The sequence below is a fragment of the Actinophytocola sp. genome (assembly GCF_009379765.1).
Lineage (GTDB): Bacteria > Actinomycetota > Actinomycetes > Mycobacteriales > Pseudonocardiaceae > Actinophytocola.
In genome coordinates this window covers 1-57,671 of the sequence record NZ_WHTD01000001.1, presented here as the reverse complement: position 1 = coordinate 57,671, position 57,671 = coordinate 1, and the positions used below count along the sequence as shown (strand labels likewise).

The window sequence follows — 57,671 nt, the reverse complement described above, 5'->3', positions numbered from 1 at the left end:
GACATACCGCGCGGCGGTACGAACCAGTGCGTCCGTGTTGCGTGCGGAGAAGACGAAGAGCCGCTCCCGTTCGACCGGCGGTTCCCGGCGGACCGGCCGGCGCAGCGGTGGTTCCTCGATGAGGACGTGCGCGTTGACCCCGCCGAAGCCGAAGGAACTCACCCCGCCGCGCAACGGCAGCGCGTTGCGGTCGGCGTCCAGCGTGCGCTGCCACTCGACGGTGTCCTCGACGATGTGGAACGGACTGTCCGCCAGGTCGACGTACGGGTTGGTCTCGCGCAGATGCACCATGCCGGGCAGGGTCTCGTGCCGCATGGCCAGGACCAGCTTGAGCAGACCGGCGATGCCGGACGCGGGTTCCAGGTGACCGATGTTGGTCTTCACCGAGCCGATGCCGCAGTGCGGCGCGACCGTCGCGGCCCGGTTCCCGGTCAGCTGGCGGAACGCGGACCTGATTCCGTTGACCTCGACCGGATCGCCGAGCTGCGTTCCCGTGCCGTGCAGTTCCAGGTAGCCGATCGTCTCCGGGCCGACGCCGGCCTCGGCCACGGCCGTACGCAGCAGCGCCGCCTGTGCCTCGGCGTTCGGTGCGGTGAGCGAGGTGGCCCGGCCGCCGTGGTTCACCGCCGTACCCCGGATGACAGCGTGGACCTGGTCCCCGTCGGACAACGCGCGGCTCAGCGGCTTGAGGACGACGAGGCCGACCCCCTCCCCCTTGACGTAGCCGTTGGCACGGCTGTCCAGCGTCATGCACCGGCCGTCCGGGGACAGCAGTCCCATCAGCGCGGCCGCCGTGGTGGAGTCCGGCCCGAGATTGAGGGAGATCCCGCCGGCCACGGCCAGCTCGCTCTCACCGCGGCGCAGCGAGGCGACCGCGCGGTGCACCGCGACCAGGGAACTGGAACAGGCGGTGTTCACCGGTTCACTCGGACCGTGCAGGTCCAACAGGTACGAGATCCGGTTCACCGCGATCGAGTGCTCGTTGCCCAGCCCCGACTGGGCGCTGAGCAGACCGACCTCCTGCATCAGCTGCCGGTAGTCGCTGAACTGGATCCCGCAGAACAGCCCCACCTGCCGGCCGGCAAGGGCCGACGGCCGGTATCCGGAGTCCTCGACCGCGGCCCAGACCATCTGCAGCAGCATCCGCTGCTGCGGGTCCATCATCTCGGCCTCGGCCGGCGAGATGCCGAAGAACAGCGGGTCGAACAGGTCCGTGCCCTCGATGAACCCGCCCCACCGGTACGGGCTGGGTTCGTCGGATGCGACGTCGCCGCCGGCCGCGACCCGCCAGTCCCAGCGATCCGCCGGTACCTCGGTGATCAGGTCCCGGCGGTGGTACAGGTTGTCCCAGTACCGGTCGAGGTCGGGAGAGCCGGGAAACCGGCCGCTCATGCCGATGATCGCGACCGGCTCGGCACCGCTGTCGCCGACCTCGGCGGTGCGGACCGGCAGCGGGGTCCGTCCCGCCTGCTCGACGCCGCCGGTCCGGGTCGGGGGCTCGGTCGCGACCGAGCCGACCGGGTCGGCCGGTACCGGCCGGTGCGCGGCGACGACCTCCGGATGCGTCTCCAGCAGCCAGTCCACGATTCCGGCGACTCCGCGACGTTCGTAGAACAAGGTCGGAGAGACGGCGACTCCCAGCAGATCGGAGATCCGGCCCGCGAGCGTCACCAGGCTTACCGACTCGAATCCGAACTCCCCCAACGGAGTTCGGGCGTTGAGCCGCTCCGGTTCGAGACCGATCGTCTCGGCGGCGAAGCCGGTCAGGGTCTCGGACAACCACGATCTCGTGTCGTCTCCCGAGTCCACGGGTCCCTGGTCGGGCTGGCCGGTCATGGTGACCTCCGGTTGTCGCGGTGATGGTTGCGGCCCGGCCGCCGTGGTGACGGGGTCGAGCCAGTGGCGCTCGCGAGCGAAGGGGTAGCCGGCCAGCCGGACCCGGCGACGCCGGTGGCCGGCGTGCACCGCCGGCCAGTCGACCGTGGCGCCGCGCACCCAGCCCACGGCGACGGCGGTCGGATCGCCGACGTCGATCGGCTCGTCGCGGTCGTCGGTCACCGAACCGGTGTGCACACCGTCGGCGAGCCCTCCCTCGGCGAATGCGCGGAGACCGGTGACCGCGCTCGGCAGGTCGTCCACGACCATTGCCAGCCGCTCGTCCATCGGCTCCCGGCCGAGTTGCAGGGTGTACGCGATGTCCGCGAGCGCCGGCGCGGCCTCCGCCGCGGTGTCGGCTGGGCCACCGAAGCACGCGCGAAGCGCGGTTTCGTGCTGCCGCACCAGGTGCAGCGCCAGTTCGGTTGCCGTGTCCGCGGCCGACGGCAGTTCGTCCGCCGGCAGGTCGCAGTCCGTGGAGACCACGGCGCCGAGCCGCGCCCTCGTGACCTCGTCCATGCCGCATTCACCGAGATCATCGGTGACAGTGATGTCGCCGTGACCGACCCCCAGCAACTCCGCCAGCCGGTCCGCCAGATAACGCGCCACGATCGCGACGAGATCGTCCACGCTGCCCGACGAGCACCACCGGGCAAGGCGTTCGGCCAGCTTCCCGGCCAGTTCGACGAGCCGGTCCCGGTTCTTCGCGGACACCACGACGACCTGGGTGCCGCCGGTGTGGTCGTCCGCCGGAACCGGCGAGACCGGCGGCGGCTCGCGCAGGACCAGGTGCGCGTTGCTGCCACCGGCCCCGAACGAGCTGATCCCGGCGACGAGACGCGAACGTCCACCGCGGGGCGTCCACTCGGCGAGGTCGCGTTGGACAGCCAGGGAGGACCCGAGGTCGATCAGCGGGTTGAGCTCGTCGGCGTGCAGGGACGGGACCAGCTTCCGGTGCCGCATCTGGAGGATGACTTTCGTGACCGCGGCGATGCCGGCCGCCGACTCCAGATGGCCGATGGCCGACTTGACCGAGCCGACCGGAATCGTGCGGCCCGGCTCGATCGAGTCCGAGCTCGCCAGGGCGTCGGTCAGTGCGGCGATCTCGATCGGATCGCCGAGGACGGTGCCGGTGCCGTGCGCCTCGATATAGTCCAGGTCGGCCGGATCGACGCCGGCCCGGCGCAGCGCCACCAGCACGGCCGAGGTCTGCGCGTTCGTGTTGGGCACGGTGTAGCCGTTCGTGCGGCCGCCGTGGTTGACCGCGCTTCCCGCGATGACCGCGTGCACGGTGTCACCGTCGGCCACGGCGGCGGCCAGCGGTTTGAGCACCAGCGCACCGACCCCCTCGCCGGGTACGTACCCGTCACCGCCGGCACCGAAGCTCCGGCACCGTCCGTCGGTCGACAGGAAGCGTCCGAGGCTGAGCTGTCGGTACTTGTCAGGATGCACGCTCAGGTTGACCCCACCCGCGACGGCCGTACCGCAGTCGCCGCTCCGGAGGCTCTCGCAGGCCAGGTGGATGGCGGTGAGCGAGGACGAACACATGGTGTCCAGCGCGATACTGGGACCGCGGAAGTCGAAGAAGTAGGAGGCCCGGTTCGCGACCGACGCATGGGAGGACACCGCCATCCTGCCGTCCGCGGCGGACCCGTAACGCTGGTAGTCGCCGTACATCACGCCGGCGAACACCCCGGTGCTGGTTCGGCCGAGTTCGGCCCTGGTGTAGCCGGCGTCCTCCAACGCGAGCCAGACGGTCTCCAGGAACACGCGCTCCTGCGGGTCCATCATGTCGGCGTCGTGTGGTGCGATGTTGAAGAACAGCGGATCGAACCGGTCGACGTCGGCCAGGAAGCCACCCCACTTGGCGTAGCTGCGGCCCGGTCCGCCCTCGGGGTCGTAGAAACCGTCCAGCGGCCAGCGGTCGGCCGGGATCGTGGTGATGCAGTCCCGGCCCTCAACCAGGTTGCGCCAGAACTCCTCCACGTCGGCGGCCATCGGATACCGTCCGGCGAGGCCGATCACCGCGATGTCCTGGCTGTCGCGGCCGTGTGCGGCCGCAACCGGGGCCGCGGCGGCGTGCCCGGCGGTGGACGTGACCGTGACGGCAGGAGCCGGCGGGGTGGCGGCGGACCGCGCGGCAAGGTGATCGGCCAGCTCGGCGACGTTGGAGTTCTGGAAGAACACGGTCTTCGGCACCGGACCGAACTCCCGTTCCAGGAGTTCGTTCAGCCGCAGCACGTTCACCGAGTCGATCCCGAGCGCCGAGAACGGCGTGTCGGCCTCGATGCGCGCAGCGGGCAGCCGCAGCTCGTCGGCGAGGATGGCGGTGAGTCGAGCCACGAACTCCGCGCTTGACACGGCGGCCGCCTCCCGAGTCGTCGCGGTGTCGACCGCGGAGTCGGTCACGGCCTCGATCGCCCGGATCGCCGCGGCGCCCTTGACAAGGACCACGTGCGGTTCCTCGGCCGCGAGCGCCCGGTCGAAGGCGGCGAGCCCCTCAGCCACGCCGAGTGCGTCCGCGCCCCGGTCATTGCCGGCTGCCATCCCGCTGCCGCCACCCCAGGCCGGCCAGGCGATCGACACGGTCTTCCCCTGCCCCTGCCCCGCGCGCCGCCTGGCCTCGCGCATCCGCGCGAACTCGTCAAGGAAGCCGTTGGCAAAGGCGTAGTCGCACTGGCCGGGGTTGCCGACCGCGGCCACCACGGAGGAGAAGAGGACCACGAAGTCCAGTGGGTCCGCACGGGTCAGCCGATCCAAGTTCACCGCGCCGTGGACCTTGGCCCGCAGCACCTCGTCGGCCTCCGCCGCCGTCTTGTGCACCAGGGAGGAGTCCCGGACGACGCCGGCCGCGTGGATGATGCCCTGCGGTGGTCCGAAGCGCTCCCGGACCGCCCGCAACGCGCGGTCGAGCGCCGCATCGTCGGAAACATCGGCCTGTTCGTGAGCGGCCGCCGGCGATTCCGGCGCCGTGCGGCTGATCAGCACCGGTCGGCCGCCCTGGGCCGTGATGTGGTCGGCGACGGCCTGTCCGAGGTGCCCCGTGCCGCCGGTGATCACGTAGACACCGCCGGGTCGCACCGCGGGCACGGCCGCCGGCGGATCGACCGCAGCCCAGGTTCGCCGCACCAGCGTGCCCTCGTCGGACATGCGCAGTTCCACCGGTTCCGTGGCGGACGGCGCGGCCAGCAGAACATCCCATGCCCCGTCGAACCGGGCCGGGTCGCCGAACGGCAGGCCGACCGCCTGGACGCACAGGTCGGCGTTCTCCAGCCGGACGGTCCTGGCGAACGCACCCAGCGCGGCCAGCTCGGGTGGCGCGGCACCGTCGGTCAGCGGGTAGACCACCCGGACCGCGACCGGGCCGGCAGTGCGCGCCGCGCACAGCGCCTGGCTCAACGCGAGCAACGCGCCGAACCCCCGTTCGACGGCATCGGAAAAGCCCTGCCCCGCCTCCTGGCCGGCGGGGGTGGCCGCCCACCGGACGACGATCCGGAGCGGACCGGACGAGGCAGGCACGCCGGCCAGCAACCGACGGTGGTCGTCGACCGAACCCGGCCGGATCTCGTAGTCCCCGGCGCCATGCTGCCGGAACTCGGCACCGGGGACGGCCAGGACGACAGTGGCCTCCGGGTGGCGGCGGCGAAGATCCTCGGCGACACACGCGTCCGAGTCCAGCACGAGCACGGGACCGTCGGCGGCGGCGGGCCGCGCTGTCGCCCGCCACCTCGGTACGTACCAGGTCGTGTCGGCGGTCTCCCTGTCCGCGGTCTCCCTGTTCGGCCGCACGTCCGGCAGCGCGATCGACGGCGGGGCCTCGGCCGTCGCCAACCCGTGCATCGTGATCAGCGGCGATCCGGCGTCGTCGGTCACCTGGATGTCCAGGACCCCGTCCGCGCGGCGCACCAGGTGTGCGTGGCAGGCGTCGCGGGGTGGCGCATGCACCTCCATCCGCTCCACCGCGCACGGGACCCGGGGAACCGTGTCCTCGTCCCCGTCCGCCAGCGCGACGAGCGCCTGGAGCGCACCATCGAGCAGCGTCGGCCGCAGCGAGTCCTCGTCGAGCGGCATGGTTTCCGCGGCCGGCAGCGCCAGCCGGGCCAGCACCTCGTCCGTGCCGAACCGCAGTTCGCGCACCACCCGGAATTCCGGTCCGTAGGCGAACCCGAGCGCGGCGAACCGCCGATAGCATTCCGCCGATTCGAGCGTGTCCGAGCACCGTGCGCGCACCACCGCGAGGTCCGCCGCCGCCGGAACGGAATTCGCCGGCGTCAGCCGGAGAATCCCGCTGACGCCGGGCTCCCCGGCGAATCCGTCCGGAGTGTCGAGAGCGAAGCGGATCGTGGTCGCTCCCTCCGGGGAAAGCCGGATCTCGACACCGGCCTCGTCGGTCGACGGGACCGGCCGGCGCCAGCTGACCTGTTCGATCCGGTGCGCCGTGCCGTATCCCGCCAACCGCGCGGCCCCGCGAGCGAGTTCGATCGACACCGTGGCGGCGAGTATCGGCCGTCCGGCGAACACATGGCCGGCCACCAGGGGATCGGCGGGTAGCGGTCGGAACAGGTACCGGTGTCCCTCCGGTGCCGGAATCTCGACCAGTCGCGGCGGCGCGGGTTCGGTGTACCAGTAGCGGTCGCGTTCGAAGGGGTAGGTCGGCAGCGGAGTCCGGCGGCCACCGTCGGGGAACAGCAGGGAGGGCGGAAGGGTCAGCCCGCGCTCGTAGTGCCGAGCGGCGGTCTCCAGCGCCCCTTCCGCCACCGACCCGGCATCCAGTTGCCGGTTCAGGTCGGCTATGGCCTGTTCCCGCTCGGTGTCGCCGAGTGGCGCCGGCTTCGACCAGCCACCGGACAGGTCCATGGCCCGATAGCGCAGCGCGGCGCGCAGTTCGTCGACGCTGCGCGCGACGATCGCCGCGCGGAACTCGAAGTGTTTGCGTCCTGCGCAGAGCGTGAAGGCGAGATCCCGCAGGTCGCAGTCGTGCGGCGGATCGGCCAGCCAGTCGGCCAGCTGCGTGAGCCGGTCGCCGAGCGCGGACCGGGTCCTGGCCGAGATCAGCACCAACCGCGCTCGGTCGTCGGGTACCGACGCCACCGACGGCGGTGGCTCCTCGACCACCAGATGCGCGTTGGTGCCGCTGTAACCGAACGAGCTGACCGCCGCGCGCCGCGGACTCCCCTCCCGCCGCGGCCACGGAACCGGTTGGGTGGCTGGATAGAACGGCGTGTCGGCGAACGGAATCCGCTCGTTCGGGGTCGACAGGTGCAGCGTCGCGGGGATCAGGTCGTGCTCGAAGGCGAGCAGGCACTTGATCAGGCCGGCGATGCCGGCGGCCTGTCCGGTGTGTCCGAGGTTGGTCTTGATCGAACCGATCGCGCAGAACTGCCGGTCCTCGGTGTACTCGGCGAACGACCGGGTCAGGGCGTCCACCTCGATCGGATCGCCGAGCGCGGTGCCGGTGCCGTGCGCCTCGACCAGCTCGATCGTCCTGGGGTCGACGCCCGCCCGCCGATAGGTCTCCAGCTGGAGCCGGGTCTGCGCGCGGGCGCTCGGCGCGGTGATCCCGTTGGACTTCCCGTCCTGGTTCGTCTCCGAACCGAGCAGCACCCCGCGAATTCGGTCGCCGTCGCGGAGCGCGGCATCCAGGTCCTTGAGTACGACCACACCGCAGCCCTCGCCGGGGACGAAGCCGTCGGCGGACTGGTCGAACGCGCTGCATCGGCCGCGCGGCGACAGCATTCCCCCCTTGCTGGCCGACAGGTAGAAACCCGGTCCGACGAACAGGCAGACGCCGCCGGCAAGGGCCAGTTCGCACTGTCCATCGACGATCGAGCGGCGGGCGAGGTCGACGGCCACCAGCGCCGACGAGCAGGCCGTGTTCAGCGCGATGCTGGGGCCGCGCAGGTCGAGCAGGTAGGAGATCCGGGCTGGGAGGATGGCGGTGTCGTTCCCCAGCAGCAGCTGCGCGTCGGCATCCTCCCCGGAGTCGGCCTCGACGCAGTAGTCGCTGGCCGGGGTGCCGGCGAAGACCCCGCAGTGGGTACCGGACAGCGCGTCACCCGCATACCCCGCGTTCTCCATGGCGTTCCAGCAGGTTTCCAGGAACAGCCGCTGTTGGGGGTCCATCCGTTCGGCCTCGCGGCCGGACAGCTGGAAGAACAACGGGTCGAATCCGGCGATGTCGTCGAGGAACCCGCCCCACCGGGAGTTGGTCCGGCCCGGCGTGCTCGGATCGGGGTCGAAGTAGTCCTCGACCCGCCAGCGGTCGGCGGGGACCTCGGTCACCGCGCTCTCCCCCGCGGCGAGCAGGTGCCACAGCTCGGCCGGCGAGTTCGCGCTGCCGAATCGGCAGTCGAACCCGATCACCGCCACCTTCCGGGACGCCGGCCCGGTCGGCTCCGCCGGTGTCGAGTCCGCCGGTGTCGAGGACGCCGGCGGCTCGGCGACCGGCGAGGCGCGCAGCGCCGCGAGTCTGCGCTGCCCGTCCTCCGGGGAGATCGCCTTGGTCTCGACCAGTTCGAGGATCTGCTTCAACGCGTCGTTCATGCCCGTCCTCCAAGGGTCGAGAGGGCCTGGTTGAGAGTCAGCTCACCGGCCGCGAGCCGCCGGAGCGTGTCCTGTTCGTCGTCGGGCGGTGGAGGCTGCTCCGCCGCCGGGTCCGGCTCGGTGAACCCACTCGGTTCGCCCCGATGCTCGGCATGCACGAATTCGGCCAGTGCCCGCAGCGTCGGATAGTCGAACAGGGTGGTCGGCTCCAGGCCGATCCCCAGTTCGCCGTTGAGCGTGTTCACCATCTCGACGAGGATGATCGAGTCCACTCCGTACTCGACGAACGGCGCGTCCGGATCGAGATCGGCATCGCCGCGACCGAGCGTGGTGGCGATCAGCCGCGCCAGATTGCTCTGGACCCGTTCCAGACTCGGTGCCGCCGTGGCGGCCGGTGACGTCGCGCGCGTGTCGGCGACGATCACGTTCAGCCCGAGACCCGGTACCGCGTCCAGCACCGACACGTCTCCGAAACCGTTGTCCCGCAACAGATCCCGCCAGACACCCACGGTCGCCAGCGGAGAGCCGGGGATCCGCAGGAACCCGTCCTCGAACCGCCACCAGCCGTCCAGCAGGCCGAAGGTCAGCGTGGTGAACGTGCTGAAGGCGGTGGTCTCACACAGCACGAGCCGGCCGTTGTCCGCCAGCAGCTCGCGGACGTTGGCGACGGCGACGTCCAGGTCGCGGGTGGCATGCAGGACGTTCGCCGCCACCACGAGGTCGACCGATCCGGCCGGGAAACCCTGCTCCGCCGGCGACCGTTCGATGTCGAGCCTGCGCAGCGACAGGAAGGAACTCGACCCCGCGAACCTGGTGCGTCCATGGCGCAGGAAACTCTGCGACACATCCGTGTACAGGTACTCGATCCGGTCGGCGTAGGGCGCCAGCGCCGCCAGTACCGCCTCCGTCGTACCGCCGGTACCGGCACCGACCTCCAGAATCCGCAGTGGACGGGAGTCGGTCTGATCGGCGATCCAGGCCGAGACCTGTGCGGCGGCGGCCAGGTTCGCCGCGTTCGACAGCGGGTCGCCGTTGTACACACTCTCCACCAGCCGCGGGGAGGAGTCGGGGAACATCACCTCGGTCGCGTCCCGAGCGCCGGTGAGCAGGCTGGGGTACTCGCGAACGCAGGCCGACATCAGCTCGACGTGCGCGGCCACCTCCGGGTGGCGTCGGGAAACCTCGCTCGCGCGGCCGGCCAGATCCGCGCTCGCGACATCCGAAACGGCGTCGCCTGCCACGAGTTCGCCGCCGCCGCGCTGCAGGTACCCGGATGTGGTGACGATGTCGGCCAGCACGCCGAGCAGCGCCTGCCGCCCTGGTGGTGCGTCCAGCCGCTGAGCCAGATCGGCAACAGGTACCCGGTCGCCGGGTGTCCCGAACGCCCCCATCCGCTGGAAGGCGTCGACCACCATCGCGGCACCGAGCGCGTCGAGTGCGTCGTGCGCGCGGCGCAGGCTCGGACCGTCGGGGTGTCCGGGGGTGTCCCGCTCCGCGGGCAGCACGCCGATCCGGTCCAGGACGCGCTGCTCGGCCTTGATCGGCAGCGCCTGGATCGTGCCGGCCGCCAGCACCGACTCCAGCACCCCCATCCCTTCGCGCGGCGTGATGGAGTCCACCCCCATCGCACGCATGCGACGGCGGTAGTTGCCGGTGGCGACCACCCCGACCTCGCCCCAGTATCCCCAGTTCAGCACGCATACCGGCACGCCGAGCCGGGCCAGGCTGGTACCGAGGGCGTCCTGGAAGGTGGAGGCCGCCGCGTAGTTGGACTGCCCGGCGTTGCCGCTGAACGACTGTGCCGAGGAGTACAGGACCAGGAAGTCCAACGGCTCCTTCGCCAGTGCACGGGCCAGGAGCACGGTGCCGAGGGACTTCGGTGCGAGCACCCGCTCGACGGCTGCCTGGTCCAGGTCGGCGATCCTGGCGTCGGCCAGCACCAGCGCGGAATGGAACGCGCCGTGGATCGGCCCGAACCGCGCCCTGACCGCGTCCACCGCCGCGGTCAGGGAGTCCTCGTCGGTGGCATCGGCGGACACGTACATCCCCTGCCCGCCGGCCGCCTCGATGGCGCGAATCCGTGCGGCTGTCCCGTCGTCGGCGGGTCGCCTGCCGACCATGGCCACGTTCGCACCGCACCGGGCGGCCAGGTGTTCCGCGGTGACCGTGCCGATTCCGCCGGCACCGCCGAGGATCAGGTAGGTTCCGCCGCGGCGGAACGGGCTCGACTCCGGTGCCGGGAGGTCGAGGGGACGCAGCGCGCGATGCCAGAGCCGGCCCGCGCGCCAGACGACCTCGTTGCCGTCCGGGTGGCCCTGGTAACCGGCCACCACGTCGGCCACGGTCTCCGCGCTCGGCCCGATCAGTTCCGCGGTCGCGACGTCGAGACAGCCCACCCGCCAGCTCGGCTGCTCCTTCGCCAGCGAGCGGCACAGTCCCAACAGGGCCGCGGCCATCGGCCGCGTGCTGCGGTCATCCGGAGGGTCGTGGATGTCGCCGGTCACCACAATCAGGTCCACGGTCCGCTCGCCGCATCCCCGTGCCAGCAGGATCTTGATCACCGCAAGCAGGCTTCGGACACCGAGGTCCTGGGCGTGCTGGACGTCCGCGACCGTGCCGGGCGGGTCGACCTCGGCCAGCAGGCCGCCGAGGAAGTAGACCCGGTCAGGGTCCGGCGCACCGGCCGTCGCCGTGGCGATCGCCTCGGGACGGTCGAGCGGGACGGTCAGCGTCTCGCCGTCCGGATGACGGGCCGCGAGCCGGGCGGCCAGTCCGTGATCGCCGTCCGGTGCCAGCAGCCACACCCGGTCGGGTGTGCTCGGCACGGTCGGGGCGGACGACTCCTGCCACACCGGAGCCAGTACCCGCAGCGGCACCGGTTCCTTGAGCACGCGGTAGGAAAGGCCGGCGATGTCCACGCAGGCCCGGCCGTCGGTGTCCACGATCGTGACGTCGCACTCGGTCGCGCTGGTCCGCCGGACGTGCGCGTAGCTCTCGGCGGGGATGTCGCGCGGCATCCGGACGGTCGCCATGGTGAACGGCACCAGCGGCCGGCCGTCGTCGTCGTGCGGCGGGATGGAGATGACGGCCTGCACCGCGCCGTCGAGCATCCCCGCCGGCAGGTCGGCTTCCTCGGTGTCCTCGGTCACCGGCGCGGTGGCGCGGACGAGGGTCACCAACGCCTCGTCCTCGCTCGCCTGGACCCAGCGCACGGTGCGGAAGAGCGGCCCGTAGCCGACCCCCATGCCGTCGAACCGGCCGTAGTGCACGGCATCCGAACTCGACTCGTGGCAGCGGGCCCGGACCGCCGCCAGGTCGGTCCGTTCGCCGTGTTCCGCGCCGGCGGCGAGTTCGCCTCGGCTGTAGACCACCTCGGCGGCGCCTTCGTCCGGATCGGGCGCGACGACCTGGAAGGTCCAGCGGTGACCGGGTTCGACCACCTCGAACCGGACCTCGGCCCGCAGTTCCACGGTGACGAAGAACGGCCGCAGCCACACGGCCCTGGACACCGTGATCGGCACGTCACCCAGGAGCGAGCGAGCCGCTCGCCGCACCTGGGTCAGGTGCCCGGCCGCCGGCAGCAGCGGCTTGCCGTCCACCAGATGGTCACCGACGATGCGCTGGTCCGGTTTCAGCACGAAGACGAACGGCTCCCGCTCGTCCGGTCGGGCCGGCGGCAGCTCGGGGCCCGGTGCCGGTGCGTCCGTCGGAATCCAGTAGCTGTCCTGCGCGAACGGGTAGGTCGGCAGCGGGATACGCCGCGCGTGGTCGCCGCCGACCACGGCTGCCCAGTCGACCGGCCGATCGGCCAGATAGGCGCGTACCGGCTCGGCCACATCGTTCGCCGTACCGCCGTCCGCGCGCAGCCAGGCGGCGATCTGGTCGCGCAGCTGCTCCGGTCCTCGCGCGAGGAAGGCCGCGCGGGCGCCGAAATGCGAGCGTCCCGCGCCGAGGGTGAGCGCGACGTCCCGCCACTCGTGATCCCGGCCGTGGCGCTCCAGCCAGGTCGACAGCTCGGTCAACCGGCGGTGCAGCGCCGGCCCGTCCTTGGCGGACACCGCGCACAGCCGGTCCCGCTGCTCGGCCGGTGGCCGAGGCGGCGGCACCGGCGCCTCCCGGACGACGAGGTGCACATTGGTGCCGCTGAAGCCGAACGAGCTGACCGCGGCCATGCGGGGACCGTCCTCGGCAGGCCAACCGCGCAGCGCGGAACTGACGTAGAACGGGGTGCGTTCGAACGGAATGTGCGGGTTGGCCCGCTGATAGTGCGGAGTCGGCGTCAGCTGGCGGTGGTTCAGCGACAGCACCGCCTTGAACAGGCCGGCCGCACCGGACGCGGTGAGCGTGTGACCGAGGTTGGCCTTGACGGAGCCGACCGCGCAGAACCCGGTGCGGTCGGTGAATCCCCGAAACGCCTCGGTGAGCGCCTCGATCTCGATCGGATCGCCGAGCCGCGTCCCGGTGCCGTGGCATTCCACGTAGCCGATCCGTCCGGGGTCGATGCCGAAGCGCTGGTACACCGACCGCAGCAGCCTAGTCTGCGCCGGTGCGCTCGGCGCGGTGATACCGCTGGTCCTGCCGTCCTGGTTCGCGCCGCTGCCGACGATCACCCCGTGCACGTGATCACCGTCGCGGATCGCGTCGTCCAGCCGTTTGAGCAGCACCGCGCCGACACCCTCGCCGGGTACGAACCCGTCGGCGCCGGCGTCGAAGGGCCGACAGCGGCCGCGCGGTGACAACATGCCGGCCTTGCTGCCCAGAATGTGCAGCTCCGGGGTGACCAGCGCGGCCACTCCACCGGCCAGCGAGACATCGCACCGGCCCTCCCGCAGCGCTTCGCAGGCCAGGTGGACCGCCATCAGTGAGGACGAGCACGACGTGTCGACCGCCAGGCTCTGACCGTGCAGGTTGAAGTGGTACGACAGCCGCGATGCCAGCACCGCCGGATGGGTGCCCATGAAGGTGTAGCCCTCGACGGGGACACCGTGCTGGCGCAGCAGGTGGTGGTAGTCGCCCATGGAGGTGCCGACGAACACGGGACACTCCAGTCCGTCCACGGACCGGTCGCTGTAGCCGGCGTTCTCGACGGCCTGCCAGGCGGTCATCAGGAACAGCCGCTGCTGCGGGTCCATCAGCCGGGCCTCACGCGGCGAGATGCCGAAGAAATCCGGATCGAACCGGTCGATCCCCTCCAGCACCGAGCCCCACTTGCTGTACGTCCTGCCGGGTGCCTGCCGGTCCTCGTCGAAGTAGCGGTCGACGTCCCAGCGCTGCGCCGGCATCTCGCGAACCGAGTCCAGTCCCGCGGCGAGGTTCGTCCACAGCTGGTCGAGATCGGCCGCGTCGGCAAAACGGCCCGACATACCGACGATGGCGATGTCCTTGCCGCCCGCGGCGGGTGCGGTAACCGGCTCCGACGCGACGGTGACCGACCCGGCCCGCTGCGGCGGACGGTCCTGCGCCGCGACCGAATCGGCCACGGCCGGCGTCGGGTGCGCATCGGCGCCTGCCGAGGCGTCGAGTTCGACGGCGCTGGGTTCGACGGGTTCGACGGGTTCGACGGGTTCGACGGCGGCCGACTCGGCCACCGACCCGATCAGCTTGCGCAGCGTCGGATAGTTGAAGAAGTCGGTCGGCCTGACCTCCGTACCCAGCTCGGCGTTGATCCGGCTGACGATCTCCACCGCCAGCACGGAGTCGACGCCGAGGTCGGAGTGCGGAACGTCCAGCCCGAACTCCTCGGCCGGCACCTCCAGCACGGCCGACATCGCCGCCACCACCGTGGCACTGACGAACTCCGCGTCGCGCAGGTCCCCGACGGTGGACACGCCGTCCGGCTCCGGGCCGGCGACCGGCGGCACGGGCACGGGCTCGGGGACGGATACGGGGACGGGGACGGGCACCGGCTCGGGGACGGGCTCGGTCACGAGCGGCTCGGCGTCCTCGGGCTCCTCCGGGACCCAGTAGCGCGCACGGCCGAACGGGTAACCCGGCAGGCTGACCCGCGAGGCGTGGTCGCGGTCCCAGAGCTCGGTGACGGAGTCCATGCCGGACACCCACAGCCGGCCGAGCCGGTACAGATCGCCGGAGCGTTGGACGGAGGCCAGGAACGCGTCGCCTTCGGCACCGTCCAGCAGTCCCTCGAACAGTCCTCCCGGCCGCTCCACCCGACCGCACACCATTGCGGCGGGCTCCCCGCCCGCGGCGAACTCGCGCAGGGCCGTGGCCAGTCCGCCGACGTCGTCGACCACCAGTGCCAGCCGTTCGGGCAGTGGCTCGCGGCCGGCGCGCAGGCTGAACGCGATGTCGCGAAGCCGCGGGCTCCCGCCGGCAGGTGCCGGTCCGGTGTGCTCGTCCGCGGCCGGCTCGGCCGCCGCCCGGCGCTGCGCGATCTTCCGCAGGCTGCGGAACCCGTTGCCGAGGCTGGGGTCATTGCCGAAGCTGCGGTCGTTGCCGAAGCCGCGGTCCGCGGCGCCGATCCGCTCCAGCAGCGCGACGAGCGCGACCGGGTCGAACCCCTGGCTCTCCAGATCCTCGTCCAGGTCGAGATCCGCGACCGGCAGGCCGAGAATCTCGGCCGCGGCGGCCGAAACCTGTGCCTGTGCGCGCTCGACCGATGCCGGCGCCGCTCCGGTCGTCGGAGCACCCGGTCGCCGCGGCGTGATCGCCGTGGCGATCCTGCCTGCCTGCTCGCGCAGCTGCTCCCTCGTCCGCGCCGACAGGACGACCAGCTCCGGATGCTCGTCGCCGGCCGAGCCGACCGGCGCCTGGTACTCCTCCAGGATCACGTGCGCGTTGGCACCACCGGCACCGAACGAACTGACCGCGGCCATCCGCGCCGCCTCCCGCCCGTCCAGCGTCGGCGGAAGCCAGGACTCGAACGCGCGCTGGACGTGGAACGGTCCGGACGCGAAGTCGACGTGCGGATTGAGCTGTTCCGCGTGCAGCGACGGCACCAGCGCGCGGTACCGGAACTGCAGCAGCACCTTGGTGATGCCGGCGATACCCGCCGCCGACTCCAGATGACCGATGTTCGACTTGACCGAGCCGATCGAGCAGGCCGGCAGACCAGCCGACCCGGGTGGCGCGGTCTCGGCGAAAGCCCGGTTCAACCCGTCGATCTCGATCGGATCGCCGAGGGCTGTACCGGTGCCGTGCGCCTCGACGTAGCCGATCTGCCGGGGATCGACACCGCCCCGGCGCAGCGCGTCGCCGATCACCTGGTGCTGCGCGACCGGTGTCGGCACGGTGTAGCCGTTGCTGCGCCCCCCGTGGTTGACCGCCGTGGCCCGGATGAGGCCGTAGATGTGGTCGCCGTCGGCCTCGGCCCGGCTCAACGGCTTGAGCAGGAGCGCGCCGACCCCTTCGCCGGGGACGTAGCCGTCGCCGCCGGCACCGAAGCTGCGGCACCGGCCGTCGGTCGAGGCGAAACCAGCCTGGACGAGCTGGAGGTAGCGGTTGGGATGCGCGATCGCGTTGACCCCGCCGACGATCGCCGCGTCACAGTCACCGAGCCGCAGGCCGGCGCACGCCAGGTGCAACGCGGTCAGCGAGGACGAGCACATGGTGTCCAGCGCGATGCTGGGGCCGGTGAGCCCGAGCGTGTAGGACACCCGGTTGGCCACCGACGCCGACAGCGAGCCCGGCACGAACCCCTGCTGCTGCCGCGCCGGGTCCGCGCCGTACAGCTGGTACTGCGCGTACATGACGCCGACGTAGACGCCGATGCGCCGGCCGGCCGAGGCCGACCGGGCATGTCCGGCGTCCTCCAGCACGTGCCAGGCGGCTTCCAGGAACATCCGCTCCTGCGGGTCCATCAGCCTGGCCTCGCGCGGCGATATGTTGAACAGCAACGGATCGAACCGGTCGATGTGGTCGAGAAAGCCGCCCCACCTCGCCTGCGCGCGCCCCGGTCGTCCGGGAACCGGACGGTCGTAGCGCCGGTGGTCCCAGCGCGACCGCGGTATCTCGGTGATGCAGTCGCGCCCGTCGCGCAGGTTGTGCCAGAACTCCTCCAGCGTCTCGGCCATCGGGTAACGGCCGCTCAGGCCCACAATGGCGATCGGATCGTCCGAGACCGGCTGAGCCGCGGCGGCGGCGACCGGCGCGGTCGAGCCGTTCGCAACCACGAACGAGCCGTTCCGCGCGGTCGAGCCGTTCGCGGACACCGGCGCGAACGGTGTCGCCGGGACCGCGGCCGGCGCGGATTCGCGGCCGCCGAACCGTTCCGCGGCCGCCTGCGGATGGACGTCGGCCAGATGACCGCTCAGGTCGGCAAGACACCGGTACTCGAAGAACAGGGTCCGCGGCAGCGGTCCGAAGATCTCCTCCAGGTCGCGCGTGACGTTCATGACCATCACCGACTCGAGGCCGTACTGCTCGAACGGCGTGTGCGCGTCCATCCGGTTCGGCGGCATCTTCAGCTCGGCGGCGACCAGGCCGGTCACGTGCGCCAGTAGCGCGCGGCGCGCCGCAGAACCGTCCGGCGACACCCGCTCGGCCTGCCGGGTCGCCGGTGGTGCACTGGCCGCGGTCAGCGTCCGCAGGATCGTGTCCCGATGTCCGTGGAAGACGGCCGTCCTCGGGTGTCCCTCCCCCAGGATCGCCTCGAACAGCCGCAGACCCGTGGCCACCGGCAGCGGAACCCAGCCGAGATCGCGTTCGATCCGGTCCTTGGTCCGCTCGTCGACGTCCATGCCGCCGCCGCTCCACAGCGGCCATGCCACCGACACCGTGACGCCGGAACGCGCCCCGACCGCCCGGTGCCGTTCACGCCACTCGGCGAAGCCGTCCAGAAACGCGTTGGCGAACGAGTAGTCACCCTGCCCCGGAACGCCGACCACTGAGCTGGCCGAGGAGAACAACGCGAAGAAGTCCAGGTCCTCGTCCCTGGTGGCCCGGTCGAGATGGTGCGCACCCCACACCTTCGGGGCGAGCACCGCCGCCACGTCCGCGCGGTCCTTGCGCACGACCAACCCGTCCCGCAGGACGCCGGCGAGGTGGATCACGCCGTCCAGCCGGCCGAAGGACTCGCGGGCCTGCCGGACCATCCGCCGCGCGCCGTCCCCGGTGCCGCAGTCCGCAACGACGTGGCAGGTCCTGGCTCCCGATGCCGCCAGTTCCCGGAGGAACGCCACGCTCGATTCGTCGGCCGCCGACCGGCCGGCGAGCACGAGATCGGCCTGGTACTCCCGCGCGAGATACCTCGCCAGTTCCCGGCCCAGCCCACCGAAGGCGCCGGTTACCAGGTACACGCCGCGCCGGCGCAACCGCGCCCTGTCGCCGGTGCCGTCCGGTGTGGACACCTCGGACATCGTGCGCACCTGCCGGTCCTGACCGACGTAGCGCACGTCGTCGCCGGCCGTGGCCGGAGCGGTCAGCTCGGCCGCGATCCGGCGCACGTCGCCGCCAGCCGACGGCCAGTCCAGGGTCGTGTACACGAAGGACGGCAGCTCGGCGGCGACCGTCCTGCCGAACGCGGCCGTCGCACCGAGCAGTGGGGTCTCGGCCGAGCCGAGGCGCACCAGACGGACCGGCGTGTCCGAGCCGCGGGCCGCCAGCGCGACAGTCAGGCCGGTCACCGAGTGGAGCGCGGCTTCCAGTCCCCGGTCGGTCACGGCCACCTCGGGGTCGACGGTCGAGCCCCACGCGTGCACCACGGCCGGTGATCCGAGATCCGCGCCGTCCGCCGCGATCTCGTCCAGCAGCCGACGGTAGTGCGCGACCTCACCGGCGACGACCACGTAGCTGTCCGCGGAAGGCCGGTCGAAACCCTGTCCGGCCAGTACCCGCACCACCCTGGTCCCGGTCGGGACCTGATCGGCCAGCGCGTCGGCGATCGACCGCGCACCGTCCTCGTCGAACACCAGGACCGTTCCCGCAGCGGTGCTCGTGGCGGCCGGCAGCGGGGCCGCCCGCCAGGTCGCGCGCAGGAGGACCGGTTCGGGTCCCTCGCTCGTGAACGGACGCACGACCAGCCCGTCCACCCTGGCGACGATGCGGCCGGACTCGTCGGCGAGTTCCAGATCGACGACCTCCGGCCGACCCCGCGAGTCCGTCGCGGCGGATCGCGGCCGCGACCGCACCCAGCAGTCACCGGTCAGCCGGTGCGGGCCGACCAGTATCTGGTCGACCGCGAACGGAATCCGGGCTCCGCCAGGACCGTCGTCGCCGCTCTCGAACGCGACCAGTGTCTGGAAGGCGCCATCGAGCAGCGCGGGATGTGAGACGTGCCGGTCGTCGGGCCACGGTTGGCCGAGCCGCAGCCTGGCCAGCGCCTGCCCTTCGCCCGTGCGCAGCTCTGCCAGCACACGCAGCGCCGGACCGTAGTGCAGCCCCTGCCGGTCGATTCGCCGGTAGCAGGAGTCGACGTCGAGTTCGGTGTCGCACGCCGCGCCGAGCGCGGCGAGGTCGACGGTCCCCAGCTCGCCACTGCCCGCGGACACGGTCGCGCGCGCGTGACGTACCCCATCGGCCGCGCCGACCGTGATCTCCAGGTCGCCTTCGGCGGCGCCCGGCACTGCCGCGATCTCGAGCCGGTGATCGCCGTCGGCAGGCACCTCGATCGGGCTCTCCAGCACGAGGTCCGCCAGGCGCAGCGTTCCGGCGCGGCCGGACGCCTCGGCCGCGGCCAGGATCAGATCGATCACCACCGCGCCCGCGAGCACCCGACATCCGTCGACCACGTGATCACGGACGAGCGGCGAGTCCGCGCCGAGCACACAGGTGTACCGGCCCGCGGCGACCTCGGACAGCACCGGCCGGTCCGCAACGGCCGGGTGCGCCGCCCCGCGCGGCCCGCTGTCGCGCAGCGATGGCCAGTGCCGTTCGCGCACGAACGGGTAGCCGGGCAGGCCGACCTTCTGCAGCGCACGGCTCGGCGTGCGCACGAGATCGTCCCCGGCACCGTCGACCCAGTGCCGGGCCAGCTCGGTGAGATCCGCGTGGTCGAAGTCCGCGCCGCGCTCGCCGTCACCGGCGTGGCCGGTGAACACGCCCGCGGCGCCGCCGTGCGCGGCGAAGTCGCGCAGTCGCGCGACGAGGTCGGAGACATCGGTGGCGACCAGCGCAAGGCGGTGCGGCAGGGCGGTGCGGCCGTGCCGCAGCGTGGCGGCCGCGCGGGCCAGCCAGCCGACCGCGTCGCGGCCTCCGGCATGTCCGTGGCGGTCGGCGTGGTCGGCAAGGCCGGTAGCCAGCGCGGTGAGCCGATCGCTGCTCGCCGCCGACAGCACGATCAAGCTGGGGCCTTCGGCATCCGCCTCCACGGGGGGTTCCGCGACGGGGGGTTCCGCGACGACGAGGTGTGCGTTGGCACCACCGGCACCGAACGAACTGATGCCGGCGATGCGGCGAGCCCCGTTGCTGTCCCAGGGTTGCACTGTGCGCTGCACCGTCAGACCCGCCGCGTCGAAGTCGATGTGCGGATTCGGCGGATCGCAGTGCAGTGACGGCACCCTGGTGCGATGCCGGAGCTGGAGCACGACCTTGGCCAGCGCCGCGATGCCGGCGGCCCCCTCCAGATGGCCGATGTTGGACTTGACCGAGCCGATCGGACACGGTGGGGTGCCGTCGGGACGCGGCCCGAGTGCCTTGGCCAGCGCGCTGATCTCGATCGGATCACCCAGCGCGGTGCCGGTGCCGTGCGCCTCGAGGTAGCCGATGTCGCGGGGCCGCACGCCGGCCCTGCGCCAGGCGCGCGCGATGAGCTCGGCCTGTTCGGTCGGGTTGGGGACGGAGAAGCCGTTGGTCCTGCCACCGTGCGCGACGGCACTGCCGCGGATCACCGCGTGGATGCGGTCGCCGTCGGCGAGTGCCCTGCTCAACGGCTTGAGCACCACCGCGGCCACCCCTTCGCCGGGTACGTAACCGTCGCCGCCCGCGCCGAAACTGCGGCAGCGGCCGTCGGTGGCGGCATACCGGCCCTGACTGAGGTCGACGTACTTGGCCGGATGCAGGGTCAGGTTGACCCCACCCGCCACGGCCGTGGTGATCTCCCCGCGCGCCAGCGCTTCACAGGCCAGGTGGATCGCGGTCAGCGACGAGGAGCACATGCTGTCCACGGCCATACTCGGTCCGCGGAAGTCGAAATAGTGCGAGACCCGGTTGGCGATCGAGGCGTACGAGGAGCCCAGGTACAGCGGGTTTCCGCGCGCCGCCTCCGCTGCCTGGAGCAACTGGTACTGCGAGTACATCAGTCCGACGTAGACACCGACGGGCCTGCCGGCGAGGTCTTCGGTGGTGATGCCGCCATCCTCCAGTGCGTGCCAGACCTCCTGCAGGAACAGCCGTTCCTGCGGGTCCATCCGCTCGGCCTCACGCGGCGAGATCCGGAAGAAGGCGGCGTCGAACTCGTCGATCCCGTCCAGGAACGCTCCCCACCGGCTGTAGCTCTTTCCCGGCCGACCGGGTCGGGGATCGAAGTACTCGCTGTGATCCCACCGATCCGCGGGAATCTCGGTGACGCTGTCACGTCCGGCGCGCAGGTTCTCCCAGAACTCGTCGAGGTTCCCGGCCTGTGGAAAGCGGCCGCTGATGCCGACGATCGCGATCCCGTCCGCGGACGGCGGCGCCGGATCGTCGGTCGCCGGATCGTCGGTGGCCGCGGGTTCGTCGGCCACGAACGGCCGCCGCTCACCGTCCGATGTGGTCACCAGCCGATCGACGGTGTCCGGGTGCTCCCGAGCCAGGTAGTCGGCCAGCGAACGCACGTCCTGGTGCTCGAACAACAGCGTTGCCGGCAGCGCTCCGAACCGGGTCTCCATCCGGCGAACCAGGTTCAGCGCCATCAGCGAGTCGAATCCGTAGTTGTCCAGCGACCGATCCGGCCGGATGGTGTGTACGGGGATGCGCGCCTCGGCCGCCACCAGCTCGCACAGCCAGTGGACCAGAGGCTCGCTCGGCGCCTCCGCGGTCGCACCGATCAGTCGTGCGGCCGCCGCCACATCGATCTCACCCGACCGGATCTTGGCGAGCAGCACCCTGCGATCCGTCTGTCGATCAACCACGGAATGCCTCCAGTGCCGATAGGGCTTCCAACTCGTCCATCTCCCCGTCCCGGAACCGCTGCAGGACGTCCTCGATCCGCGCCTCCGGAGGTTCAGCCGATGCCGGCGTGGCCGCACCGTCCAGGCGCCGGACCGACAGCCGCTCCATGGCCAGCAGCACTCGTCCCCGCTCGTCCAGGAGCCTGACCTGGACGGTGTGGCTGCCGGTGGAGGACCGGCCGTCGGCGGCGGAAACCCAGGCATAGACCGATTCCGGCCAGGGATCGGTCAGGAATATCTCGTCGACGGCCATCGGCAGCAGCGGACTGGTCAGCCCGTCGCACACCTGTGGGACGGCCGCGAGCAGCTGCAGCGCCCCGTCGGCCAGCGTCGGATGGACCCGATAGGTCGCGGCGGCGGCCAGCCTGCCGGGCAGCTCCATCCTGGCCAGTGCCTCCTGGTCACCGGTGTGGACCGTGCGCACTCCGCGCAACTCCGGCCCGTGCACCAGTCCCAGCCCGGCCATCACCCGGTACAGCTCGGAAACCGGGAAGTCCCTGGTGCATCGGCGCCGCAGCGCCGCAAGGTCCATCCGAACCGGAAGATCGGTCGTGTCGCGTCCGACGAGCGTTCCGCGTGCGTGGACGGCCTCCGCGGAACGGATCTCGAACTCGGTCGCGTCTCCGCGCGGCCGCAGCGAGGTCGTCAGCCGGACCGGCTCGTCCGTCATCGCCAGCGGACGCAGCCACTGGAAACCACGGATACCGTCCGCCGGCCGCCCCGCCTGACGACCGGCCCGCAGCGCCAGGTCGATGTACAGGACTCCGGGCAGTGTCGGCTCGTCCCGCAGTCGGTGCTGCGCGAGGTAGAACTCGGTGCCGGCCAGTTCGGTCTCCAGGACGGTCGATTCGGTGCCGTCGACCATCCGCAACACCGGCGCGTGACCGGTGGCCGCGCCGTAGGCGGTGTCCTGCTCGTCGTACCAGTACCGGTGACGGTCGAACCGATAGGTCGGCAGGGAGATCCTGCGGTGGACCCGTCCGTTCCACAGCGCCGGCCAGTCCACATCGGCACCGGACAGGAACGCCTCGGCCGCCTCGGTGGCCGGGCCGTGCGCGACCGCGGCCGTCACCGGTTCGGCACCGGACAGCGTCGCGCGCAGCCGATCCGACAACTCCGCCCGATCACGCACGACGAAGGCCGACCGCTCCGCGAAGTGCTGCCGGCACAGCTGCGCGTTCTGGGCGATCTCCGCGACGGACACGTCAGCATCCGTCCGGTCCAGCCAGTCGGCCAATGACCGCACGCGCGCGCGCAGCGCACTCGGCGTCTGCGCGGAGAGCGGGACGACGACCGCCGGTCCGGCGTCGGGCGCCGACGGCCGAACCGCAGGCGGTTCCTCCAGCACCAGGTGTGCGTTGGTGCCGCTGAAGCCGAAGCCGCTGACGGTGGCGCGCCGCGGATGACCGTCGGTGCCGTGCCACGGCCGCAGCTCGGTGTTGACGAAGAACGGGCTGCCCGCGAAGTCGATCAGCGGGTTGGGCCGGTGGAAGTTGGCCGACGGCGGAATCGCCCGGTGCCGGAAGGCCAGCAGCACCTTGATCATCCCGGCGATCCCGGCCGCCGCTGCGGTGTGGCCGATGTTCGCCTTGACCGACCCGATCGCACAGAAGCCGCTCCGGTCGGTGTACTTCCGGAACGCGTTGGTCAGCGCCTCGACCTCGATCGGATCGCCGAGCAGTGTGCCGGTGCCGTGTGCCTCGACGTAGCCGATGGTCGACGGATCGACGCCGGCACGCTCGTAGGCGGCCAGTTCGACGGCGGTCTGGGAGGTTCCGCTCGGCGCGGTGATGCCGTTGGTCCGGCCGTCCTGGTTGATCGCGGAGCCCCGGATCACGCCGTGCACGTGGTCACCGTCGCGCACCGCATTCGCCAGTGGCTTGAGCACCAGCGCGGCGACTCCCTCGCCGGGTCCGAAGCCGTCCGCGTCGGCGTCGAACGTCTTGCAGGTGCCGTCCGGGGACAGCATCGCACCATTGCTGGCGACGACGAAGTAGTCCGGGGCGAGGGTCAGGAACACGCCGCCGGCGATGGCCGTCTCGCACTCGCCGGACAGCAGGCTCTGACCGGCAAGGTGCACCGCGACCAGGGACGAGGAGCAGGCGGTGTTCACCGCGATGGACGGACCCTTGAGGTTGAGGAAGTAGGAGATCCGGGCGGCGAGCACGGATGCCTCGTTGCCCCAGAACGACTGGGCCTCCCGAACCGCCTCGGCCTTGTTCATCCGGGTCAGGTACTCACTCGGACCGGCGCCGACGAAGACCCCGCACGACCGGCCGGCCAGCGCGCCGCCCGGGTAACCCGCGTCCTCCAGCGCCTTCCATGATTCCTCGAGGAACAGGCGCTGCTGGGGGTCGGTCTGCGCGGCCTCCTTGCCCGAGATGGCGAAGAACGGAGCGTCGAAGGCGTCGATGTCCGCCAGGAACGCGCCGCGCCGGCAGTAGGTGGTGTCGAGCCGGGCCGGGTCGGGATCGTAGTAGCGCTCGGCGGACCAGCGGGAGGCCGGGACGTCCCCGGCTGTGCACACACCATCGGCCAGGCTGGCCCACAGCGCGTCGAGGTCCTCGGCTCCACCGAACCGACAGGACATGCCGATGACGGCGATGTCCCTGTTCCGGTGCGCGGCACCGGCGCCGGCCACCGGCTCGACGGCCACTGGCTCGACGGCCACCGGGGTGTCGACCGGCGGCATGGACACCACCACTCGTCCGATGGTCTCGCGGTCGGACTTGAGCGCGTACGCGTCGGTGACCCGGTCGAACTCGACCACCCGCGCGAGGATCGGCGTGATCTCCCCGGATTCCAGGTGCGCCACCATCTCGTCCAGGTAGCGGGTGCGCCGGTCCGGGTGCTGCAGGAAGTACTTCTTGGCGTTGAAACTGTGGAAGCTCTGGTTGTCCACCAGCCGGGACAGATCCAGGTGGTCGGAAGCCTGCAGGCCGAACACGGCGATCTCCACGTAGCGGCCTTCCGGCGCCAGCAGGTCGATGCCGTCCTGGATCGCCGTGCCACCGACCGTGTTGATCACGACGTCGACCCCTCGACCGCCGGTCCGGCGCAGCACCTGCTCGACCACCTCGTCGCGCGAGTGATCGATGGCGTCCGGGACACCGAGGGAGGCCAGGTACTCGATCTTCCGCGCCGAACCCGCGCTCGCGATGACCTCGGCGCCGGCCAGCTTCGCGAGCTGGACCGCCATCAGGCCGTTGGTCCCGGTCGCCGCCCGGATCAGCACCCGCTCCCCGGCCCGCACCGCGGCCCGTTCGAAGGCCATGCGCATGGCCAGGAACGCCACCGGTATCCCGCATGCCTGCTCGTAGGTGATATTCGCCGGCTTGCCCACGACGAACGTCTCGTCGGTGACCACGACCGACGCCTGCCCACCCATCTCCGGCCTGGTCAGCGCGATGACGTCGGCGCCGGGCCGTACCCGCTCGACACCGGGACCGACCCGGCCCACCACACCGGACACCTCCACTCCGGGAGTGAACGGGAAGTCCGGCATCATCGGGTACAGGCCCTTGGCGGCCAGGAAGTCCGAGAAGTTGACCGGGAAGGCCCGGACCAGGATCTCGACTTCTCCCGGACCAGGTGCGCTCGGCTCGATCGGGACGATGGTCAGGTCCATCGGGCTGCCGGGCCGCTCGAACCGGACCGCGCGGAACCCACCGGCGACGGAGACGGGCTCGGCGGCCGGGGCCGTCACGGTCGGGACCGCCGCGGTCGGGGCCGCCGGTTTCTCCGGCACCGGCTCCCGGGTCTTCGCCTGCGCGAACCGATCGGCGCCGTGGCGGTCGACCACGAACGCGGCCAGCTCGTGCACGGTGGGATGGTCGAAGATCGCGATCGTCTTGAGCAGTACGTCGAGTTCCCGGTTGACTTTGTTGATCAACTCGACACCGACTATGGAGTCCACGCCGTAGTAGGACAGCGGCCGGTCCAGGTCCAGATCCTCGGCGGACATGCCGAGGGTTCCGGCGGCGAGTTCGGTGATCACCTCGGCGACCCGCCGCACGGCACCGGCACGCGAATCCACAGCAGCCGCCGACTCCACAGCGGCCTGCGTCGCGGTGGCCGGCGGCACCGCGACCGGCGACGGCGGAGCCGGCACCGGCGTGGGCGATGCCGGCATTGGCGTGGGTCGTGCGGTGATCACCCGCTGGAACAGCTCGCCGGGTTCCTCGGCCGCGCCGGACACCACGACGTCGGCGAAGCCGGCCGATTCCAGCCGGCGACGCCACATGTGCGCGTCCAGCAGCGGCGAGGACGCCAGGCGCCGCGGCTCGTCCCCGTGCGACCACCATCCCTCCAGCAGGCCGAAGGTGACCGTGTGGAAGGCGGTCACCCTGGTGACCTCGGTGAGCGACAACCGGCCTGAGGGCGCCAGCAGGCGTTGAATCCGGTCCAGAACGGTGTCCAGGCCGGCAACCGCGTGCAGCACGTTCGCCGCGATCACCACGTCGTAGGTGTCCGGGAAACCCTGCTCACCGACCGGACGGTCGAGGTCGAGTGGCCGGAACTCCATCCGGACACCGGTGACACCGCCATACCGAGCCCGCGCCTCGCGCAGGAAACGCACGGACACGTCGGTGAAGTGGTAGTCGGCCTCGATGCCGCCGCCGCGCAGCGCGGCGAGCACCGCGTCGGTCGTGGCGCCGGTACCCGCACCGACCTCGAGAATCCGGGCGCGCCGGCCCGCGCCGGCCGCGCGGAGGTGTCCGGCTACCTGCTCGGCGAGCACCTGGTTGCAGTAGTCGGCCAGCCGTTCGTCCCGGTAGGTCGCCGCGACCAGCTCGATCGACCCATCGGGAAAGAGCACCTCGGTCGGTGCGGCTGCCCCGGCGAGGACATCCGGCAGCGCGTCCAGGCATGCGCAGGCGAGATTCAGGCGGGCAGCCAGGTTCGGATACGTTCGCCGGAGCCGGTCGGCCCGCTGCCGGACCGCGGACAGTTCGACCTCCGCGACGCGACCGGTGGCCTGCAGCCGGCCGCCGCCCAGTGTCGCGTATCCGTTGCGGACCGCGATCCGGGCCAACGCGAGGACCAGGCCATGGTTCCGGGGCAACGCATCCAGCGCCGATGCCAGGTCGGCCAGGTCGCGACCGTCCTGCGAAAGCACGCCGGCCCGCAGGAACAGCGCGCACACCTCCTGCGCGAGGAAGTCCTCCAGCTCGCGTTCCTCGATCCGCTGCAGCGCCGAATCATGAAGGCGCGCAACGGGTTCCGGCACTCCCGCCGATGCGTCGGCACCCGCGGCGGCGGCACCGTCGGCGGCGTCCGCACGGACACCGATGCCGAGCAGCACCTCGTCGGTGGCGGCGCAGGCGACGACCTGTCGCAGGCCGGAGCCGAGTACCCGTTCGACGGCGGCCATCCCGTCGGCAGGATCGATCGGCCGGAAACCCCGGGCTCGCAACTGGTCCAGGTAGTGCGGCGCGGCGACGGCGCCGACCGTCCCCCACACTCCCCAGTTGATCACCTGAACCGGGTACCGAGCCCGCGAGCCGACCGCAAGAGCGGTGGCGTCCTGCGCGGTCGAGGCCGCGGCGTAGTTGCTCTGGCCGGCCGAAGCCGTGAAGGACTGCACCGACGACAGGTAGAGCAGGAAGTCCAGTTCCTCGTCGGCCAGCAGGTCCCCGAGGACGGCGCTGCCGTGTGCCTTGGGCCGGTAGACCGCGTCGAGGTCCGCGGCGGTCATGCGCTCGAGGATCCCGTCCCGCAACACCATCGCCGCGTGGAACACCCCGTTGACCGCACCGAACCGAGCCTTGGCCGTGTCCAGAGCGGCGCGCATCGCACCGCGGTCGGTGACGTCGGCGGCCAGGTACACCGCACGGCCACCCAGCTCGGCCACGCGCGCAACGAGCCGATCGGTGTCCGCGTCGGCCGGACGCCGGCCGACGAGCACCACACCGGCCGCGACCGACCTCGCCAGATGCTCGGCCAGGGTCGCGCCGATACCTCCGGCTCCACCGACGATCAGGTAGACGCCACCCTGGCGGTACACGGGAGGATGGTCCGCCGGCAGCGCCACCGGCCTGAGCCGCCGGACGAACCGCCGTCCGTCCCGCAGCGCGACCTGCGCACCGTCGCTGCTCGCCGGTTCGGCGAGCAGCGCGGGGACCAGCCCCGCCTCCCGGACCGGCGCGATGTCCACGCAGCTCACCGCCAGGCTCGGGTACTCCTTGGCCAGCGAGGCGCACAGCCCCACCAGGCCGGCCGCTGCCGGGTTCCCGACCCGGCCACCGGCCACGTCGGACACGTCCTCGGTGACGACCCGCAGCGAACCGAGCCGGGACAACCGGCCGGCCGAGGACAGCGCCGTGAGGAGGCGGAACAGGGTCTGCGCCGGATGCGGAGCGACCTCGGCCCCGTCATCGGCGCCGGCGCGCACGCCGTCGAGGAACCACACGTGGCGCAGGTCGGCCACCCGCTCCACGAGCGTGCGCAGGCCTGCGGCGTCGTCCGGGTGCAGCTCCCACACCCGGTCGGACAGCGCATGGGTCGACGAACCCAGTCGGGCCAGCCAGACCTGGCCGTCGGTCCCCCCCGCGAGCAGCTGCTGGACGAGATCCCCGCACTCCGCGGGATGGACGATCAGCGTCGGCCCGTCGGCCAGCCGCTGCGGAACCGGCGCGGCCACCGGTGTCTCGACCCAGTGCGGCTCGAAGACATACCGGTCCAGCACCGGCTCGGCGGGCTCGGAACGATCCGCTCGCACGACCACACCGGTCAGTTCCGCGCGGCTGTTCCCGTCGGTGTCCAGGACGGTGATGTCGTATCGGCCGTCGCCGACGGCACGCGTGTGGATGTGGCCGGTCGACGGCAGCGCGGCGGTGATCCGTGCGGTGTCCAGCGCGAACGGCAGGCGGGTGGCACCGTCCGAGCCGGCGGCCGCGAACCCGAACGCGCTTATCGACTGGAGAGCCACGTCCAGGATCGCGGGACGGAACGCCTCGTCCCCCGCGACGGCGGCGGCGCCGTCCGCCGTGAAGCTCGCCAGCAGTTCGTCCTCGCCGACCCGGACCGTCCGCAGTCCCTGGAACAGGGGTCCGTAGTCCAGGTCGATCCCCCGGAAGCGGCGGTAGATGTCGGCACCGTCCAGCTCGCGACCGCACCGCCGCGCGACGGCGGCAATATCGACCACGGCCGGCCAGCCGGGATCCGGGTCGATCCGCTCCCACCGTCCCTGGGAACACAGGACCGAGTCCGCCCCCGCCAAGACGTGCACCTCGTAGTCCACCCGGTCAGCCGACTGCCGCAGTCGCACCTCGACGTCCACACCGTCGTCGCCGAGGCTCAGCGGCCGCAGCCACAGGACATCGACGAGCCGGAAGGCGCCGGCTCGCTGCCGACGCAACGCGGCGTGCGCCAGTCCGAGATGCGCCACTCCCGGCAGAACCGGCTCACCATGCACCCTGTGCTCGGCAACCAGCCGGTCGTCCGCCGCCAGCCGAACCCCCATCGACCAGCTGTTCACGGGTCGCGGCTCGGGAGCGGCAGGCCGCTGCGCGGCGTCCTCCGCCGCCGGGAGCCAGTACCGGGTCCGCGCGAACGGATAGCTCGGCAGCGACAACCGGCGCGGTCGCTGTCCGTGGTACAGCCGGCTCCAGTCGACCGCCGCACCGTCGACCCACCCGCGAGCCAGCGACCGGGCATCGTCGTCCGGGATCACCACCGCCGGGTCGGCAGGTGCTCGCCGCACTCCGTACCGGAGCCCCGGATCGGTCTGCCCCATCGCGAACACGGCGAGCCGGTCGGCCAACACGGCGGCGCTGTCGCAGACCACCGCCAGCCGATGGTCCATCGGCTCCCGGCCGAGCTGGAGGGTGTAGGCCAGATCGCGCAGGTATGCCGGGTCTCCACCATCCGGCGCGGAGGGCAGACCGGCCACGAGCGCCGCCAGCGAGTGCTCGGCCATCGCCTGGCCGGTTCCGGCGGGCAGTCCCCGTTCCCGCAGCCAGTCGCGCAGTTCGCCGAGCGCGACCGGGCCGAGGCCCAGATCGCCGAGCGGTTCGTCGGCCGGCACATCCGGCGGACGGACCCCCAGGATGTCGGCCACCAGAGCGACGAGGTCGTCGCCGATCGCGACCGACGAGCCGCTGCGGCGCGACCCGCCGGATGGCGCGCGCACCGCCTCGGCCAGTGCACCCGCGTAGTGCCTGAGCCGTTCCTCGGTCTGCGCCGACAGCACGAACACGCGGTCGCCGCCGAGACCGGTGTCGTCGGTGTCTTCGGTGTCGTTCTCGGAACCCGGCAGGTACTCCTCCAGCAGGACGTGGCCGTTCGCGCCGCCGAAGCCGAAGGAGCTCACTCCGGCCCGCCGTGGTGCCGGCCGGCCGTCCGAACCGGTCGGCCGCGGCCAGGGCTCGGTGACCGCCGGTATCCGCAGCGGACTTCCACTGATCTGGATATGCGGATTGGGTTCCCTGATGTGCGGGCTTCCCGGCAGCCTGCCGTGTTTCATGGCCAGCACGACCTTGACGATTCCGGCCATGCCGGCGGCCGGTTCGAGGTGGCCGATGACCGGCTTGACCGAACCGATGGCGGTGCTGGCCTCGCCGATGCGCGGCAGGCCGGCACGGTCGCGTAGCTCGTGGAACGCCTTCTTCAGGCCGTTGATCTCGATCGGGTCGCCGAGCGCCGTGCCGGTTCCGTGCATCTCGACGTATCCGACCGTCGCGGGATCGACCCCCGCATCGGTGAACGCGTCGACGATCAGCTCGGCCTGCGCGTTCGGATTGGGGGTGGTCAGCGTGTTGACCCGACCGCCGTGGTTGACCGCGCTCCCCCGGATGACCGCGTGCACGTGGTCGCCGTCGCGCTCGGCCGCGGACAGCGGTTTGAGCAGGAGCGCGGCGACTCCTTCGCCACGCACGTAGCCGTTCGCTCCGGCGTCGAAGGTCTTGCACCGTCCGTCCGGGCTGAGCATTCCGGCCCGGGAGAACGAGACGTAGACCATCGGCGCCAGGATCAGGTTCACGCCGCCGACCAGTGCCGCGTCACAACTGCCCGAGCGCAGCGACTCGACCGCCGTTCGGAGCGCGACCAGAGAACTGGAGCAGGCGGTGTCGATCGGGATGCTCGGGCCCTTGAGGTCGAGCAGATAGGACACCCGGTTGGCCAGGATCGCGTGGAACAGGCCGGTGGTGGTGTAGGCGTCGATGGTGGCGCCGGAACCGCGGAGCAGGTCGAAGTAGTCGTGCGAACCCACGCCGACGAACACCCCGGTCCGTCCGCTGGACAGGTCCGACGGCCGATGTCCCGACTCCTCGATCGCGCGGTAGGCGGTCTGCAGGAACAGCCGCTGCTGCGGGTCCATGAGCCGTGCCTCGCGCGGCGAGATGCCGAAGAAGCCGGCGTCGAAGGCGTCGACCGAGGAGAGGAAGCCACCCCACCTGCTCACCGTGGTGTTCTCGGCTTCGCCGGTCGGATCGTAGAAATCGCGCCAGTCCCAGCGATCGGCCGGGATCTCGGTGATCAGGTCGTCGCCGTTGTCCACATGCCGCCAGAACTCGTCGAGGTCGGCGCTGCCGGGAAACTCCGCGTGCATCCCGACGATCGCGATCGGCTCCGGCCCGGACATGGCCTCGGCCGACCGGCGGGCCGGCACAGGCTCGGTCCGGTCGGTCGCGCGTACCGGCTCTGCCGGGACCGGCTCTGCCGGTGCCAGCGCGGTCGCGAGTTCGTCCGGGTACACCTCCATGAGGTGATCGACCAGTTCGGCCACGGTGGTGTACTCGAAGAACGTCGCCGGAGTGAGGTCGACACCGAGTGCGTCGTTGAGCTGGTTGGCCAGCCTGCTGAGCGCCAGGGAGTCGAAACCGTAGTTGCCGAGTCGGGTTCCGGGGTCGACCCGCGCCGGGTCCAGCTTCACCGTCGACGCGACCTGCTCGATGAGGACGGCGCGCACCGCGGTGGCGATTCCGGTGTCGCCGGCACTCGGCACGTCACCGGGAGCCGGCCGCGCCGCGACCGATGCCGGCGCCTCCTCCATCAGCTGTGCGGCCACCTGGCGGCCGTCACCGCCGACGAACAGGATCTGGCCGGTGGGACCGGCGAGCACGGCGTCCAGTGCGGCGAGCGCCGCGTCGGTCGGCAGCGGTGTCAGCCCCAGCTGGGACCTGAGCCAGTGCTGGGCCTCGCTGTCGACGGTCATGCCACCCGAACCCCACAACGGCCAGTTCACCGAAGTGGTGTGGCCCTGTCTGGTTCCCGCCCGGCATCGCCGGTCGCGCTGCGCGGCAAAGGCGTCCAGGAAGCCGTTGGCGAAGCCGTAGGCCGCCTGCCCTGCGCTGCCCAACGGTGCCGCGATCGAGGAGAACAGCGTGAACAGTTCCAGCGGCTCGTCCCGGGTGGCCGCGTCCAGGTGCAGCGCTCCGAACAGCTTCGGTGCCAGCACTTCCCGCATCCGGCGCGGGTCCTGGTTGACGACGAGTTCGTCCCGCAGCACACCCGCGCCGTGGAAGACCCCGTCCAGCCGGCCGAAGGCGCGTTTGGCCGCCGAGACAGCCGCCTGCGCTCCGTCCGGAGTGGACACGTCGGCGCGCGCGTACTCGGCTTCGCCACCGTCTTCCGCGATCGCGGCCAGCAGACGTTCGATCCGCTGATCGGGAGCGGAACGGCCGGCCAAGACCAGGCGGGCGCCGTACCCGGCCGCCAGCCAGCGCGCCACGATCGCACCGATCCCGCCGGCGCCACCGGTGACCAGGTACACACCGCCTCGGCGCAGGCGCGCCCGCCGACCGCTCGGCGAGTGCGCCGTCCAGGTCCTGGCCAGCCGGCCGGCACCGCCGAGCCGGATCTCGGTGTCCCGCCACGACTCGTCGGCCAGTTCCCCGGCCAGCGATCGCGCGAGCGCTCCGTCCTGCTCGTGTCCGAGCGCGGCCAGGCCGCTCGCCGGTGCCTGAACCAGACGGTAGGTGAAACGTGGGCTCTCCCGCCGCACCGTCCGCAGGTAGCCGGCCAGCGCCGCGTAGCAGGGCTGGTCGTCATCGGTACCGGGAACGGCGCAGAGCAGCCGCATCGGCCGGCGATCCCCGGCCCGCAGGAAGGCGTGCACCAGGTGCGTCAGGGGCCAGAAGCCGTCGTCCAGCCGCGCCAGCAGACCCGGCTCATCGTCGGCATCGACCGTGCTCGGCCACGCGAACAGCACGTGCCAGCCGGAGCGATCCGACTCGTCTTCGGCGGCCAGTGCCGCCACCAGCGACAGGAAGTCCGCGCGCTCCAGCGGACGCAGCCGGAAGTCCGGGCCGTCCGGCCGGCCCGCCTCGAACGAGGTTCCCGGCACGACCACCACACAGCGACGCGCTCCGACCACTTCGGACACCACCGGGGACATCGCGCGTCCCGCCTCGGCCGAGGGCGCGAAGACGAGTGCCGTGCCGCCGGACTTGCGGTCCGGCCGGCGCCCGGTGTCCCGAGGAGTCCACACCGGACGGAAGAACGCGCCGGGAACGTCCGGACCGCTCCGGCCGGCGACCGCGCTGGGACGCAGCCAGCAATCGGCCACGGTCACCAGGACCCGGCCGTGCTCGTCGCAGATCCGAATCCGCAGCTTCTTGCCGTCCTCGGCCCAGGACTCGATCGACAGATGCGCGTACCGGGCCCGTGCGGTCCCTGCCGGGGTCTCGACCCGGCCCATGGTAAACGGCAGGTGCAGCCGATCCCGCTGCTCACGCTGCTGGATCAGCCACAGCGAACCCTGCAGCGCGGAGTCCAGCAGACACGGGTGCAACGTGTACCGCTCGGCCGCCTCGGTCGCCGCGTCCGGCAGCCGGATGCGCCACAGCGCCTCGTCCCGGTTCCACCACAGCTCCTGGATTCCCTGGTAGGCGGGACCGAGGTTCAACCCGAGCCGCCGGATCTCGGGGTAGATGTCCACTCCGTCGACCCGGTTCGCACAGCGGCCGCGGACCGCCTCGATGTCGACGTGTTCGTCCGCGTCGGCCGGCGCGGCGGTGTCGGCCCCGCCCTGACCGTCGGCTCTGCCCTGGCCGTGCACCCGGCGCGTGCCGTCATCGGCCAGGCTGGACAGCTCCCAGTTCCACCCCGAAGGACTCGGTTCCATGCGCAGGTGGACACGCATCCGGGAGGTCACGGTGAGCGGCGTCGACCAGACGTTGTTGCGCAGCCGCACGATCGGCCTGCCGAGTTGCCGCGCGGCCTCGTGCACCATCTCCAGGTATCCGGTGGCGGGGAAGATCGGGGTTGCGCCGACCCGATGGTGATCGAGGAAGTACTCCCGCGCGGTGAAGTCGACGAACGTGCCCAAGCCGTCGGCTTCGATCCCGCCGACCAGCGGATGGCCGGCGGTCGACCGCGTCCCGGCGTCCGGCGCGGTCGTCGCGTCCGTCGGCACCGGCAGCCAGTAGCGCTCGTCCGCGAAGGGATATCCGGGGAGTTCGACGTGCCGCAGCGGCGCCGGGTACAACGACATCCAGTCCACCTCGGCACCGGCGACCCAGCCGGCGGCCAGCGCGGCCAGATCGCGCCGGGCCAATGCCTCCGGAACTGTTCGCGTCACGGCGCGCCGGGCCTCGGGATTCCGCTCGATCGTCCAGTACCGGCCGGAGAGCTCCCGGCCCGTGGCGACCGCGGCCAGCCGTTCGGCGAGGTCGAGCGGATCGTCGGCGAGCAGCGCGATCCGCTCGGGCATCGGCTCGCGCCGCACCTGGAGTTGGTAGGCGATCTCGGACACCCGCAGTTCGGTGTGCCGGCGGTTCAGCTCCGCCGCGAGGCGTCTGCAGTACTCCCGCAGCCGCTCACTGTCCATTGCGGACACCACGATCAGGTGTTCGCCGTCCTCGGCTCCCCGCTGCGCCTGCGGGCCTTCGTACTCCTCGACGAGCACGTGCGCGCCGGCGCCGCCGGCGCCGAAGGCGCTGACTCCGGCACGCCGGGGTATCGGCGCGCCGGCCTCGTCGGTCTTCCTCGGCCACGGTGCCGGCTCACGGTTCAGCCGGAACGGGGTCCTGGCGAGGTCGAACCGCGGATTCTCGTGTTCGGCATGCAGCGTCGGGACGAGCCGGCCGTGCCGCAGTTGCAGGAGCACCTTGGTCAGTCCGGCGATGCCGGCAGCGCTTTCGAGGTGGCCGATGTTGGTCTTGACCGAACCGAGCGCACAGCCGTCCGCCGCGCCGCCGGACGACGGCGGAACACTGTCGAACGCCATCGACAGTCCCGCGATCTCCAGCGGGTCGCCGAGTGCGGTGCCAGTGCCGTGTGCCTCCAAGTAGCCGATCGTGTCCGGCGCGACACCGGCCTCCGCCATGGCCGTGCGCACGAGTTCGGTCTGAGCCCTCGGGTTGGGGACCGTGAAACCGCTGGTCCGTCCACCGTGATTGACCGCGGTCCCGCTGATCACGCCGAGAATCCGGTCGCCGTCCGCCACGGCCGCGCGCAACGGCTTGAGCACCAGTGCCCCCGCACCCTCGCCGGGTACGAAGCCGTCGCGTCGGCACCGAAGGTGTGGCAGCGGCCGGTGCGGGACAGCATCCGCATCTGGCAGAGGTAGTGGTACTTGCTCGGGTGCAGGTAGAGATTGACCCCGCCGACCAGTGCGAGTTCGCATTCGTGGCGAGCGAGGCTCTGGCAGGCCAGGTGGATCCCGGTCAGCGACGAGGCGCACGCGGTGTCGATCGGCATGCTCGGACCGCGCAGATCGAGGCAGTAGGAGACGCGGTTCGCGAGCGACCACGGTGTCGAGGTGGGAATCACCGGGTTGCCGGTCCGCCACTGGTCCGGTCCCCACAGTAGGTAGGTCTGCGTGGTGACCCCGGCGTAGACACCGACCCGGCGCGCACCGGGATCATCCCGGTCGCCGAGCCGGTGCGGTGGATATCCGGCGTCCTCCAACGCCAGCCACGCCGTCTCCAGGAAGATCCGCTCCTGCGGGTCCATCAGCTCGGTATCACTCGGCGCGAGACTGAAGAACAGCGGATCGAAGCGGTCCACGTCGTCGAGAAACCCGCCGGAGGTGCAGTACAGGTCCTCGTTCGGCAGGTCCGACCGGTCCCACATGAGCCGGCGCTCTTCGGGCAGGTCGGTCACGCAGTCTCGGCCGGTCACGAGGACTTCCCAGAACTCACGGAGATCCCGCGCCTGCGGATACCGGCCGGCCATCCCGATGACCGCAGCGGGTTCGGGACCATCGGAGCCGGTTTCCCGCGGTGCGATCGGCTCGGTCACCACCGTCGCCCTGCGCTGGTCGGGCGCGGCGGGCCGGTCCGATCGGGCCGACCAGGTGGCCAGTTCCCCGGCGCGAGTCGCGGCCACCCGGTCGGCGACCTGCGCCAGCGATCGGCACTCGAACAGCAGGGTCTGCGAGACCGGTCCGAGGTCCCGCTCGATCCGGGCGCTGAACTGGCTGACCCGGATCGAGTCGATCCCGTACTCGTCGAAACCGGCGGCCGGGTCGATGTCCGCCGGTGCGGCGCCGAGAAGATCAGCGAACACGCCAATCAGGTAGTCGGTCGCCAGCTCCCTGGCGGAGCTCTCGGTCGGTGTCCAACCGGCGACCGTGCTCATCACCGGTTCCGGCCCGGAGGACGGGACGTCGAGCAGCCAGGCCGCCGCCTTGTCGGTCCCGTGGTAGAAGCCACGGTATCCGGCCGGACCGGCCAGAATCCGGTCGAACGCGGCCATCCCCAGGTCGGCAGGCAGGTCGAGTACGCCACGGTCGGCCCGGAACACCGTGCCGGTGCGGTCGGCCGGCGCCATGCCGCCCGCTGCCCACAGCGGCCAGCCGATCGAGATCGTCCGTCCGGCACACAGACCCCGTGTCCTGCGACGTTCGCGCGTGTGCACCCAGGCGTCGAGGTAGGCGTTGGCCGCGCCGTAGTCGGCCTGCCCCGGATTGCCGGTCAGGGCGACCAGGGAGGAGAACACCACGAAGAAGTCGAGCGGGTCGTCCCGCGTGGCGCGGTCCAGGTTGAGCGCACCGAGGATCTTCGGTTCCAGCACGTCGCGGACATCCCGCGCGGTCTTCCTCGCGACGAGCCCGTCCCGGAGCACACCGGCGGCATGGATCACGCCGTCGATCCGGCCGTGCCGCGTGCGGACCTCCGCCATCAGCTCGCCGACCGCTGCGGCGTCGGTCACGTCGGCACTGAGGTACGCCACGCCTGCCGGCAGCTCAGGCGCGCTCTCTGACCGGCCGGCCAGCACCACCCGGACACCGCCCGCGGACTGCAGCAGGTGCCGGGCAAGGTGGCGGCCGAGTCCGCCGGCTCCGCCGGTGATCACGTACACGGCACCCGGCCGAACAGCCGGCGCCTCGGTGCCGGCGACGAGTTCCGCCAGCTCGTGGCGGCGCTCATAGCGCGCCGAGCCGGCGTAGCGGATCGACGGGTCCGTCACGGTCGTCCCGAACTCGCCGGCCACGCGCCGCCAGGTGGCGTCCCGGTCGGCAGTGGTGTCGGTGACCACCGCACGGAGCTGGACCCGGGACGTCTCGCGGCGCAAGCTGCGCGCGAGACCGCCGACCGCGGCCGACTCCGGCGGGATCGCGTCCCCGTCGGCGGTCTGCACACAGACGATCTCGACCTGATCGTCCGGGTCCGTCTCCAGGACGGCCCGCACCAGCGCGAAGGCGGAGTAGACGCACTCCGCCGGCCGCCGCTCGTCCGCGGACAGCAGGTGGACGATCCGGCGCGGGAGGCCACCGCTGGACTCCAGTTCGGTGAACAGTCGACGCCAGTCGCCGGCCTCGCCGGCACGCACCGTCCATCGGTCCAGTCCGCCCCGGTGGAACCGATCACCGAACCGGACCAGGTGCACGGTCGCGTCCGACAGCGCCGCGCCGACGGGTACCCGCTCGTCGAACCGGTCGGGCAGGACCAGCAGTACCGAGCCCTCGAACTGCCCCGTCACCGCAGCGGCCACCGGCTCCTCGCGCGCGACCAGTTCGCGCAGTCCGGCACCGGCGGCCGGCGGCTCGGGCTCCGTCCCGGCAGGCCGCGCGGGGCGCACGCGGTGCTCGACCCGGTCGAACTCCGTCGTCGGCAGCGGCACCAGCCGGCCGAACCCGGCCGCTCCGGCGGCCTCCCAGTCGACGTCGACACCGCGCAGCCACAGCTCGACCAGCGGCGCGGCCAGCCCGTCGGCGCACGCGGCCGGCCCGTCGACCCGCACGTCGGCCCGGTTCTCCGCCGCGTCGCCGATCGCCAGGACGGCGGCGCCGGCCGGCGGGTCGGGAACACCATCCGCGTCCACCCACGAGCGGATCTCGGCGACAGCCACGCCGGTGTCGGCGTGCGCGCGCAGCAGCGGAACCTCCGCGGCTGCCGGCAGCCGTCCGATCCGCCGCTGTCCGGCCTCCGCGACCGCGCGCCGCTTCGCCTCGTCACCCAGCACCGCGTCGACCGCCTCCCGCGGGGTCAGGACCCCGTGAACGAGCAGGTCGAGCAGTTCGGTCTGGTTCGCCGCGGCGGCCAGCCGGTCCCGGGACAGGCTCCACTTGGCATGCAGCCGGTCCAGCGCGTTCTGGACGGCCACCACGCGCAGCGACCGCGCCGGCCCGGTGTCGTCGTCCCGAACGGTGAGCCCGTGCCAGCCCGCGGCGTCGGTCGGCAGCGAGATGTCGTGTGCGGCCAGCAACGGAACCCATTCCGCCAGCAGGCCGCGGAAGCTGTGCTGTACGTCGGCCAGTCCGGCGGCCTCCGCGTAGACCTCGCTCGCGTCCCCCTCCTCGACCACGGACTCCGCACGCAGCGTGGCCAGGTAGTCGAGATCGAACCGGGCAGGGTGGAGCACCCGGCCGGTCGTGGGAACGACGAACGGTACGCGTGGCGCGTGCGCCGGTCCTTCGGCTACCGCGCCGGTGGCCAGCGCCGCCGCATCGGCCACCTCCAGGACGCCGATCGCGGCGAGGGCCGGCCAGATGCCGGCGCCACGGGCGGTCACCGACTCCGGCGCGACTCCCGCGTCCAGCAGTGCGCGCAGTGTCAGGTATCCGAACAGGAACTCCGCTCGCGGACCGTCACCCCCACGCAGTTCCCGCACCGCGTTGGCCAGCTCCGGCGATCGGCGCCGGAGTTCGGCGATCGCGGCGGCGTACAGCGGTTTGGCGAGCAGTTCGCGCCGCCGCCGTGGCTCGGGAAGCGCCAGCGGCCCGACGTGGATCTGCCAGGCACGTTCCGGCGCAGCGGACTCCGGTGCGCCGGCCGCCACCACCGAGGCGATGTCGGCAAGGTCGCCGACGACGCCGCCGATCCGGAACCGGAGGTGTTCCCGGCCGAGGGTCACCGTGCGGCAGATGTCCGGCACCGAGGCCGCGCCCACACCGTCGGCGAGCAGGGCACGCCAGGTGACCAGCAGACGCTCGAGCGCGGCGCCGCTGTGCGCGGAGAGCACGAACGGCCACCGCCTGTTCCGGACCCGGCGTGCCCCGCTCCGCTCCGTTCGCGACGTCTCCTGGTACTCCTGCACCAGCAGGTGTGCGTTCACTCCGCCCATTCCGAACGCGCTGATACCGGCCCGCCGTGGCGCACCGTCGCGAGAGGCCTGCCACGGGACGAGTTCGCGCGGAACGGTGAACGGGCTGGTGTCGAACGGGATGAGTGGATTCAGCCGGCGGATGTTGATGTTCGGGGAGACCCGCCGGGTACGCAGCATCCCCAGCACCTTGATCAGTCCGGCCATCCCCGACGTGGCCTCGAGATGACCGATGTTGGGTTTGACCGATCCGAGCAGGCACCAGCCCAGGTCGTCGGACGCCGCCGAGTAGACCTGCCGCAGCGCCTCGACCTCGATCGGGTCGCCCAGCGCGGTCCCGGTGCCGTGGGCTTCGACGTAGGTGACCGAACGTGGGTCCCAGCCGGCGCGATCCAACGCCGCCGAGATCACCTCGTGTTGCGCCCGCACGTTCGGCGCCGTGATCGTGGTGCGCTGTCCACCGTGATTGACCGCGCTGCCGGTGAGCACGCCGTAGATGGTGTTTCCGTCCCGGACGGCATCGGCCAGCCGGCGGAGCAGCACGACCGCGGCCCCCTCACCGGACACGAAACCGTCGGCGTCGTCGGAGAAGGTCCGGCACCGGCCGGTGGGGCTGAGCATGCGCGACTTGGAGTAGGTGATGTACCGCCACGGGGTCAGGTCGAGGTTGGCGCTGCCGGCGAGCACATAGTCGGCCTCCCCCGACACCAGGGCCTGAACACCCATGTGGACGGCCACCAGGGACGAGGCGCAGGCCGCGTCGATCGAGACGCTGGCGCCGCGCAGGCCGAAGTGGTGGGAGAGCCGGTTGGCCTGCAGGCAGTCGAATCCGCCCAGCGCGGAATGGCTTTCGACGGGCATGCCGTCCTTGGCGGCCTCCTGCAGGTGGTCCCGGCCGGTCACGCCGATGTAGACCGCGGTACGGCTGCCCCGCAGTTCATCCGGCCGGGTACCGGCGTCCTCGATGCAGTGCCACGTCTCCTCCAGCAGCACGCGCTGCTGCGGGTCCATCAGCGCGGCATCTCGCGGAGACAGCCGGAAGAAGCCGTTGTCGAAGGCGTACGGCCGGTCGACCAGCCCGCACCATTTGCTGACCGAGGTGCCGGGGACGGCCAGATCGGGCGAGTAGTAACGCTCGACGCTCCAGCGCTCGGGCGGGATCTCCCTGATCGAGCAGAACCCGGCATCCAGATTCGCGGTGTACGCACGGTGGTCACGCGCGCCGGGGAAACGGCAGCCGATGCCGACGACCGCGACACCGTCCTTGAGGACATCTGTTTCACCACGTGCCATGAAATCAACCAGTTCTCGAGTGTCCGGATCGGAACGGGGTGAACTATGCGGAGCCGCCGACGATGCTCAGTCGCCGCTCCAGCAGGTTCGCGGTCGCCGCCATGAGCCGGATGCCGATCTCGTCGACGTGCCGTTGCCGCCAGTCCTCCAGCGGGGTGCCTTTCACCCACTGGTTGAACGAACCGAGCGCGGGGCCGCAGTGAATCTGGAAGTCGACCCTGGAGTCGGCCGAGCCCGCCATCGCGGCTCGCTGGCTGTGCCCGAAGTACCAGCGGAACACCAGGGCCATCTTGTACTTCGGGTTGTCCTCGGCCTGTTCGATCTCCTGCGGCGCGCGATCGGCGAAGTACTCCTTCGTCTCCTGCCAGACCTCGTCGAACGTCCGGTGGAAGTAGCGCCGCTCGATCAGACTCCTGGTGTCCTGCGGGATCTCGTCCAGTGACTCGTGCCTGCGGTACAACTCGTACAGCTTCCTGGCGCGAGCAGGGAAGAAGACACCTCGCTTGAGCACCTGCACCTGCGCACCGAGCTCGAACATGTCTCCTGCGGGTGCGTAGTCGGTGTCCTGCACGTTGATCTGCGCGAGCAGGTCCTTGGCAAGATCGCTCATCCCGGCCTCGACCGTGCACTGGTTGATGGAGCCGGTGAGGACGAAGTCGGCTCCGAGCAGGAAACCGGCCGCGGCCGCCTCCGGCGTGCCGATCCCCCCGGCGGCGCCGACGCCGATCGGGGTCGGGTACCCGTACTGGTCGACCATCCGGTCGCGCAGCCGCACCATGGTCGGGAACAGCACCAGCAGGCTGCCGCGATCCGTGTGCCCACCCGAGTCCGCCTCGACGCACAGATCGTCGGCCATCGGAACCCGCGCGGCCAGTGCCGCCTGCTCCGGGGTCACCACGCCCTGCTGTTCCAACTGGCCCACCAACCGGTCCGGTGGCGGGCACAGGAAGCTCTCCGCCACCTCCGGCCGGGACACCTTCGCGAGGATCCGGTTGGCGATGCGCACCTCGCCGTCGGTTCCCTTGGTGAGACCGTTGAGCCGGTAGCGCACCAGCGCCGGGGTGATGTTCATGAACGCCGAGGCCTCCATCGTCCGGACACCGCGGGCGAGAAGAACATCGACGGTCTCGTCCTCCGCCGAGGGAAAGGTGGGGTTGTGGACCAGGTTCACGCCGACCGGCGCCGTGGAAGGGAGTCGCGCGTGGATCTCGTCGATCGCCGACGCGATCGCCGCCGGCGCGAGACCGCCGCTGCCGAAGAAGGCGAGCAGCCCGGCACGCGCGGCGCGGACGACGAGATCCGTGGACGCGATCCCGCGGTACATCGAGCCGCAGACGTACGCGTACCGGGTCCGGTAGGTCTGCCGGAACGTGCTGCTGCCCAGCGATCGCGGGTCGAGGCCGCCGGTCTTCGACTCCGGTTGAACGGGAGTCGGCTGGACCGGAACATCCGGCGCGGCCCGCCTGATGTTGTCGATCATCTTGGTGAGCGCGGACCCCGGCCCGACCTCGGCGAAGTCGGTCACCCCCGAGGCCAGCAGATGCCGGACGCTCTGTTCCCAGCGCACCGGGCGCACCAGTTGCTCGCCGAGCAGCCGCCGGATGTCGGACTCGTCGTACTCTCGACCGGTGACGTTCGCGATCACCGGAACCGACAGCGAGCCGAACGTCACGGTTTCCAGGAACCGGTCGAAGTCGCGTCGCGCCGGCTCCATGTAGCGCGAGTGGAACGCGCCACCGACCCGCAGCGGAACATAACCACGCGCACCGGCTTCGGTGAAGGTCTCCCGAGCCTCGCGAACGAGGTCACGCGGTCCCGACAGCACCAGTTGGTCCGGCGCGTTGTAGTTGGCGACATCCAGCTCGGTCAGACCGTGTTCGTCGAGTAGCCGGCGGACGGCTTCCTCGTCGAGCCCGATGACTGCCGCCATCCCGCCGTCCACCATCTGCCCCATCAGTCTTCCGCGCTCCCGCACCAGGCGCAGGCCGGTGCCGAAGTCGAACGCGCCGGCGGCGAACAGTGCCGCGTACTCCCCCAGGCTGTGTCCGGCGAAGTAGTCCGCGCCGGGCCGGTCGTCCTCCGCGGCCGCGAGATACGCGAGGACAGAAACCGCGTAGATGGCCGGTTGCGTGAACTCGGTGTTGTCGAGCCGGCCATCCGGGTCCGCGGAACACAGCTCCGCGATCGAATAGCCGAGAATCTGGTCGGCGATCGAAACCAGGTCCGGAAATCGTTCGAACAGGCCGCTGCCCATGCCACGTGAATGCGCACCCTGCCCAGGAAAGACAACCGCTTTCATTCGCACTCCACTAGGTTTGCTCCGCACCGGCCTTCGGTTCCGGCCGAATTGCTTCCGCAACTCGCGGATCTTCTCGGTCTCCTTTCCGCGACCGAAGAACGGATCGATCAACCCCATCGCACGGGACCCCGACCCCGGTAGGACGTTGCGGCCGGCGAAGTTCGCCATCGTCGACGACGCACCGATGTCGAGATACAGCATCGGTTCTTCGCAATCCTCGAGACGGCGAATCGCCTGCCGAAAATCGATCGGGTCCCGTACCATGCGCCAGAAATGTTGCCGCTGAACGGTATCCAGGCGGTCACCGGTCGCACAGGAAACGAACGGGATCCTCGGCTGCCGGATCGAGAGGCCGGACAGCGCGGCGCCGTACGGCTCGGCCGCGACGTCCATCAGCGGCGAGTGGAACGGATACCGCACCGGCAACCGCTGGCAGACCACTCCGCGACCGCGCAGGATCTTCTCCTGCCGCGCCACCTCCGCCGGCGACCCGGACAGCACGAAGTGTTCGTCGGAGTAGACCGCGGCCAGCTCGAGTTCGCCGGGTACGGCCTGGTCCGAGGCCATCTGGCCGCTCCGACCTTGCACGCGGTAGTCGTCGACCCTGTCGAGGACGGAGATCATCCGGCCCTCCGGACAGTGCCGCTCGACCAGCCGCACCTGCTCCGCGATCGAGTACGCGAGTTCCTCGACGTCCAGGACGCCGGCCACGGTGGCCGCGGCGAACTCACCGAGGCTCGCTCCCAGCACGTATTCCGGCTCGATCCCCTCGGAACGCAGCAGTTCCACCAGGGAGAGCTCGATCATGAGGATTGCCGGGTGAGTGTGGTCGAAACGGTCGAATACGTGCGCCGACGTCCGATCTTCGCGATAGATTTCCGCGACCAGGTCGGGGAGCCCGAAACCAGCGAACAACCCGCTCAGAGATCGCATTTTCCGCGCGAACACCGGAGACGAGGAGTACAGTTCGCGTCCCATGCCGTAATATTGGGACCCCTGTCCGGAAAACATAAAGACCAAAGCAGGATTCACTGGCTGATCCCCTACGTCTTCCGCCCGGTGTCATTTCGAATGCGGTCGGCGCCGCCGCATCGCCGATCATGCGAGGGTCAACGGACACCGACCAACTGCACGCGAATGGCGATTTGGGTGTCTCGATGATTCTTCGACGTCGCCGCCCCAGGCGCCGGTCAGGTGCGAAAACCACAGACGAGACCGGGAGGCAGTGTGACACGGGGCAGATCTCGATGTCAACATCACCTTCGACGGCGGAGAATCACCACTTCGACCTCTGCGGGGATCGGACACGAGCGACACCGGAGGCCCGTGATCGCCGGCAAACCCCGGAGCCCTCTTGACTTCCGTGGCACCGCGATGTCACGCTCTCCCTCCTGACCGAGTTGTGCCTGCGCAACGATTATCCGCCCTCGGCCAGCTCTTGATCATCCCCTCGGCGACCGCGTGACAGAACCGTCGGTCGTCCTCACGGCACCGCCGACCGGACCGTTGGCATCCCCGGTGGACTTCACGACGAGACGACCGGTGACTCATCTCCGGTCGCCGGTTTCCGCGCTCCGCGGCAGGACAGAGACAGACGGTGAGACACTTTGACACACGCACCTGACACGATGCCCGGCTCCACACTGTCCGCCGATGTGTGCGTCGTCGGCGCCGGCATCATCGGCCTGTACAACGCGATCCAGTATGCGAAGCGTGGTTTCAGTGTCGCCCTCGTCGACGAGTTGACACCTCGATCGAAGAGCAACTACAAGGTCGGAGAGTCGCTTTTCGGTTCCAGCAACGCCTTCCTGCGGACGGTCTGCGATCTCGACGAGACCATCAGTGAGTCGTTCGTCAAGCGCGGTGTGTGGTTCACCTACGGCATGGAGGGGAGGCCGGCGTTCGACCGCAACGTCGCGGAGTTCGGCTTCCAGGGGGATCTGCCGCAACGCTGGCGCGACAGCATGACGGCCAAGAAGTTCGGGCGGGTGATGTTCGATGACGCGCAGATCGTGCGTCCGGAGATCGAGGCCAAGCTGCGTGCGCATCTTGACGACTTCCCGAAGATCACGTTTCTCGACCGCGGGCTCGTCCGGGACATCCAGCTCGGCGACGACACGACGAACCATCAGATCACCTGGCGGTCCCGGGACAACACCAGCACCGGGACGGTTCACGCGCGTTGGCTGATCGACTGTTCCGGCCGGGCACAGCTCATGGTGAAGAAGATGAACCACGACGTGCCACTCGACGACGGGTTCACCACCTCGGCCGTATGGGCCCAGTTCAGCGCTCCGTTCGACGAATCCGACGACCGATGGAACTTCGACTTCCCCGACGGCAGCACGATCCGCCGCGACCTGGACACCCTGCACCTGTGGGGAAACGGCTACTGGATCTGGATCATCCGGTTGGCAGGCAACCGGATCAGCGTGGGAGTGAGCTTCGACCGGAACCGACCGGAGTTCACCGGCAACATGCGTGACACGTTCTGGGAGGTCATCAAGCGCTACCCCGTGCTCGACTTCCTGACCGATGCGGAGATGCTCGACTTCGGTGCGTATCGCAAGGTCCAGCACATCACCGACACGTATGTCTCGGCGAAGCGCTATGCGATCGCCGGTGACGCGGCCTCGATCATCGACGCGTACTACAGCCAGGGAATGTCGCTGGCCATGGTCTATTCGTGGCATGCGGCGAACATCGCCGAACGCGACCTGCGGGACAAGGTGCTCGACACCGGGTACATCGATCACGTCAACCGGGCAGCCCTCGCCGACTGGCAGATCATGCGGGGCATGGTCAAGTACAAGTACGGCCCCGCCATGTCCGACAGCCGGTTCTTCATCCTCGATCACCTGCTGGACTACCTGATCTTCGGGGCGTTCCTCGCCGACCGGTTCCGGGTCGCCACCTGGCTGCACGAGACCGGCGGGTACACCGAGACCGAGTCGCCACGCGCACGGGAGCTCCGCCGGCGGCTCAGCCGCAGCTTCTCGCTGTCCCAGAGTTCCCCGTGGGGAAAGCTGGATCCGCTCGTCGTCGCCGAGAAGTTCGACCGGTACCGCGCCGGACTGTCCCGGCGCGCGCGGTGGCGTACCGCGCACGGCGTTCACCTCCGGCCGGCCACCGGAGTCATGCGGCCGGACGCTCCGGTTCCGGCCATCTGGCGGCTGCCGTTCCTGAATGTGCTGCGAAGGCCGCACATCACGCCGCCGGCGATCACCGAACCGGCGTTCATGTCGCCGGACCTGTCCGCGAGGCTGCCGTGGCTGCTCGCTCGATTCGGGTCGTTCCTGCTGCCGATCATCTGGCACGCGGTGGCGTACGACGTCGTGGACACCGGACTGCGCCGTGCTCGCCATGTGTTCACCGGATTCAGGTCCCGCCCGAAGTCTCCATCAGTTGATCGAGGATGAGGAAGCGCACCGATGACCGATCCCACCGTCGCAGACACCACCACCGAACAGTCGCCGGCATTCCCGATGTCACGCGAGTGCCCCATGCACCCGCCCGCACAGTACGCGACGCTGCGGGCCGAGCAGCCGGTCTCCCAAGTCACCCTGCCGACCGGTCAGACCGCGTGGCTGGTGACCCGGTACGAAGAGGTGCGAGCGCTGCTCACTGACTCGCGGACGAGTTCGGATCGCACCAGGCCGGGATTCCCGCTCACACTGCCGGTTCCTCCTGGTGCGCTCAAGCAGCTGAACCTGTCGCTGATCTCGATGGACCCGCCCGAGCATCCTGCGCACCGGCGCATGCTGATGCCGGAGTTCACGGTGAAGCGGATGCAGGTGCTGCGCCAGGGCATCCAGGAAATCGTGGACCAGCGGGTCGACGCGCTGCTCGCCGCGGGCCGTCCCGCGGACCTGGTCACCGAACTGTCGATGCCGGTGCCGTCACTGGTGATCTCCGAACTGCTCGGAATCCCCTACCCCGACCGCGAGTTCTTCCAGCCGATCTCCCAGCGCATCGTCGGCCGCGGCAACAGCCCGGAGGTCAGGGCGGCGGCGGGACAGGAGCTCGTCGCCTACCTCGGCGAGCTGGTCGTGGCCAAGGAGAAGGACCCGACCGACGACCTGCTCGGCCGCCTGATCGTGAAGAACCGCGACGAGGCGCTCATGTCCCGGGAGGACATCGCGAACCTGGCCCGGTTGCTGCTGATCGCCGGACACGTCACGAGCGCGGACATGATCTCACTCGGCACGCTGGCCCTGCTCGAGAATCCCGACCAGCTGGCGCTGCTCCGCGAAGAACCCGATCTCATCGGCAACGCGGTCGACGAGACGCTGCGCTATTTCGGCATCGCGGACATGTCGCGTGCGGTCGTGGAGGACATCGAGATCGGCGGCGTCGTGATGCGCAAGGGTGACGGGGTCATCTGTGTCTCCGTCGCGGCGAACTGGGACGGTGAGGTCTACCCGCACCCGGAGCGGTTCGACATCCGCCGCGGGGCCAAGCACCACGTCGCCTTCGGCCACGGCGCACACCAGTGCCTCGGCCAGCATCTGGCCAAACTGGAACTGGAGATCGTGTTCAGGACGCTGTTCTCCAGGGTGCCGACCCTGCGACTCGCCGCATCGGTCGACGAACTGCCCTTCAAGTACGACGCCAGTCTCTACGGCGTGTACAGCGTGCCCGTCACGTGGGACCCGGACACGAGCGATCAGAGGAGCTGACCGTGCGGATCCTCGCCGACCGGGACATCTGTGTCTCAGCGGGACAGTGCTTCTTCGTCGCACCAACGATATTCGACCAGGCCGAGGAGGACGGGCTGGTGGATCTGCTCGTCAACGAGGTGACGCCAGGAACCGAGGACGCCGTGCGGCAGGCGATCCAGCTCTGCCCGGCGCGCGCGCTGTCCGTCGAGGAGTAGCCACCGGCCCGTCGACAATGGCTTCCGTCCACAGTGGAATCCGGGTAACGGGAGAATCATCGTGGTCACTGAACAGCTCGATCCTGACCCGTCTGTGCCGGCGCGGCGGGCGCTGCGGGTGGCCATCGTCTACCTGATCGTCGTGGTGCTTCCCGTGCTCGCCGTGTATCTCGTGATCACGAACAACATCCGGGCTCCCGGCCCTGGACATGACAGTGGGCAGGCAACCGATTCCGTGTTCACGCTCGCACTGGCGATGCTGCTCGCGCTGCTCGCCGCGCACGGCCTTGGGTTGTTGTGCCAGCGATTCGGTCAACCACGCCTGGTCGGCGAAATGGCCGCGGGGATCGTGCTCGGTCCGTCCGTGCTCGGTGCGGTCGCGCCGAGCCTGCAGGTCGCGATCTTCACCCCGCAGGCGCTCGGCTTCATGGACGCGATCGCACAACTGGGCGTTGTCCTCTTCATGTTCGTCATCGGTCTGGAGCTGTCGCTGCCGACACTCCGCAGATCCGGTCCCATCTCGGTGATTGTCGGACACGGCACCATTGCCGGCCCCCTGCTGGCCGGTGTCCTGCTGGCGTTCGCGCTGCCCGCCGTGTTCCACCCGGCAGGGTTGTCCACCGGTGCGTTCGCGTTGTTCCTCGGCCTGGCACTGAGCGTCACCGCGTTACCGGTGTTGGCCAGGGTCCTCGACGAGTGCGGGCTGAACAACACCCGGATCGGCACGATCGGCCTCGGCAGCGCCGCGGTCTGCGATGTGACCGCGTGGCTGGTGCTCGCGGTGGTAGTGATCCTGGCGCGCGGCGGGACGTTGCTCTCGTTGGCGCGCACCGTTCTGTTGCTTGTCGCACTGGCGGTGCTGATGGCGGTCGTGGTGCGGCCGTTGCTGGCCCGCCTCGCGCGTGCCACGGACGATGGCAGGCTCGGCCCGGTGGCGCTGGTCCTGGCCTGCCTCGCCATGCTGGTTGCCGCGGCACTGGCCGCGGATGCCATTGGCGTGCACATGATCCTCGGTGCGCTGCTGGCCGGAATCATCACGCCGAGGTCGAGGACACTCCACGAGTTGTCCGGCTGGATCAAATCCACCCTGTCCTGGCTGCTGCTGCCGTTGTTTTTCGTGATGATCGGGCTGCGCATGGTCTTCAATGCGGCCAGTGGCTCCGACGAACTGGTTTTCTGCGTGCTCGTCGTGGTTGTCGCCATCGTCGTGAAATTCGCCGCCACCGGTGTCAGCGCCCGCGCGGCCGGGCTGAATACCCGGGACTCCGTCGATCTTTCCGTCATGATGAGCTGTCGCGGTGTCACCGAGTTGGTGATGCTGAACATCGGCCTGAGTCTCGGCCTGCTCACCGGCTTGCTGTTCAGCGTGTTGGTGGTCATGGCGGTGCTCAGCACCCTGATATCCAGCCTCATCCTCAAATGGCGCACCAAGCAGGTGCCCCCGACCGGACTCGAACCGACACTGAAGCGATTTTAGGTCGCCTGCCTCTGCCATTGAGCTCTTCCGCGTAACCGTTGTTGACTGTGGGTAGCGGTGGTCTGTGGCGGCGGTTGGCGACCCGCTGAATCCGTTGCTATACAACAGAAGAGCGCAGAACCCCGGTGTGAAGGTGGTCCTTCCGAGATCAACTTCATATATCATATAGAGGTCATGTGCTCCCCGCGCACGCGGGGCGGTCCCGCGTGGCAGGGCGGTGCCGACCCGGAGCGGTGGCCGTCCCCGCCCACGCGGGGTTGGTCCGACACCCGCTCCGGCTCGGACCGATTGGGACGGCGCGGCCGTCGGGTCGTGCTCGACCGCGTCAACCGTCGGCTCCGCACGACACCGAGAAACACGGTGAATCGGTGCCAGCCGGTAGGTGAAGGTCGGGCTGACCGGGTGCGCAGTTGAACCTTTCCATGCAGCAAGGCGTAGATCCCGACGGGAACATCGAGCCCAAAGAAGCGACCAAGGGAGTTTCCGATGGGAACCATCAGCGCCGGCGAAGGCAACTCGAGCTACATCCACGCGGGGCCGAGCGGGCTGCTCTTGCCGATCATCTGGCGGATCCTCAGCGCGCTGGCCCTCCTGGCGATGGGCGGGATCCATCTCTACCTCGTCCTCGACGGGGTAGGCGGCGTGCTGGGCGTCTTGTTCGTGCTCAACGCCATCGGCGGGCTGCTCCTGGCGATCGCGATGCTTGCCGCGCCGCGGCGGCTACTGCCGCTCGCGAGCGTCCTCGGCTTGTTGTTCATCGTGGGTACGCTGCTCGCGCTGGTGCTCGCGCTGACCGTCGGGCTCTTCGGGATAGCCGAGAAGCTCGACGGCCAACTGGTCCCGACGACGCTTGTCGTCGAGTCGATCGGCATCATCGTGCTCGCCGTGACGACCGCCCTGGCGTACCGCATGCAGCGCACGCGCCCCCGGCACGGCTGAGCGACGCCCGGGACGTGCCAGGCGACCGGTCAGCCGTTCCTCAGGCACACCACTTGGCGAACCGGTCGGTGGAGACCTACAGCCACGTCGCACCCGAGATCGAACACAACCTCATCCGCCGACTCGAACTCCGCTGGCGCCGCGCCAACCGCCCATCCCGACCACCCACCCAGCCGCCCCGTGCACCCCACACGGCTCCCGCGCGGCGCACCACACCGCACCGGCACGAGAACCCGAGACAGCAGACCGCATCACGCCCCGATCGCCAGCGCCAGTGCGGCACAAGGGGGGAAATTCCATCCCGAATTCCTCCTGCTCAGTGCACCACGATCAGCGACACCAATCCTTGGTGATCTTCGCGCACACAGAAGAACGGGTCTATCCCATGATCGGTGTTTCCGGCGTCGTTGATCAGAAGATTTCGGCGGCCGGCCAGCGGTCACCGAACGTGATAGCGAAGGCGTTGATCACGGGCTTCCACCGCAGCGTCCACCTGGCGCGGCCTGTCCCGGTGGGGTCCAGGCTGCGGGTCACAAGATACAGACACTTCATCGCGGGGCGGGTTCAACCGGTCAAGGCAACAGCCGGTGGTAGTGGGTTGGATAGTAGCTGGTCGAGGGCTTCTGCTGGAGTGCGCCAGGCGAGCCGTTTCCGTGGTCGTCGATTAAGTTCGCTGGCGACGAATTCGAGGTAGTCGCGGTGGTACCCGGAGAGGTCAGTTCCCTTGGGGAAGTACTGGACTGGAAAGCCGGAACCACAACGACGAGTCCGGCTCCCCGGCCCGCCGGCCGCGCCCGCCGCGCGGATGACTGTGTGTGGTCCTGTAGGTCGCGGCGGCAAGTCGGTGACGGACGGCGGTGCCCGGCAACGACAGCCGTGCCGGGCGCAAGGGCGTTCAGACGCAGCTGGTCTCGTCATCGCGTCTCCACAGTCCTTGCGGGGGATCGGCGTTCCTTCCCCGGCTCACCGTCGCAGGCTGCCGTGGGGCGGCGGGTACTCTCGATCTGTTTCCGCCGCGGTCCTCGGCTCGGCCGGGCGCCTCGCTGCCCAGTGGGCTGCCGGCGTCGGCCGTCGGGACTGGCATTGCATCAGATCTCGTGTGGCGACTGGGTGGGTCTCGGCGTGGCCTGAACCGCCGGCGCGTCGGCGCATCTCCTGTGCCGGGCCACGGCACGGTCAGCAGGTACTTGTCGCCCCCTGCCTGGTAACGCCTTCCACCGTCCACCGGCAGATGTGCCTGCTTCAGGCCCGCGCGTCATGGCGCGGAGGGTGACCGGTGCAATATGTCTGCTGCTGTTCCGGCCGGGGTGGCGGAGGGACCGTGTGGTCCAGCGGGAGGTGGGTATGTGATCAAACAGGATAGCCTGATGCCCGTGAGCAGGCCGGAGAACGCACAGGCGATGCGGAGGCTGACGCCACGTGGCGCCGCCACCCGCGCGCGCATCGTCGCGGCCGCCATCGAACTGATGTACGTGAAGGGCGTGAACGCGACCACGCTTGACGACGTTCGCGCCGCGAGCAACACCAGCAAGTCCCAGCTCTACGACCACTTCGCGGACAAGGAGCAGCTGGTTCGCGCCGTTGTGGAAGCGCGCGCGGAACAGATCCTGGAGCGTGAACGCGGCTACCTGCAGCGATTGAAGTCTTTCCGCGGGCTGACCCGCTGGCGCGACGCGCTGGTCCAGCGCAATGCGCTCCAGAACGGCGCGTATGGCTGCGGGCTCGGGTCGTTGGCCAGTGAGCTGGCCGACCAGGACGACAAGGCTCGCGCCACGCTCGCCGAGTCGTTCGCGGAGTGGGAGGGGCTGCTCGCCACCGGACTGCGCCGGATGCAGGATGGCGGCGTCCTCAAACGGGAGGCCGATCCCGAGAAGCTCGCCACCGGTCTGATGGCGGCCCTGCAAGGCGGCTACCTGCTCGCCGAGACCGCGCGCGACATCGCTCCTATGGAGGTCGCGCTCGACATGGCGCTCGACCATGTCAAATCGTTCCTCACCCCGTGAGCATGTGGGCTTGGACGTAGCCGAGGGCCATGTCCAGCGCCGTCTCGAGCCGTCGGACATCGCGGGTCGTCCGGGCGAGGAGCAGGCCACCCTGCAGCGCGGCCATCAGACCCTTGGCCAGCCTGCCAGGATCGGCGTCCGGTGACAGGCCGCCACTGTCCCGTGCGCGCGTGATCCCCGCCGCCAGCAGTGACTCCCAGGCCGTGAACCCAGCATGGACGGCCAGCCGCCTGCTCTCCTCACCATCGACGAGCAACTCGGCCAGGCTGCAGAGCGTGCAGACCGCGTAGTGGCACTCTCGTTCCTGGCGGACCACCTCGTCCCGCCACCGGACGAGGTCTCGTACAGAGCCCACGGACTTCAGCAGCGGCTCCTGCGTCGCCAGCAGGTCGTCGATTCTGGCTTGAACGGTCTCCGCGGTCGGAGCTTCGTCAGGAAGGCGGCAGTCCTGGCCATAGCGGTCCACATAGTCCACTATAAGCAATGATAGTCGCGGTAGACGCGACACCTCTGGACTACATGGTCCTCAAAAGTGGAGGAATGCTGCCCATGAACATGCAGGAACCGGTGGACTCGCTGGGGGAGGTCACCGTGACAACAACTGACAGCATGACGATGAAGGTCGGCGACGTGCGGGCATCGGCGCGGTTCGAGGCGCGGGCCGATGGTGAGCTGGTCGGGTTCACCACGTACCGGCACAACGAGGGCGCTACGTTCCTCGTGCACACGGTGACTGAGCCCGCGTGGCGCGGGCGCGGCATCGCGACGGCAATGACCTCGGCGGTGCTCGACCTCATCCACCGGGCCGGCCGCTCGGTCGTCCCCCGGTGCCCATTCGTCGCCGACTTCCTCGCAGGACACGAGGAGCTGCTGGGGCTGGTGCCGGCACAGCATCGGCACCTGGTCAAGCCGGCGTTCCGCCCCAGCTCCCAGGATCGTCCGACTACGCCGACCACAGACTGAGCGGCGATCCAGCGGGCCGAGCGCATAGCGAACAACTACCACCCAGGGGACTGATCTAGCGAGACCCCTGGGCGGAGCTTCACGCCTGGTGGTGTTCGGCGCTGATCATCCAGATGTACTTCTCCAGATCGTCGATGATCGCGTGAAGGAGGTCGGCGCTGGCGGGGTCGTCGGCGTCGACCTCGTCGTGCACCTGCCGCACCGTGGCGACCGTCGCGACCAGACGGTCGGTGACGAGCGACACGGCCTCCGAAGTGGACACCTCACCGGCGGGAAACTCCGGCAGTGTCGTCGTCGCCGTGACAGTGTCGGAGCGACCGTCGGGCACTGCGCGTACAGCGCGCATCCGCTCAGCGATTCAACTCGACGAGGTGATCGACACCGCACGCGAGGCCAGCGACACCATGCTTGCCCTGCAAGTGCAGTTCGATCAGGTCGACGAGCACGGATTGGAGGTTCCGCGCGAGCCGCTCGGGCCCAACGAATCGCAGGCCTTCGACGCCGCTGCGGCGTGACGAGGTGGCGGTGCTGGTCATGTAGGGCCGGTCTCCTTGGTTGGTGACGGCGTTCATGGGCTGTTCATGCGGTGTCGTCGCGGACGACGTGCACTGCGGCCTCCTCGGCGGCGGCCGCGGACCCGTCTACCCCGATGTCGCGCGCGTAGAGGTAGGCGTACGGGGTGTCTTCGTCGGCGCCTTCGACAAGGCGTCCGGCGCGGTCGACACCGACCTCGTCGTCGTAGAGTTCGCCGTCCGTGTCGCTGCTGTCACCGATCCCGTCGCCTTCATCGACTGCTGCGATGTCCGGAACCTCTCGGGCGAGCCGTCCTGCCAAAGGCTCGTGGCCTGACGCCTCGCGAGCCGTGACGCCCCAGTCGAAGACGGCGACCGGCCGCTCAGGTGGCGAGTAGCCCTCGTCAAGCACGTCGGCGACGCCGCGGTCCTCGAGGCTCTCGTCGGGTTCGAGCAGCCCGGAGTCGTTGTCGATGTCATCCCTCACTGCGGGGTCCCGGCAGAGAGGGGCACGCGCACAGACCGTGCGCCGCGCAGGTCCAGCCATGCATCGGTGGGCGTGCGAACGAGGCGGGCGAGGATCGACATGCATTCGGGGCAGCGGGAGACCAGTCCGGCGCCGTCGTAGACACGGGTCTCGGCGAACCGGCTGGCGTGGGCGCACTGCGCGCAGGTCAGCACGACAGTTGTGGCGTCGATGCCGAGCGCCTCGCTGAACGGGCCACCCGCACCGTTGCCGTCGATGTAGTCGCCGACGTGGTTGCCCTTTACGCCATAGATGTGGTCGCCGTCCGAGATCGTGCTCATCATCGTCCTCCGCTCGGTCCGAAGCGTTCAGTCCGGATGGTTCCGGGGTTCTGCCCTTGAGCCAGGAGGAGCACGGAAACCGTCTCGACGAAGCTGGTAGGGCCGCAGATGTAGGTGCGCGCGTCCATTCCGGGCGGACGTGCGGCGGCGAGGTCGTCCGGGCCGATCCGACCCGCCGGGCGGTTGGTGCCGAACGCTTTCCGGCTGAACAAGATCGTGACGTCCAGACCGGGACGGGACCGGAGCTCGGCGTCGTAATAGATGTCGGCTGGGGTGCGCACGGAGTAGAGGACAGTGAACGGTGGCGGATCTGTGACGCGCGCCCGTTGCCGGACCATGGCCATGATCGGAACGATGCCTGAGCCGCCCGCGACCAGGAGCACCGGTGTCGTCTCTGTACCCCGCCAGGTGAACCAACCGCCGATCGGTCCGCGCAACTCGAGTTGGTCGCCGACGGCCAGCTCGTCGACCAGGTAGGGGGGGACCTCACCACCAGGCACCCGCTGCACGGTCAGCTCGACACGGTCGCCATCGGCCGGGGCGGCGATGGAGTAACTGCGCTGCGCGCTGTACCCGTCGGGGGCGGTGAGCTTCACATCGACATGTTGTCCCGCGGCGTGGCCAGGCCAGCCGGGGACGTCGAACACGATCGTGCGCGCGGTGGGAGTCACCTCCCGGATTTCCGCAGCCGTCGCGACCAGCCAACCGAGACGCAGCCGAGCGATTGTTGCGGGTTCGGTCATCGGCTCAGTCGCCGGTGTAGCGCTGTTCGCGCCACGGGTCGCCGTAGTTGTGGTAGCCGAGCTGTTCCCAGAATCCGGGCTCGTCGTCGTGGAGAAGATCGATGCCCGTCACCCACTTCGCCGACTTCCAGAAGTAGAGATGCGGCACCAGCAGCCGCGCCGGGCCACCGTGCACACCCGCCAACTCTTCACCGTCGTAGCGGTAGGCGATCCACGCCTTGCCGTCGAGCAGGTCCTCCAACGGCAGATTCGTGGTGTAGCCGCCATAGGAACGAACCAGCGCGTAGTCGGCGGCTGTCTCGACTTTCTCGAACAGAGTGTCGAGCGAGACGCCCTCCCAGGTGGTGCCGAACTTCGACCACCTGGTCACGCAGTGGATGTCCACGGTCGGCTGCTCGGCCGGCAGAGCCATCAGCTCTCGCCATGTCCACGTGGTCTCCGCCCCGGTCTCCGCGCGGATGCTGAACCGCCACGCGTCGAGGGGAATACTCGGGGTTGGCCCGGCCTGCAGCACCGGGAAGTCCCGGGTCAAGTACTGGCCGGGAGGCAGGTCCGCAGCGGCACTCTCCCGGCGCCCCTGAAACCCCCTGCTGACGACACCCATCGACACCTCCTGAGTCGAAGCGAAGCATAACTGAACGAAAAGGTCCATTCCAGAACTCGGCTGTGCGCGATCAGCGTCGTCAACGTCCCAGACCGTACTCGCCTGGCAGAGGCTCAGCGCCAGTACTGAGCGTTCCCGAGGGGGCACCCCTGCATCAGCGGCAGCTAAGATGCCGCGTGAGTTGGACTGAGTGGTCCACCTCGGAGGGGAATCGTGCAAACCAACCTCGACCGGATCCGGGCGGAGATCATCGCTCATCAGTCCAACGCCTGGGCCCGCGACCTCGGCTACGAACCGATCTACTCCGTGGCATCGGCTGCCCGGGTCGCGCTCATCGGGCAGGCGCCCGGCCGAAAAGCCCAGGAGAGCGGCGAGCCGTGGAACGACGCCAGTGGCGTTAAGCTGCGTGCCTGGCTTGGCGTCGACGAAGAGCAGTTCTACGACCCGAACATGTTCGCGATCATCCCGATGGACTTCTACTACCCGGGCAAAGGCACTTCCGGTGATCTTCCGCCGCGCAAGGACTTCGCAGGCCTGTGGCACGAACGGATCCTCGGTGAGCTACCGGGCCTCGTCCTCACGATCCTGGTGGGCGGATACGCCCAGAAGTACCACCTGGGAGATCGGGTGAAGCCGAGCCTGACCGAGACCCTGCGTGCCTACGCGGAGTACCTGCCGTCCACAATCCCGCTGGTGCATCCGTCGCCGCTGAACTTCCGCTGGCAATCCAAGAACCCCTGGTTCGAGGCGGAGGTCGTCCCCGCATTGCGATCGCTGGTCACCAAGGCGATCACTGCCTAGTGCTGTGCGTGTCCCCAGGACCGTTTCGGCGGGTGAGTTCGTGGATCCTGGCCGGGGTGACGGCGAACCGTGAGCCGGCACTCGTCACGGCGATGACTTTCGCCACGCTTGCCTGTACGACGTCCCGTGGCAGCGACAACGCGGTGGCGATGTCCGCGTTGGACCAGCCTGTGGCGACGAGTCCGGCGATCGTCAGTTCGGCGGTATCCAACGAGGCGTCGGAGGCGGGGGCGGGCTCGTCGTCGAGATCAATGCCCCAACTCCGCAACGAGGACTCTGCCCTGCGGAGATCCCAGATGGCGTCCAGTTCGACGTACTGGGCAACCGCGCGGGGCGTCCTGTGACAGACGATGGCCGTGCCGGCACCTCGGGCACAGCACGCCTGCGTATGGACTGTATAGTCCACTACATCAGACCCGGGTTGCCCGTCGCCGGGCCGATGTCAGGAGGAGCAGATGGCTCTATCGCTGGAAGACCTGCACGTCGAAGATGGCGACGAGGTGGCTGTCGAACACATCCCCACGGCGCTGACGGCGGCAAGCCTTGCCTACGACGATGGCGCGACTCAGCGCTTCGAGTCGGGTGGTGACACCACATATGTGGAGCACGGCCGACCGACTCGAGGCGAGTGGTATCTGGACGACGACGGTCGCTTCTGGTCCTTCTGGCCGCCGAGCTACCGTGCCTGCTACGACCTGCGCTGGATCGTGAAAGACGGTAAGGTCGTCGGCCTGTCATTCATCGAGGTCGGTCGGCAGAGCCGGTTCGACGGCCGGTACCAGTGATCGCCCCCGCTACGCCCCCGGACCGATCAGTCGCTCCGGGCTGTGGGCCCGCTCCTCGACGGCCACGACCACCGCGTCGCGCCACCGGTAGAGATCTTCAAGCCGCCGCACGTTGCGGAGGGTGTGCCCCTGTCTCGCGAGGATCGCGGCGAATACGTCTTCAACGACCGCTTCGACCGAGTGGTCTGACTCCCACTCCGAGGAGAGGGTGATTCTGTCGCCGGACATGCCGCGACAGTACGTTCCGTGCGACCCAGACCTGCCCGGCGTTGGCCGATCGTGCGCAATACCTCGTCCTTTCGGTCAACAGCGCCGCAGCTGACGCGCGGCCGAAGGCAACTCCTGGTAGTCCAAGTCTGGTTCGTCCCCGTCCGCAGACGAGACTGTCCCGTCTGTCGCATTTGACATCAGCGTCAGCGGCGAGTGCAATGCGGACTATTCAGTCCACTTCAACTGGGTTGCCCTCGGGAGGGCGGCTCTGGAGGTGTTGCGGTGACGGCGGTAGCCCCGAAGCCGATTGCCACGCGGCCCTACCCGGCGCGTCCGGCTGCCAAGGGTTCGTACCTGCTGCAGCTGTTCCGGGAGACCGATCCGAAGAAGATCGGCGTGATGTACCTGGTCACGGCGTTCGCGTTCTTCATGATCGGCGGCGCGATGGCCATGCTCATCCGC

Annotated in this window: 22 protein-coding genes, 1 tRNA gene and 3 pseudogenes (1 of these 26 running past the window's edge); 10 read left to right on the top strand and 16 right to left on the bottom strand. The window is 70.2% G+C overall.

The window, feature by feature from the left end; genetic code table 11:
• The 5 genes in view from GEV28_RS00130 to fabD are tightly spaced (at most 43 nt apart) and all read right to left on the bottom strand, a layout consistent with a single transcriptional unit that may run on beyond the window.
• On the bottom strand, positions 1 to 8,418 hold the 5' portion of the coding sequence (locus GEV28_RS00130; RefSeq protein ID WP_291407225.1) for an SDR family NAD(P)-dependent oxidoreductase. It extends 2,748 nt beyond the left edge of the window; 8,418 of the gene's 11,166 nt are visible here — the first part of the coding sequence; the start codon lies at positions 8,416 to 8,418; its stop codon lies beyond the left edge, outside the window.
• Positions 8,415 to 21,422 (bottom strand): SDR family NAD(P)-dependent oxidoreductase, encoded by a 13,008-nt coding sequence (locus tag GEV28_RS00125; protein WP_291407223.1) that lies wholly within the window; start codon positions 21,420 to 21,422, stop codon positions 8,415 to 8,417. Before GEV28_RS00125 ends, GEV28_RS00130 begins: the two co-directional genes overlap by 4 nt.
• Entirely contained in the window at positions 21,415 to 34,827 is a 13,413-nt protein-coding gene (locus GEV28_RS00120; RefSeq protein WP_291407346.1) for an SDR family NAD(P)-dependent oxidoreductase, read from the bottom strand. The genes GEV28_RS00125 and GEV28_RS00120 overlap by 8 nt, the downstream gene beginning before the upstream one ends.
• Positions 34,824 to 40,190: an SDR family NAD(P)-dependent oxidoreductase gene (locus GEV28_RS00115; RefSeq protein WP_291407221.1), complete on the bottom strand. Its 5,367-nt coding sequence runs from the start codon at positions 40,188 to 40,190 to the stop codon at positions 34,824 to 34,826. The genes GEV28_RS00120 and GEV28_RS00115 overlap by 4 nt, the downstream gene beginning before the upstream one ends.
• Before the next feature lie 43 nt (positions 40,191 to 40,233).
• Complete coding sequence (gene fabD, locus GEV28_RS00110; protein WP_291407219.1) at positions 40,234 to 43,521, bottom strand: ACP S-malonyltransferase; 3,288 nt, start codon at positions 43,519 to 43,521, stop codon at positions 40,234 to 40,236.
• Positions 43,522 to 44,096: 575 nt separating this feature from the next.
• Here fabD and GEV28_RS00105 point away from each other — a divergent pair.
• The 4 genes from GEV28_RS00105 to GEV28_RS42025 all read left to right on the top strand — a co-directional run bounded on the left by GEV28_RS00105 (position 44,097) and on the right by GEV28_RS42025 (position 48,842).
• Positions 44,097 to 45,908, top strand: a complete 1,812-nt coding sequence (locus GEV28_RS00105) for an NAD(P)/FAD-dependent oxidoreductase (RefSeq protein WP_291407217.1) — start codon at positions 44,097 to 44,099, stop codon at positions 45,906 to 45,908.
• A gap of 12 nt (positions 45,909 to 45,920) precedes the next feature.
• On the top strand, positions 45,921 to 47,168 hold the full coding sequence (locus GEV28_RS00100; protein WP_291407215.1) for a cytochrome P450: 1,248 nt from the start codon (positions 45,921 to 45,923) through the stop codon (positions 47,166 to 47,168).
• Between the two features lie 2 nt (positions 47,169 to 47,170).
• Positions 47,171 to 47,365 (top strand): ferredoxin, encoded by a 195-nt coding sequence (locus GEV28_RS00095; protein WP_291407213.1) that lies wholly within the window; start codon positions 47,171 to 47,173, stop codon positions 47,363 to 47,365.
• Positions 47,366 to 47,621: 256 nt separating this feature from the next.
• Positions 47,622 to 48,842, top strand: a complete 1,221-nt coding sequence (locus tag GEV28_RS42025; protein ID WP_367114994.1) for a cation:proton antiporter — start codon at positions 47,622 to 47,624, stop codon at positions 48,840 to 48,842.
• Here GEV28_RS42025 and GEV28_RS00085 read toward each other — a convergent pair.
• Positions 48,805 to 48,866 (bottom strand) — tRNA-Leu (locus GEV28_RS00085). The genes GEV28_RS42025 and GEV28_RS00085 overlap by 38 nt on opposite strands.
• A 462-nt stretch (positions 48,867 to 49,328) precedes the next feature.
• Here GEV28_RS00085 and GEV28_RS00080 point away from each other — a divergent pair.
• Entirely contained in the window at positions 49,329 to 49,781 is a 453-nt protein-coding gene (locus GEV28_RS00080) for a hypothetical protein (protein WP_291407211.1), read from the top strand.
• Between the two features lie 411 nt (positions 49,782 to 50,192).
• Here GEV28_RS00080 and GEV28_RS00075 read toward each other — a convergent pair.
• A pseudogene (locus GEV28_RS00075) lies at positions 50,193 to 50,342 on the bottom strand (IS256 family transposase); the annotation flags it as partial.
• A gap of 3 nt (positions 50,343 to 50,345) precedes the next feature.
• Positions 50,346 to 50,519, bottom strand: a pseudogene (locus GEV28_RS00070) (IS30 family transposase); the annotation flags it as partial.
• A 608-nt stretch (positions 50,520 to 51,127) separates the two neighbouring features.
• Between GEV28_RS00070 and GEV28_RS00065 the strand changes: the two are divergent.
• A complete protein-coding gene (locus GEV28_RS00065; protein WP_291407209.1) occupies positions 51,128 to 51,784 on the top strand; it encodes a TetR/AcrR family transcriptional regulator in 657 nt (218 codons plus the stop codon).
• Here GEV28_RS00065 and GEV28_RS00060 read toward each other — a convergent pair.
• Positions 51,774 to 52,250, bottom strand: coding sequence for a TetR family transcriptional regulator C-terminal domain-containing protein (locus GEV28_RS00060; RefSeq protein ID WP_291407207.1), 477 nt, complete (start codon positions 52,248 to 52,250; stop codon positions 51,774 to 51,776). The two genes, GEV28_RS00065 and GEV28_RS00060, sit on opposite strands and share 11 nt — an antisense overlap.
• Positions 52,251 to 52,333: 83 nt before the next feature.
• Here GEV28_RS00060 and GEV28_RS00055 point away from each other — a divergent pair, with 83 nt between their 5' ends.
• Complete coding sequence (locus GEV28_RS00055) at positions 52,334 to 52,747, top strand: GNAT family N-acetyltransferase (RefSeq protein ID WP_291407205.1); 414 nt, start codon at positions 52,334 to 52,336, stop codon at positions 52,745 to 52,747.
• A gap of 79 nt (positions 52,748 to 52,826) precedes the next feature.
• Here the strand turns inward: GEV28_RS00055 and GEV28_RS00050 are convergent, their stop codons facing one another.
• The 6 genes from GEV28_RS00050 to GEV28_RS00025 are packed head-to-tail and all read right to left on the bottom strand — an operon-like array spanning position 52,827 to position 55,413.
• On the bottom strand, positions 52,827 to 53,093 hold the full coding sequence (locus GEV28_RS00050) for a ferritin-like domain-containing protein (protein ID WP_291407203.1): 267 nt from the start codon (positions 53,091 to 53,093) through the stop codon (positions 52,827 to 52,829).
• Positions 53,094 to 53,097: 4 nt separating this feature from the next.
• Positions 53,098 to 53,283: a hypothetical protein gene (locus GEV28_RS00045; protein ID WP_291407201.1), complete on the bottom strand. Its 186-nt coding sequence runs from the start codon at positions 53,281 to 53,283 to the stop codon at positions 53,098 to 53,100.
• A gap of 43 nt (positions 53,284 to 53,326) precedes the next feature.
• The gene (locus GEV28_RS00040; RefSeq protein ID WP_291407199.1) at positions 53,327 to 53,746 is read right to left on the bottom strand and encodes a DUF5709 domain-containing protein; all 420 of its coding nucleotides are present in this window, start codon (positions 53,744 to 53,746) and stop codon (positions 53,327 to 53,329) included.
• Positions 53,743 to 54,069, bottom strand: coding sequence for a DUF6510 family protein (locus GEV28_RS00035; protein WP_291407197.1), 327 nt, complete (start codon positions 54,067 to 54,069; stop codon positions 53,743 to 53,745). Before GEV28_RS00035 ends, GEV28_RS00040 begins: the two co-directional genes overlap by 4 nt.
• Positions 54,066 to 54,809, bottom strand: coding sequence for a ferredoxin reductase (locus tag GEV28_RS00030; RefSeq protein ID WP_291407196.1), 744 nt, complete (start codon positions 54,807 to 54,809; stop codon positions 54,066 to 54,068). Before GEV28_RS00030 ends, GEV28_RS00035 begins: the two co-directional genes overlap by 4 nt.
• Positions 54,810 to 54,813: 4 nt before the next feature.
• Positions 54,814 to 55,413, bottom strand: a complete 600-nt coding sequence (locus GEV28_RS00025; RefSeq protein ID WP_291407194.1) for a sulfite oxidase-like oxidoreductase — start codon at positions 55,411 to 55,413, stop codon at positions 54,814 to 54,816.
• A 213-nt stretch (positions 55,414 to 55,626) separates the two neighbouring features.
• Here GEV28_RS00025 and GEV28_RS00020 point away from each other — a divergent pair, with 213 nt between their 5' ends.
• Both GEV28_RS00020 and GEV28_RS00015 read left to right on the top strand, forming a co-directional pair.
• Positions 55,627 to 56,214 (top strand): uracil-DNA glycosylase family protein, encoded by a 588-nt coding sequence (locus GEV28_RS00020; RefSeq protein ID WP_291407192.1) that lies wholly within the window; start codon positions 55,627 to 55,629, stop codon positions 56,212 to 56,214.
• A gap of 455 nt (positions 56,215 to 56,669) precedes the next feature.
• The gene (locus tag GEV28_RS00015) at positions 56,670 to 56,999 is read left to right on the top strand and encodes a hypothetical protein (protein ID WP_291407189.1); all 330 of its coding nucleotides are present in this window, start codon (positions 56,670 to 56,672) and stop codon (positions 56,997 to 56,999) included.
• A 9-nt stretch (positions 57,000 to 57,008) separates the two neighbouring features.
• On the opposite strand, the gene GEV28_RS00010 is transcribed toward GEV28_RS00015, so the two are convergent.
• Positions 57,009 to 57,227 carry a hypothetical protein gene (locus GEV28_RS00010; RefSeq protein ID WP_291407187.1) on the bottom strand — a complete coding sequence of 73 codons (219 nt, stop codon included), beginning with the start codon at positions 57,225 to 57,227 and terminating at the stop codon, positions 57,009 to 57,011.
• Positions 57,228 to 57,491: 264 nt separating this feature from the next.
• Between GEV28_RS00010 and GEV28_RS00005 the strand changes: the two are divergent.
• Positions 57,492 to 57,671, top strand: a pseudogene (locus tag GEV28_RS00005) (cytochrome ubiquinol oxidase subunit I); the annotation flags it as partial.

Bases quoted from the DNA above. Each gene is read 5' to 3' on its own strand.
- GEV28_RS00115 (WP_291407221.1), bottom strand. From the start codon at position 40,190: ATGGCACGTGGTGAAACAGATGTCCTCAAGGACGGTGTCGCGGTCGTC.
- GEV28_RS00100 (WP_291407215.1), top strand. From the start codon at position 45,921: ATGACCGATCCCACCGTCGCAGACACCACCACCGAACAGTCGCCGGCA.
- GEV28_RS42025 (WP_367114994.1), top strand. From the start codon at position 47,622: ATGCTGCTCGCGCTGCTCGCCGCGCACGGCCTTGGGTTGTTGTGCCAG.
- GEV28_RS00080 (WP_291407211.1), top strand. From the start codon at position 49,329: ATGGGAACCATCAGCGCCGGCGAAGGCAACTCGAGCTACATCCACGCG.
- GEV28_RS00055 (WP_291407205.1), top strand. From the start codon at position 52,334: ATGAACATGCAGGAACCGGTGGACTCGCTGGGGGAGGTCACCGTGACA.
- GEV28_RS00050 (WP_291407203.1), bottom strand. From the start codon at position 53,093: ATGCGCGCTGTACGCGCAGTGCCCGACGGTCGCTCCGACACTGTCACG.
- GEV28_RS00045 (WP_291407201.1), bottom strand. From the start codon at position 53,283: ATGACCAGCACCGCCACCTCGTCACGCCGCAGCGGCGTCGAAGGCCTG.
- GEV28_RS00035 (WP_291407197.1), bottom strand. From the start codon at position 54,069: ATGATGAGCACGATCTCGGACGGCGACCACATCTATGGCGTAAAGGGC.
- GEV28_RS00030 (WP_291407196.1), bottom strand. From the start codon at position 54,809: ATGACCGAACCCGCAACAATCGCTCGGCTGCGTCTCGGTTGGCTGGTC.
- GEV28_RS00025 (WP_291407194.1), bottom strand. From the start codon at position 55,413: ATGGGTGTCGTCAGCAGGGGGTTTCAGGGGCGCCGGGAGAGTGCCGCT.
- GEV28_RS00015 (WP_291407189.1), top strand. From the start codon at position 56,670: ATGGCTCTATCGCTGGAAGACCTGCACGTCGAAGATGGCGACGAGGTG.
- GEV28_RS00010 (WP_291407187.1), bottom strand. From the start codon at position 57,227: ATGTCCGGCGACAGAATCACCCTCTCCTCGGAGTGGGAGTCAGACCAC.